At 42.0% G+C, this 56,298-nt stretch carries 62 protein-coding genes and 1 pseudogene (1 of these 63 only partly in view); 29 read left to right on the top strand and 34 right to left on the bottom strand.

All coding sequences use genetic code 11. From position 1 onward, the window contains the following. Positions 1-543 carry the start of a glycosyltransferase family 4 protein gene (locus tag Q3A68_RS20055; RefSeq protein ID WP_302902918.1) on the bottom strand. 549 nt of this gene lie to the left of the window's left edge, so 543 of the gene's 1,092 nt are visible here — the first part of the coding sequence; it begins with the start codon at positions 541-543; the stop codon falls past the left edge of the window. A 106-nt stretch (positions 544-649) separates the two neighbouring features. Between Q3A68_RS20055 and Q3A68_RS20050 the strand changes: the two genes are divergently transcribed. Then, positions 650-1,411 (top strand): glycosyltransferase family 2 protein, encoded by a 762-nt coding sequence (locus Q3A68_RS20050; RefSeq protein WP_302902917.1) that lies wholly within the window; start codon positions 650-652, stop codon positions 1,409-1,411. Here the strand turns inward: Q3A68_RS20050 and Q3A68_RS20045 are convergent. Next, positions 1,408-2,427, bottom strand: a complete 1,020-nt coding sequence (locus Q3A68_RS20045) for a glycosyltransferase family 4 protein (protein ID WP_302902916.1) — start codon at positions 2,425-2,427, stop codon at positions 1,408-1,410. The two genes, Q3A68_RS20050 and Q3A68_RS20045, sit on opposite strands and share 4 nt — an antisense overlap. Before the next feature lie 105 nt (positions 2,428-2,532). Here Q3A68_RS20045 and meaB point away from each other — a divergent pair, with 105 nt between their 5' ends. After that, positions 2,533-3,471, top strand: coding sequence for a methylmalonyl Co-A mutase-associated GTPase MeaB (gene meaB, locus Q3A68_RS20040; protein ID WP_302902915.1), 939 nt, complete (start codon positions 2,533-2,535; stop codon positions 3,469-3,471). A 4-nt stretch (positions 3,472-3,475) separates the two neighbouring features. Here the strand turns inward: meaB and Q3A68_RS20035 are convergent, their stop codons facing one another. After that, entirely contained in the window at positions 3,476-4,765 is a 1,290-nt protein-coding gene (locus Q3A68_RS20035; protein WP_302902914.1) for an aminopeptidase P N-terminal domain-containing protein, read from the bottom strand. Between the two features lie 151 nt (positions 4,766-4,916). Between Q3A68_RS20035 and Q3A68_RS20030 the strand changes: the two genes are divergently transcribed. The 6 genes and pseudogenes from Q3A68_RS20030 to Q3A68_RS20005 all read left to right on the top strand — a co-directional run bounded on the left by Q3A68_RS20030 (position 4,917) and on the right by Q3A68_RS20005 (position 11,957). Further along, positions 4,917-6,326 carry an OmpA family protein gene (locus Q3A68_RS20030; protein ID WP_302902913.1) on the top strand — a complete coding sequence of 470 codons (1,410 nt, stop codon included), beginning with the start codon at positions 4,917-4,919 and terminating at the stop codon, positions 6,324-6,326. Between the two features lie 62 nt (positions 6,327-6,388). Next, a pseudogene (locus tag Q3A68_RS20025) lies at positions 6,389-6,541 on the top strand (DUF6728 family protein); the annotation flags it as partial. A gap of 42 nt (positions 6,542-6,583) precedes the next feature. Then, a complete protein-coding gene (locus tag Q3A68_RS20020) occupies positions 6,584-6,964 on the top strand; it encodes a RidA family protein (protein ID WP_302902911.1) in 381 nt (126 codons plus the stop codon). Between the two features lie 9 nt (positions 6,965-6,973). After that, complete coding sequence (recG, locus tag Q3A68_RS20015; RefSeq protein ID WP_302902910.1) at positions 6,974-9,082, top strand: ATP-dependent DNA helicase RecG; 2,109 nt, start codon at positions 6,974-6,976, stop codon at positions 9,080-9,082. 53 nt (positions 9,083-9,135) lie between these two features. Beyond that, positions 9,136-10,518, top strand: coding sequence for a M20/M25/M40 family metallo-hydrolase (locus tag Q3A68_RS20010; RefSeq protein WP_302902909.1), 1,383 nt, complete (start codon positions 9,136-9,138; stop codon positions 10,516-10,518). Between the two features lie 134 nt (positions 10,519-10,652). After that, on the top strand, positions 10,653-11,957 hold the full coding sequence (locus Q3A68_RS20005) for an MFS transporter (protein WP_302902908.1): 1,305 nt from the start codon (positions 10,653-10,655) through the stop codon (positions 11,955-11,957). On the opposite strand, the gene Q3A68_RS20000 is transcribed toward Q3A68_RS20005, so the two are convergent. From Q3A68_RS20000 to frr, 3 genes are all read right to left on the bottom strand, one after another. Continuing rightward, positions 11,954-12,163, bottom strand: coding sequence for a PLDc N-terminal domain-containing protein (locus Q3A68_RS20000; protein WP_302902907.1), 210 nt, complete (start codon positions 12,161-12,163; stop codon positions 11,954-11,956). The two genes, Q3A68_RS20005 and Q3A68_RS20000, sit on opposite strands and share 4 nt — an antisense overlap. 17 nt (positions 12,164-12,180) lie before the next feature. Further along, the gene (locus tag Q3A68_RS19995) at positions 12,181-13,935 is read right to left on the bottom strand and encodes an ABC transporter ATP-binding protein (protein WP_302902906.1); all 1,755 of its coding nucleotides are present in this window, start codon (positions 13,933-13,935) and stop codon (positions 12,181-12,183) included. Between the two features lie 71 nt (positions 13,936-14,006). After that, positions 14,007-14,570 carry a ribosome recycling factor gene (gene frr / locus Q3A68_RS19990; protein ID WP_302902905.1) on the bottom strand — a complete coding sequence of 188 codons (564 nt, stop codon included), beginning with the start codon at positions 14,568-14,570 and terminating at the stop codon, positions 14,007-14,009. Positions 14,571-14,719: 149 nt separating this feature from the next. Between frr and Q3A68_RS19985 the strand changes: the two genes are divergently transcribed. After that, positions 14,720-15,202, top strand: a complete 483-nt coding sequence (locus Q3A68_RS19985; RefSeq protein ID WP_302902904.1) for a hypothetical protein — start codon at positions 14,720-14,722, stop codon at positions 15,200-15,202. A 6-nt stretch (positions 15,203-15,208) separates the two neighbouring features. Here Q3A68_RS19985 and pyrH read toward each other — a convergent pair whose 3' ends face one another. The 8 genes from pyrH to Q3A68_RS19945 form a co-directional block, all read right to left on the bottom strand. Then, positions 15,209-15,913, bottom strand: coding sequence for a UMP kinase (gene pyrH / locus Q3A68_RS19980; RefSeq protein ID WP_302902903.1), 705 nt, complete (start codon positions 15,911-15,913; stop codon positions 15,209-15,211). Positions 15,914-15,967: 54 nt separating this feature from the next. Then, a complete protein-coding gene (nagA, locus tag Q3A68_RS19975) occupies positions 15,968-17,077 on the bottom strand; it encodes an N-acetylglucosamine-6-phosphate deacetylase (protein WP_302902902.1) in 1,110 nt (369 codons plus the stop codon). A gap of 99 nt (positions 17,078-17,176) precedes the next feature. After that, the gene (gene tsf / locus Q3A68_RS19970) at positions 17,177-18,028 is read right to left on the bottom strand and encodes a translation elongation factor Ts (RefSeq protein ID WP_302902901.1); all 852 of its coding nucleotides are present in this window, start codon (positions 18,026-18,028) and stop codon (positions 17,177-17,179) included. A gap of 87 nt (positions 18,029-18,115) precedes the next feature. Further along, complete coding sequence (gene rpsB, locus Q3A68_RS19965; protein ID WP_302902900.1) at positions 18,116-18,982, bottom strand: 30S ribosomal protein S2; 867 nt, start codon at positions 18,980-18,982, stop codon at positions 18,116-18,118. Positions 18,983-19,002: 20 nt separating this feature from the next. Next, a complete protein-coding gene (gene rpsI, locus Q3A68_RS19960) occupies positions 19,003-19,389 on the bottom strand; it encodes a 30S ribosomal protein S9 (RefSeq protein ID WP_302902899.1) in 387 nt (128 codons plus the stop codon). Between the two features lie 24 nt (positions 19,390-19,413). Next, a complete protein-coding gene (rplM, locus tag Q3A68_RS19955) occupies positions 19,414-19,851 on the bottom strand; it encodes a 50S ribosomal protein L13 (RefSeq protein ID WP_302902898.1) in 438 nt (145 codons plus the stop codon). Between the two features lie 265 nt (positions 19,852-20,116). Next, positions 20,117-20,302, bottom strand: coding sequence for a hypothetical protein (locus tag Q3A68_RS19950; RefSeq protein WP_302902897.1), 186 nt, complete (start codon positions 20,300-20,302; stop codon positions 20,117-20,119). A gap of 28 nt (positions 20,303-20,330) precedes the next feature. After that, positions 20,331-20,723, bottom strand: a complete 393-nt coding sequence (locus Q3A68_RS19945; RefSeq protein WP_302902896.1) for a hypothetical protein — start codon at positions 20,721-20,723, stop codon at positions 20,331-20,333. A 288-nt stretch (positions 20,724-21,011) separates the two neighbouring features. Here Q3A68_RS19945 and Q3A68_RS19940 point away from each other — a divergent pair, with 288 nt between their 5' ends. From Q3A68_RS19940 to Q3A68_RS19895, 10 genes are all read left to right on the top strand, one after another. Further along, positions 21,012-21,491, top strand: a complete 480-nt coding sequence (locus Q3A68_RS19940) for a hypothetical protein (protein WP_302902895.1) — start codon at positions 21,012-21,014, stop codon at positions 21,489-21,491. Positions 21,492-21,521: 30 nt separating this feature from the next. Then, complete coding sequence (locus Q3A68_RS19935; RefSeq protein ID WP_302902894.1) at positions 21,522-21,764, top strand: hypothetical protein; 243 nt, start codon at positions 21,522-21,524, stop codon at positions 21,762-21,764. Positions 21,765-22,037: 273 nt separating this feature from the next. Next, positions 22,038-23,279 carry a BamA/TamA family outer membrane protein gene (locus tag Q3A68_RS19930; RefSeq protein ID WP_302902893.1) on the top strand — a complete coding sequence of 414 codons (1,242 nt, stop codon included), beginning with the start codon at positions 22,038-22,040 and terminating at the stop codon, positions 23,277-23,279. 286 nt (positions 23,280-23,565) lie between these two features. After that, positions 23,566-24,297 (top strand): acyl-CoA desaturase, encoded by a 732-nt coding sequence (locus tag Q3A68_RS19925; RefSeq protein ID WP_302902892.1) that lies wholly within the window; start codon positions 23,566-23,568, stop codon positions 24,295-24,297. A gap of 18 nt (positions 24,298-24,315) precedes the next feature. Beyond that, positions 24,316-24,447, top strand: coding sequence for a hypothetical protein (locus Q3A68_RS19920; RefSeq protein ID WP_302902891.1), 132 nt, complete (start codon positions 24,316-24,318; stop codon positions 24,445-24,447). Between the two features lie 342 nt (positions 24,448-24,789). Further along, positions 24,790-25,251 (top strand): MaoC family dehydratase, encoded by a 462-nt coding sequence (locus Q3A68_RS19915; RefSeq protein WP_302902890.1) that lies wholly within the window; start codon positions 24,790-24,792, stop codon positions 25,249-25,251. Positions 25,252-25,392: 141 nt separating this feature from the next. Beyond that, complete coding sequence (locus Q3A68_RS19910; protein ID WP_302902889.1) at positions 25,393-26,043, top strand: hypothetical protein; 651 nt, start codon at positions 25,393-25,395, stop codon at positions 26,041-26,043. Positions 26,044-26,160: 117 nt separating this feature from the next. Next, positions 26,161-27,177: an LLM class flavin-dependent oxidoreductase gene (locus Q3A68_RS19905; RefSeq protein WP_302902888.1), complete on the top strand. Its 1,017-nt coding sequence runs from the start codon at positions 26,161-26,163 to the stop codon at positions 27,175-27,177. A gap of 77 nt (positions 27,178-27,254) precedes the next feature. After that, complete coding sequence (locus Q3A68_RS19900; RefSeq protein ID WP_302902887.1) at positions 27,255-27,713, top strand: PA2169 family four-helix-bundle protein; 459 nt, start codon at positions 27,255-27,257, stop codon at positions 27,711-27,713. Positions 27,714-27,919: 206 nt separating this feature from the next. Further along, entirely contained in the window at positions 27,920-29,176 is a 1,257-nt protein-coding gene (locus Q3A68_RS19895; RefSeq protein ID WP_302902886.1) for a pyridoxal phosphate-dependent aminotransferase, read from the top strand. 89 nt (positions 29,177-29,265) lie between these two features. On the opposite strand, the gene Q3A68_RS19890 is transcribed toward Q3A68_RS19895, so the two are convergent. Beyond that, positions 29,266-29,673, bottom strand: a complete 408-nt coding sequence (locus Q3A68_RS19890; RefSeq protein ID WP_302902885.1) for an EthD family reductase — start codon at positions 29,671-29,673, stop codon at positions 29,266-29,268. Between the two features lie 196 nt (positions 29,674-29,869). Continuing rightward, on the bottom strand, positions 29,870-30,004 hold the full coding sequence (locus Q3A68_RS19885) for a hypothetical protein (protein ID WP_302902884.1): 135 nt from the start codon (positions 30,002-30,004) through the stop codon (positions 29,870-29,872). A 717-nt stretch (positions 30,005-30,721) separates the two neighbouring features. On the opposite strand from Q3A68_RS19885, the gene Q3A68_RS19880 reads away from it, so the two are divergent. Then, on the top strand, positions 30,722-31,303 hold the full coding sequence (locus Q3A68_RS19880; RefSeq protein ID WP_302902883.1) for an OmpH/Skp family outer membrane protein: 582 nt from the start codon (positions 30,722-30,724) through the stop codon (positions 31,301-31,303). A gap of 136 nt (positions 31,304-31,439) precedes the next feature. On the opposite strand, the gene Q3A68_RS19875 is transcribed toward Q3A68_RS19880, so the two are convergent. Then, positions 31,440-32,156: a hypothetical protein gene (locus tag Q3A68_RS19875; RefSeq protein WP_302902882.1), complete on the bottom strand. Its 717-nt coding sequence runs from the start codon at positions 32,154-32,156 to the stop codon at positions 31,440-31,442. A 56-nt stretch (positions 32,157-32,212) separates the two neighbouring features. On the opposite strand from Q3A68_RS19875, the gene Q3A68_RS19870 reads away from it, so the two are divergent. Continuing rightward, positions 32,213-32,923, top strand: coding sequence for an SAM-dependent methyltransferase (locus tag Q3A68_RS19870; protein WP_302902881.1), 711 nt, complete (start codon positions 32,213-32,215; stop codon positions 32,921-32,923). A 5-nt stretch (positions 32,924-32,928) separates the two neighbouring features. Continuing rightward, positions 32,929-34,536 (top strand): FAD-dependent monooxygenase, encoded by a 1,608-nt coding sequence (locus Q3A68_RS19865; protein WP_302902880.1) that lies wholly within the window; start codon positions 32,929-32,931, stop codon positions 34,534-34,536. A gap of 76 nt (positions 34,537-34,612) precedes the next feature. Here Q3A68_RS19865 and Q3A68_RS19860 read toward each other — a convergent pair whose 3' ends face one another. From Q3A68_RS19860 to Q3A68_RS19820, 9 genes are all read right to left on the bottom strand, one after another. Then, positions 34,613-35,143: a hypothetical protein gene (locus tag Q3A68_RS19860; RefSeq protein ID WP_302902879.1), complete on the bottom strand. Its 531-nt coding sequence runs from the start codon at positions 35,141-35,143 to the stop codon at positions 34,613-34,615. 19 nt (positions 35,144-35,162) lie between these two features. Next, positions 35,163-35,915 carry a dioxygenase family protein gene (locus tag Q3A68_RS19855; RefSeq protein WP_302902878.1) on the bottom strand — a complete coding sequence of 251 codons (753 nt, stop codon included), beginning with the start codon at positions 35,913-35,915 and terminating at the stop codon, positions 35,163-35,165. Between the two features lie 117 nt (positions 35,916-36,032). Further along, on the bottom strand, positions 36,033-36,737 hold the full coding sequence (locus Q3A68_RS19850; RefSeq protein WP_302902877.1) for a LytR/AlgR family response regulator transcription factor: 705 nt from the start codon (positions 36,735-36,737) through the stop codon (positions 36,033-36,035). Further along, positions 36,734-37,972, bottom strand: coding sequence for a sensor histidine kinase (locus tag Q3A68_RS19845; RefSeq protein ID WP_302902876.1), 1,239 nt, complete (start codon positions 37,970-37,972; stop codon positions 36,734-36,736). The genes Q3A68_RS19850 and Q3A68_RS19845 overlap by 4 nt, the downstream gene beginning before the upstream one ends. 69 nt (positions 37,973-38,041) lie before the next feature. Beyond that, positions 38,042-38,641: a MiaE family protein gene (locus tag Q3A68_RS19840; RefSeq protein WP_302902875.1), complete on the bottom strand. Its 600-nt coding sequence runs from the start codon at positions 38,639-38,641 to the stop codon at positions 38,042-38,044. Between the two features lie 99 nt (positions 38,642-38,740). Further along, the gene (locus Q3A68_RS19835; protein ID WP_302902874.1) at positions 38,741-38,959 is read right to left on the bottom strand and encodes a hypothetical protein; all 219 of its coding nucleotides are present in this window, start codon (positions 38,957-38,959) and stop codon (positions 38,741-38,743) included. A 36-nt stretch (positions 38,960-38,995) separates the two neighbouring features. Then, complete coding sequence (gene nadD / locus Q3A68_RS19830; RefSeq protein ID WP_302902873.1) at positions 38,996-39,574, bottom strand: nicotinate (nicotinamide) nucleotide adenylyltransferase; 579 nt, start codon at positions 39,572-39,574, stop codon at positions 38,996-38,998. A gap of 143 nt (positions 39,575-39,717) precedes the next feature. Then, complete coding sequence (gene gmk, locus Q3A68_RS19825) at positions 39,718-40,290, bottom strand: guanylate kinase (RefSeq protein WP_302902872.1); 573 nt, start codon at positions 40,288-40,290, stop codon at positions 39,718-39,720. A gap of 109 nt (positions 40,291-40,399) precedes the next feature. After that, positions 40,400-41,275, bottom strand: coding sequence for a YicC/YloC family endoribonuclease (locus Q3A68_RS19820; protein ID WP_302902871.1), 876 nt, complete (start codon positions 41,273-41,275; stop codon positions 40,400-40,402). A gap of 182 nt (positions 41,276-41,457) precedes the next feature. Between Q3A68_RS19820 and Q3A68_RS19815 the strand changes: the two genes are divergently transcribed. Next, entirely contained in the window at positions 41,458-42,159 is a 702-nt protein-coding gene (locus Q3A68_RS19815) for a peptidase associated/transthyretin-like domain-containing protein (protein WP_302902870.1), read from the top strand. Between the two features lie 87 nt (positions 42,160-42,246). Here the strand turns inward: Q3A68_RS19815 and rnc are convergent, their stop codons facing one another. Genes rnc through Q3A68_RS19800 form a run of 3 tightly spaced genes read right to left on the bottom strand, consistent with a single transcriptional unit; the run spans position 42,247 to position 44,490 of the window. Further along, positions 42,247-42,972 (bottom strand): ribonuclease III, encoded by a 726-nt coding sequence (rnc, locus tag Q3A68_RS19810; RefSeq protein ID WP_302902869.1) that lies wholly within the window; start codon positions 42,970-42,972, stop codon positions 42,247-42,249. A 9-nt stretch (positions 42,973-42,981) separates the two neighbouring features. Beyond that, positions 42,982-44,235, bottom strand: a complete 1,254-nt coding sequence (fabF, locus tag Q3A68_RS19805) for a beta-ketoacyl-ACP synthase II (protein ID WP_302902868.1) — start codon at positions 44,233-44,235, stop codon at positions 42,982-42,984. An 18-nt stretch (positions 44,236-44,253) separates the two neighbouring features. After that, entirely contained in the window at positions 44,254-44,490 is a 237-nt protein-coding gene (locus tag Q3A68_RS19800) for an acyl carrier protein (RefSeq protein ID WP_008508386.1), read from the bottom strand. A gap of 151 nt (positions 44,491-44,641) precedes the next feature. Here Q3A68_RS19800 and Q3A68_RS19795 point away from each other — a divergent pair, with 151 nt between their 5' ends. Both Q3A68_RS19795 and pyk read left to right on the top strand, forming a co-directional pair. Further along, positions 44,642-45,061 carry an IPExxxVDY family protein gene (locus Q3A68_RS19795; RefSeq protein ID WP_302902867.1) on the top strand — a complete coding sequence of 140 codons (420 nt, stop codon included), beginning with the start codon at positions 44,642-44,644 and terminating at the stop codon, positions 45,059-45,061. 77 nt (positions 45,062-45,138) lie between these two features. After that, the gene (pyk, locus tag Q3A68_RS19790; protein ID WP_302902866.1) at positions 45,139-46,575 is read left to right on the top strand and encodes a pyruvate kinase; all 1,437 of its coding nucleotides are present in this window, start codon (positions 45,139-45,141) and stop codon (positions 46,573-46,575) included. Positions 46,576-46,666: 91 nt separating this feature from the next. On the opposite strand, the gene Q3A68_RS19785 is transcribed toward pyk, so the two are convergent. Continuing rightward, positions 46,667-47,491: an LEA/WHy family protein gene (locus Q3A68_RS19785; protein ID WP_302902865.1), complete on the bottom strand. Its 825-nt coding sequence runs from the start codon at positions 47,489-47,491 to the stop codon at positions 46,667-46,669. 577 nt (positions 47,492-48,068) lie between these two features. Here Q3A68_RS19785 and Q3A68_RS19780 point away from each other — a divergent pair. The 4 genes from Q3A68_RS19780 to Q3A68_RS19765 all read left to right on the top strand — a co-directional run bounded on the left by Q3A68_RS19780 (position 48,069) and on the right by Q3A68_RS19765 (position 52,866). Continuing rightward, complete coding sequence (locus tag Q3A68_RS19780; RefSeq protein ID WP_302902864.1) at positions 48,069-51,401, top strand: vitamin B12-dependent ribonucleotide reductase; 3,333 nt, start codon at positions 48,069-48,071, stop codon at positions 51,399-51,401. Between the two features lie 209 nt (positions 51,402-51,610). Beyond that, complete coding sequence (locus tag Q3A68_RS19775) at positions 51,611-52,126, top strand: DinB family protein (RefSeq protein WP_302902863.1); 516 nt, start codon at positions 51,611-51,613, stop codon at positions 52,124-52,126. Positions 52,127-52,405: 279 nt separating this feature from the next. Then, positions 52,406-52,540, top strand: coding sequence for a hypothetical protein (locus Q3A68_RS19770; RefSeq protein ID WP_302902862.1), 135 nt, complete (start codon positions 52,406-52,408; stop codon positions 52,538-52,540). 5 nt (positions 52,541-52,545) lie between these two features. After that, positions 52,546-52,866 carry a hypothetical protein gene (locus Q3A68_RS19765; protein WP_302902861.1) on the top strand — a complete coding sequence of 107 codons (321 nt, stop codon included), beginning with the start codon at positions 52,546-52,548 and terminating at the stop codon, positions 52,864-52,866. 73 nt (positions 52,867-52,939) lie between these two features. Here the strand turns inward: Q3A68_RS19765 and Q3A68_RS19760 are convergent, their stop codons facing one another. The 4 genes from Q3A68_RS19760 to Q3A68_RS19745 all read right to left on the bottom strand — a co-directional run bounded on the left by Q3A68_RS19760 (position 52,940) and on the right by Q3A68_RS19745 (position 56,097). Continuing rightward, positions 52,940-53,368, bottom strand: coding sequence for an SPW repeat domain-containing protein (locus Q3A68_RS19760; protein ID WP_302902860.1), 429 nt, complete (start codon positions 53,366-53,368; stop codon positions 52,940-52,942). 129 nt (positions 53,369-53,497) lie between these two features. Further along, positions 53,498-53,908 (bottom strand): hypothetical protein, encoded by a 411-nt coding sequence (locus tag Q3A68_RS19755; protein ID WP_302902859.1) that lies wholly within the window; start codon positions 53,906-53,908, stop codon positions 53,498-53,500. Between the two features lie 121 nt (positions 53,909-54,029). Further along, entirely contained in the window at positions 54,030-55,721 is a 1,692-nt protein-coding gene (locus Q3A68_RS19750; protein ID WP_302902858.1) for a M56 family metallopeptidase, read from the bottom strand. A 4-nt stretch (positions 55,722-55,725) separates the two neighbouring features. Beyond that, positions 55,726-56,097, bottom strand: coding sequence for a BlaI/MecI/CopY family transcriptional regulator (locus tag Q3A68_RS19745; RefSeq protein ID WP_302902857.1), 372 nt, complete (start codon positions 56,095-56,097; stop codon positions 55,726-55,728). Between the last annotated feature and the right edge of the window lie 201 nt (positions 56,098-56,298).

Genomic DNA, 56,298 nt, shown 5'->3' with positions numbered 1-56,298 from the left:
TAACAAATCCGTGGATGTATCATATCCATGATAGATCATACTTATCCTGCTGTCAGGGATGTTATAGATCTTTTGCAGATCATTTTTGGTTGACTCTGAAATTGTGATAAAATGAGTTGCCTTTTCTATTAATAATCTTTTATTATGCACGGTACTGTCGGTATTTGGAAAGTACTCGGGGAACTTTTCATGGATAAAATCATGAACAGTTAAAACAAATGGGGCTTTAACAATATCTAAAAAATACGGATCATAGTAAGTTGGATGAAAAACATCATAATCGTGTTTGTTAAGACAGTACTTTGCATATTTTTCATTCAGCTTATATATCTTTTTATCCTTTTTATACCATGGCTTTAAAAACGCATGAGGTACGGGAAATTTTTGATCTTTAAGGTAGTTATTATTGGTAAATAGAACACCCTTGTTAAAGCTAAAGGAATCATATTGGCTTAAATGTTTTTGAATATTGGCAAAATACCGCGATATGCCACCAAAGTGCTGCATTGAAAATGCCTGGTGGTCAAATTGTATCTTAATCATTAAATAAAACTAAAGGTTGCTACATGCTTTATTGTAAAATAATAGTTTACTTCGCACTGTTAGCCAATGGTCAAATATACAGTATCATTAAAAATTAATTGAAAATATGTTATCTGAGGGCGAAAACAGTACTGTTAATAATAACAACAGACTACCCAAAATATCTGTTATTATTGTTACCTATAATGCCGCCCCAACTTTGCAAAACTGCTTAAACAGCATTTACAGGCAAAAGTATCCGGCTATTGAGATCATAGTTATTGACGGCCAAAGCACAGATGATACGGTAAAAATATTACAGGCAAATTCAGATAATATCCATTACTGGCAAAGCGAAAAGGATAATGGCATATACGATGCTATGAACAAAGGGCTGAAGCACATTACCGGTAATTGGGTGTATTTTTTGGGCGCTGATGATGAGTTATTGGATGATTTTTCGGTAATGGCAAATGAGTTAAAAGAGCCTGACGCAATCTACTATGGTAGTGTTTTGAGTGATAACAGAAAATGCCGGGGAGCTGTAACTGAGTATATTATTGCCAAATATGGTATTTTCCACCAGGCCGTTATTTATCCTAAAGCTGTATTTGAAAAATACGCTTACGATACTAAGTACAAAGTACGTGCTGATCATGTGTTAAATATAAAATGCGTTAAAGACAAGGACTTCCATTTTATATTTAAAGATTATATCATAGCCAAATTTAACCACGAAGGGCTATCAAATAATTACATTGATGAACAATTTGAAAAAGACCAGAGTAGTTTGATCTATGAAAATTTCAGTTTTACAATATGGCTTCGGTACCTATTTTGGAGATTTAAAAGGCTATTTAAGAGACCTGTAAATAATTCTTCTGATTAACCGTTCAGGCAATTCTCGTATAATTTGAAGTATTGCTCTGCTGTTTTCTCCCATGAAAATTTATCGGCGTGGGCCATCACTTTAGCCGAACGGTCGCCTTTGTGAAAATCGTCCATGCCTTTAGCAAAAACTTCTTGCATGTGCTTAGGTTCAAAATTATCAAAGTAATAGGCCACATCTCCCCCAATTTCGGGCAGAGACGTATACTTTGCCAAAAATACCGGCTTGCCAAAATGCATAGCTTCAATTACCGGCAAACCAAATCCTTCTGCAATTGAAGGAAACAAAAAAGCGCTGCAATTTTTAAAATACCAAGCTTTGTCATCATCGGAAACAGGCCCGGTGACGATTACTCTTTTCTCGCAATTGAATTTTTGCGCCTCTTCTATAATCTTCTGTTTATGGGGGGTTTCAATCCCTGAAATAACCAGTTCATAATCATTGCCTTCCAATAGAGCCGGAAGCAAATGAAATCCCTTTTGGGGTGATAACAATCCTATGGTGAATAAAAACGGCTTTTTCGGCAGATACTGAGGGCTGTGATCATCCGCCACTTCCAACTTATCGGCTCCGTTATAGATCACACTCAATTTATCGGCTGCCTCAGGGATAAATCGTACGATATCCTTTGCCACAAATTCGGATATGGTAACCACTTTATCGCAGAGAGATATAAATTTTCGTATCTTATTAATATGTGCATCAATTTTTTTTTGAGGACTGAACTGCAAATGCACCTTATTAATATCATGTATGGTCATGATCTTTTTCCCTTTTACCCTGTATGGCCTTAGCCTGCACGTTTGGTCAGTAAAATGAATAACATCAAATTTATTATACCACGGAAAGAATATTCGGTGAAATCTTAAAAGATGTATGATATCAACCATTCCATTAAAAAAGGTCGTTCGTCTGAAGAGATAATATGTTAACTTAAATCTTCCCAGATTCTGCTTAAGTAAGGCATTGCCCAAACCCTTTCCAAATGAAAAATAACCCGAATTAGGATTTTTCATTGAATCGAATGTAACTAATACAGCGGGTTTCGACATTTTATATCAAAATATTACTATTGAGAGGGAATTTTAAAGCTGCAATTATATGAAGATATATTAATTTATGTGCTGATAATTTTATTCATTTGCATCTACAAAAACTCCAAAGTGGCTCCTGCAACCAACACATCTTTAATAATACATTGTGATAATTTTAAATCAGTTGCGCGGGCTTTAACCATTGTTGAAAACGATCTTAAAGGAGCAGATCAATTATTAAAAGGGTTAAATTTTGATAAAAGCACTCCTGTCATAGGTATAACAGGTCCACCTGGAGCGGGTAAAAGCACCTTGGTAAATGCACTAATTGCCAAACTCGCCAGTCAGGATAAGAAAGTAGCTGTTTTAGCCATTGATCCAACATCACCATTTAATTTTGGTTCGTTGCTTGGCGACAGGATACGGATGGCATCGCATTTCAATCATCCCAATGTATTTATCAGGTCATTAGCTACACGAGGCTCATTGGGCGGATTATCTGCAAAAACGATCGAAATGACTGATGTATTACGCGCCGCAGGTTTTGACTATGTGTTGATAGAAACGGTAGGTGTCGGGCAATCGGAAGTTGAAATAGCCGGACTAGCCGACATTACTTTCGTCGTCTTAGTTCCTGAGGGTGGTGACGAAATACAAAACATCAAATCGGGCCTAATGGAAATCGCAGATGCTTTCATCGTCAACAAAACCGACCGGGAAGGCGCGGATCTGTTCGCCAATAACCTGAAAAAAATGGTTCAGCAAAAAGGTGCTGAAATACCTGTATTTAAAACAATAGCCTCTGAAAATAAGGGCATTGTTGAAATTGTTGATTTTATTTTGAATTCTGCCGAAAAGAAAAACAGCCACAAAGAATACTTACTGGCTGAAAAGGCCTACAAACTCATTCAGCAAAAGCGGATGGGAAATATCAATAAAATCGAATTATACCAAATGGTTTTAAAAGCCAGTCAGGAGCCGGGGTTCAATATTTATTCATTTGCTGAAAAGTTCTCCGACATCTGAGGCCTTAACTGTTCATTATCTCCTCAATATGCTCTGCTTCAAGCGGGATATCGGCCATCAGATCTATGTTTCCACCCTTAGTGATCAGGATATCGTTTTCCAATCGTATGCCTAATCCCTCCTCCGGAATGTATATTCCAGGCTCGCATGTTAAAACATTCCCGACCTGAAAAGGAGCGTACCGGTTAGCGAAATCGTGTACATCCAGTCCTAAATGGTGCGATGTGCCATGCATAAAATACTTTTTATATAGTGGCATTTTCGGGTCCTGCTTTGATACATCGTGCTTATCCAGCAGTTTTAAACCAATCAGTTCGCTGGTCATTATTTTACCAACTTCTTCCTGATATCCGGTTAATACTGCTCCGGCCTTTATCATACCGATCGCATTTTTCATTACCCGCAATACAGCATCGTATACTTCCCGCTGACGTTTAGTGAAGCGCCCGCTAACAGGTATAGACCGGGTCATATCTGCATTATAATTAGCATATTCCGCACCGAAATCGAGCAACATTATATCACCGCTCTGACAAACCTGGTTGTTATCTATATAATGCAGCACATTTGCATTTGGTCCCGAAGCAATAATCGGATTGTAGCCGTGGCCGGTAGCCCGTTGCCGCAAAAACTCATGGGTGATTTCAGCCTCTATCTCATACTCCGTAACGCCGGGCTTTACAAACTTCAGCACACGCACAAAGGCGTCCCGGGTAATTTCACAAGCTTTTTTAGTTAATTCAACCTCAATATCCGATTTCACCGACCTGAGGTCGCGTAAAATAACTGCGGAACGCTCATAGTTATGCAAAGGATATTTCTGTTTCAGTTGCTCATACATCCTCAAATCCCTGTATGGCACCGAATAACCATACCGGTCGTTATCATTCGTATTGATATAGATGTTATCGGCATAATTAATAATACTGTGCAGTATGGCATCATATTCGTTGAGCCACTGTATGTTTTCGATGCCCGATACTGCGCGTGCCTCCTCTTTGGTATATTTATGACCCTCCCACACCGCAATGTGCTCATTGGTTTGTCTTAAAAAGAGTACTTCTTTGTATGAAGGATTAGGACAATCGGGATATAAAACCAGTATACTTTGTTCTTGATCTATACCTGTTAAGTAAAAAAAGTCGGCATTTTGCTTAAATATAAAAGTCTGATCACCGCTTCTCGGAAATTCATCATTAGAATGAAATACAGCTATCGAATTACCTTTTGTTCTTTTGGAGAAATTTTTTCTATTAGAAGTAAATAATTTTTTATCTATAGGTAGATATTTCATTATTATCGGTATAATTAATTTTTTGCAAACAATTATTTTTATTTATTTGTATTACCAAAAGACAAATTTTGGAACAATGTTTGGTAATGAAGTCAAACATAATTACTAATTTTGAAAAAAAATCACAATTAAATTGTTTAATCTTAAAACTATGAACTATTCTACATTAAAAAAAACAGTCGCCCTTTCATTCGCGTCTTTGTTGGCTGTCAGTGTGGTAAATGCCCAGACTGATGCTGCAAAAACAGATTCGACGAAGGCATCAGCAGCAACAGGTACTGCCAAGGTATTTGGTGGTACGAAACAGTACAACACATGGAGTGTTGGCGTAAACGTTGGAGTCACCGCTCCTTCTGTTGCAACAGGTGGAGTTAACGTATTTAACCACAATCAACCAAGCTTGGGCTACGGAGTTAGCTTGAGAGATCAATTATCGCACGCATTCGGCTTACAATTAGATGTAAGAGGCGGTAGTGTAAAAGGCAGCGAAGAAGCAAAATTCAGCAACCCGGGTTATGTAGTTGACCCATCGCTCGGCCAGGTCGGAAGCTTTAAAACTTCTTTCTATCAGGCTACTTTAAGCGGTGTTGTTAATGTTGGCTCGTTGAGCTTCCTTCACCGCACCAACGCTATTAATTTCTTCTTACACGGTGGCGCTGGTTTAGCATTCTATTCTCCAAAAGTGTATTCTGACAATTCACAAGGTACCCTGCTATTTGATTACAAAGGGCATACCGGTACTGATGGTACAGGATCACGCATTAAAGAGTTAGTTATTCCAGTAGGTGCAGGTGTTAAATTCAAACTATCTGATCAATTTGCACTGAACGTTGGCTACACTGAAAACTTCATCGATGGATTTAACTTCACTGGTGTTCACGCTGACTACCCAGCTTCTAACAAGTATTCTTACGGCTATGCTGGTTTAGAGTATACTTTCGGTCCGAAATCAAAACCAAACCTGGATTGGGTAAACCCAGTAGCTATGATGTATGACGAGTTGTATGATGCAGCTCTTCGTCAGGAAGTAGAAGCTTTGAAAGGCCGTGTTGGCAATGTTGAAAATGCAGTTAACGACCTGAAGAAAGATTCTGACGGTGACGGTGTTGCTGATCAATTCGACAAATGCCCTAACACTCCTGCAGGTACTGTTGTTGACGGATCTGGCTGTCCAATTGTATTCCCTAAAATTGATACTTCATTATTCGTAATGAAACCAAAACCAGGTGAAGCAAAAGCTTACTCTAACATCCAGTTCGAATTCGATAGCTCAGTATTGAGAACTTCTTCTTACCCAGTACTTGACGCTACTTCAGCTGATCTGCGTTCAAACGCTGGTGCTAAGATCGAATTAGACGGTTTCGCTTCATCAGAAGGTACTGCTGCTCACAACATGCGTTTATCTAAAGACCGCGCTAACTCAGTAAAAACTTACTTAGTTAACTCTGGTGTTGATGCAAAACGTGTTAAAGTAAAAGGATTCGGTGAAACTCACCCAATTGCTGACAACTCAACGGAAGAAGGTCGTATCCTGAACCGTCGTGTTGAATTCAAAAAATAATTATTCATTTGCAATAATTTCAGAAGGCTCTCCGGTTTCGGAGAGCCTTCTTTTTTTTATTAAATTTGTTCATGTATTTTTTCAGAAAAAAAGATCCAAACCGGCCAACCAGTTTTAACCTGAAGGTGATGCACGCTATCAATGCTATCGCTATCATTATGTTCCTGGCGGGGATTATCTGGAAACTGATTGATTGGTTTATACTGAAAAAGTAATGGTGCAGAATGTGCTTTTGCATCTAACTCTTATAATATCCTATGAAAAAAGTGATCAATACCAAGAACGCCCCTGCTCCGATCGGGCCTTACAGTCAAGCCGTTGCTGCGGGCGGTTTTCTTTTTGTTTCTGGACAAATACCCAGCAACCCTGCTACCGGCGAAATAGTTTCGGACGATATTAAAGCGGAGGCAAAACAGGTAATGGAGAATATCAAAGCTATATTGACCGAAGCGGGCCTTAACTTCAGCAATATTGTTAAAACAAGCATTTTCCTGACAGATATGGGGAACTTCGGCCAGGTAAATGAAGTATACGGTACTTATTTTACCGATCAGTTTCCGGCCCGTGAGACTGTTCAGGTTGCGGCCTTACCTAAAAATGTAAATGTCGAAATTTCAGTTATCGCAATAAATTCCTGATAGACAAAATTGAACAGGCTGGTATTTCAAACTCCTATTGAATATTTAAAGGGTGTCGGCGTATCACGAGCTGATCTCCTTAAAAAGGAATTGGGAATATTTACGTTCGAGGACCTGCTGCGCCACTTTCCTTATAAACATATCGACCGGACACGGTTCTATAAGATCAGGGAAGTAAATCCTGACTTGCCTTATGTTCAGGTTTTAGCCCGGTTAACCAACAAAGAGATTCTTGGCGAGAAACATACCAAACGTCTTGTAGCTCAAGTTCAGGATGACACCGGCGTAATGGAGCTGGTATGGTTCCAGGGAGTGCGGTGGATAGAGAAATACCTGCAACCGGGGAAGGTTTATATTCTATTTGGCAAGCCCGGCTCTTTTAACGGGAAGCCTCAAATGGCCCATCCCGAAACGGAGCTTTATTCCCCTGCTACCATGAAGCAAAAGGGCAATATGACCCTGCAGCCCGCTTACAGTTCGACAGAAAAATTAAAGCAATTCGGACTGGACAGCAAGGGAATTCAGAAGCTTACAGAACCTTTACTGGATCAACATGCCAAGGATATTCACGAAAACCTGCCCATGCATGTTCTGAACCAATTCAGGCTGATGGGCCGTGCGGATGCTTACCGCAATATGCATTTTCCCGAAGATGCGAACATGCTGAATGAAGCTATCCGTAGATTGAAGTTTGAAGAGCTATTCTTCATCCAGCTCAAACTACTCAAAAATAAACTACTCCGTATCCAAAAATTCAAAGGGCACGTATTTGAAACGGTTGGTGATTATTTTAACGAATTCTTTCACCATAAACTTCCATTCGAGCTAACCAACGCACAGAAAAAGGTGCTACGTGAAATACGCCAGGATACCCAGCGCGGCGTACAAATGAACCGGCTACTGCAAGGCGATGTTGGCAGTGGTAAGACGGTGGTTGCCCTGATGAGTATGCTGATTGCCATTGATAATGGCTTTCAAACCTGCATTATGGCCCCTACCGAAATACTTGCCAATCAACATTATCAAACCATAAAAAGCCTTGTAGGTGATGGTTTTATTGAAGTGGCTTTGTTAACAGGTTCAACCAAAAAGAAGGAAAGAAATGTACTTCATGAACGTTTGGAAAACGGTGAGTTAAAGATACTAATTGGTACCCACGCTTTAATTGAAGACAAAGTACAGTTTCAAAACCTGGGTTTTGTGGTGATCGACGAGCAACATCGATTTGGTGTAGAACAACGAGCAAAGCTTTGGCGAAAAAATAACATACCGCCGCATGTTTTGGTAATGACAGCAACTCCAATCCCTCGAACATTGGCTATGACACTTTACGGCGATCTGGACGTATCAGTAATCGACGAGCTACCGGCGGGGAGAAAACCGATACAGACCGTTCATTATTATGAGAACCAGCGCCTGCGGATGTTTGGCTTTATGAAGCAGGAGATTGATAAAGGGCGTCAGATCTACGTAGTATATCCGCTGATACAGGAAAGCGAAAAGCTCGACTTGAAAAACCTGGAGGACGGTATTGAAACTATGCGCCATGAGTTCCCGATGCCTGAATACCAGATCAGTATTGTTCACGGCAAAATGCCGCCAAAGGATAAGGATTTTGAGATGCAACGTTTTGTGAAGCATGAAACGCAGATCATGGTGGCGACCACCGTGATCGAAGTTGGCGTGAATATCCCGAATGCCTCTGTCATGATCATTGAAAATGCTGAGCGCTTCGGTCTTTCGCAATTGCACCAGTTGCGTGGTCGCGTGGGACGTGGTGCAGAACAGTCCTTCTGCATTCTGATGAGTAGTCACAAACTAAGCTACGATGGCAAAATCAGGCTGGATACTATGGTAAAAACCAATAATGGCTTTGAGATATCAGAGATTGACCTTCAATTACGCGGACCGGGTAATATTGAAGGAACGCAGCAAAGCGGTGTGGTCGACCTGAAAGTCGCCGACCTGACGACTGATCAGGCTTTGTTATTGCAGGCACGTAAATGTGTGGAAGACATATTTGTAAAGGACCCAGCATTAGCTCATCCCGAAAATCAAGTCCTCCAACTGGCATTCCAGGCAAAAAATGCAGGCTTAAGCTGGGATAAAATTTCCTGATCTGACAATATTCCTTCAAAATATTACATTTGTTAAAAAGCACTCTTCTCAACATGAAACTGAAATTCTTTACTATCCTGTCACTTGTGTTTTCTACTACCTTTCTGAAAGCCCAGGACTCATTAATGCTTCGTAAAATTTACGATGAAGCTTTGGTGAATGGGCAATGCTATAGCAATCTCCATCATTTGTGCAAGAATATCGGTGCACGTTTGAGCGGTTCTCCAAATGCCCAAAAGGCAGTAGAATGGAGTAAAAAGCTAATGGAAAGCTACGGCTTCGACCATGTTTTCCTGCAGGAAGTAATGGTGCCACACTGGGTACGCGGAGCGAAAGAAGTTGGAACGATCATTGACGGCAACAATAAAATATCTGTTCCGATTGCAGCGCTGGGCATGTCTGTCGCCACTCCAAAAGAAGGTATCACTGCTGAGGTGATCGAAGTACATAGTCTGAAAGAGCTCGATACCTTAGGCGAGAAAATTATAAAAGGAAAGATCATATTCTTTAACCGTCCATTTGACCCACGCTTTATCGAGACTATACGCTCTTACGGTACTGCCGGCGATCAACGCAATGCTGGCCCGGCTGCGGCTGCTAAATATGGCGCTGTCGGGGTAATTGTCCGCTCATTAACAGAAAGCCTGGACGACTATCCACATACCGGTGCAACACGCTTTACGCCCGGCGGCCTGAATATCCCGGCTGCGGCTATATCAACTAAAGGCGCTAATCAACTGAGTGCTTTGTTAAAGCAAAAGAAATTGCCGCAGATCAAATTCTATTTCAAACAGAACTGTGAGATGCGGCCTGATACCCTATCCTATAATGTGGTGGGAGAATTGAAAGGTTCTGAAAATCCAAACAAGTTTATCACTGTTGGCGGCCACCTGGATTCGTGGGATTTGGCTGAAGGCGCGCATGATGATGGTACCGGTGTGATGGGATCACTGGAAGCAGTTCGAATTTTAAAAGCTTTAGGCTATCATCCAAAAAATACCATACGGGTGGTATTCTTTATGAATGAGGAAAATGGCGATAAGGGCGGCATAAAATATGCTGAATTGGCCGTTCAAAATAAAGAAGAACATATCGCAGCTATCGAATCAGACTTAGGCGGATTTACCCCGCGTGGTTTTGGCTTTTCGGGTTTGACGGCTGAGCAATTTAAAAACCTTGGGCCATGGAAACAACTTTTTGAACCTTATGGTTCAAGCCGGTTTGTTGCGGGTGGTGGCGGTAGTGATATCGGTCCGTTGAAGGAAAAAACTTCGGGTGTCGTACTAATAGGTTTCGATTCCGATTCACAACGCTATTTTGATGTGCACCATACACCGAATGATATATTTGAGAATGTGAACAAGCGTGAGCTGGAATTGGGTTCGGCATCAATGGCTTCATTGATTTACCTTATCGATCAGCACGGGTTTAATTGACCTGTCCCTGTAGAGAGGCGATGCATCGCGTCTCTATAATAACATACCACATTATTATATAATTATGTAAATCTGCAATGATACTTTTAATGCTTAATTGTAAATTGCGGAGCATTAACCTATAAATAGCAATAGTGTCCGAAGAAGGTCATAGTCAGCCCAAAAAAGATTCTTTCGCAGCATTGCGATTCAAGGATTTTCGTACTTATCTGAGCCTGCGGTTTTTCTTCACCTTTGCTTACCAGATGCAAACAGCAGCCCTGGGATATTACATTTACGATATTACTCACAGCAAGCTTGCCCTTGCCTGGATTGGGCTAAGTGAAGCCATACCGGCCATTGGTCTTGCACTTTACGGTGGTTATATTGCTGATAAGTATGAAAAGCGAAAAATGTTATTGCTGATTTTCAGCGGTGTTTTCTTTTCGTCGTTCGTCATGTTCATCGCCACTCTTAAAGGCATGAGCGGCTATATTCATACAAGCTGGATACTGCCGATACTTTACGGCATGATATTTTGTAACGGTGTCGCCCGCGCTTTTTTCGGACCGGCTATATTTACGGTATATGCTAATAGTATCCCCCGCGAAATTTATCCCAATGCCAGTACCTGGAGCAGCACAAGCTGGCAGATTGCATCAATTTTAGGTCCACTTGCCGGTGGTTTTATTTATGCATTCGGCGGTGGGATTACAGGGAACTTCCTCGTGATCTTAATTTTCCTGCTACTAACTCTTGTTCTGGTATTTACACTTAGAAAGTATCCTGCGGTTTTTGTGCCCAAAGAGGGTATATGGAAAAGCCTTTCTGAAGGTGTGGGTTTTGTTTTTAAAACGAAAATGATGGTGGCAGCAATGAGCCTCGACCTGTTTTCTGTTTTCTTTGGCGGGTCGGTAGCCTTGCTGCCTGTATTCGCATTAGATATTCTACATGTTGGTGCGCAAGGATTTGGCGTAATGAAAATGGCATCGTCCTTGGGTGCAGCCTTAACCATGGTCATAATGGTTCGCTATTCGCCATTGAATAAACCATGGCGCAATCTGCTCATCGCGGTAACAGGCTTTGGCCTTTGCATCATCGGGTTTGGGTTATCACGAAGTTTTTTGCTAACTGTCCTCTTCTTATTCGGCCAGGGCGCTTTCGATAGTATAAGTGTGATCATACGCGGCACTTTAGTACAGCTATTGACCCCTGACCATATGCGCGGGCGCGTGTCTGCGGTCAATTCAATGTTTATTGGCTCCTCCAACGAGATTGGGGATGTTGAATCGGGTGTTATGGCTAATTGGATTGGGACTGTCCCCGCTGTGCTGTTGGGCGGCAGTATAACCATGCTGATCGTTATTATTACCTATTTCAAAACCAAAAACCTGCTCCCTCTTAAGGTAAGCGATATTCATACGATTGAAGTAGGGGAAGAAAAGCCTGCCACGGCTTAAAGCGTTTTTAAACTCCTCAGGAATAAATAGGTAAGTGAACCCAAAATGGGTACCACTGCTATAATTGCTATCCATAACAGCTTGGCGCCGCTATTGATATTCCTATTCCTGAGTATATTGAAGAAGCTATAAATGCCTAACAGAACCCAGGCTAACAAAAATATTAAACCGAAGGTCCCCCCGATGGTGGATGTAATCAGATACATAGCAGAAAATGTTTAAATCAATAATCAGCGGTTACTTTCTCACCAATCTGCTGACGCCACATTGCATAATACAGACCTTTTTGAAGTAAGAGCTCGTCATGCCTGCCCGATTCAACAATATGCCCTTTCTCCAGGACATAAATGGTATCGGCGTGCATGATAGTAGATAAACGGTGAGCAATCAAAATAGTTACATGATCTTTTAACACGGACACATCCCTGATAGTTTCGGTTATTTCTTCTTCGGTTATGGAATCAAGCGATGAGGTAGCTTCATCAAATACGAGCAGGTCGGGTCTGCGCAGCAAAGCTCGGGCTATGGACAAGCGTTGTTTCTCACCGCCGGATACTTTTACACCACCTTCACCGATCACTGTACTCAAGCCCTGTGGTGCACGTGCCAGCAAAGTCTGGCAAGCTGCTCGTTGCAGAACTTCCATACATTCTTCATCGGTGGCATCCGGTCGGACGAACAATAGGTTTTCCCGAATAGTTCCTGAAAACAATTGCGTATCTTGCGTTACAAAACCAACTTTTTCTCGAAGCTCATCCAGGTCTATCTCCCTGCTTGGAATATCGTTGTATAAAATATCGCCGTCCAATGGCTGGTATAAACCAACCAACAGTTTAACCAATGTCGTCTTTCCTGACCCTGAAGGACCAACAAATGCGATGGTCTCCCCAACTCTTGTTTCAAAACTGATATTGTTCAGCGCATTCCTGTTAGCCGTGAGGTGCTTGAAACTTACATTATTAAAAGAGAGCTTCCTTACGTCCTCTAAAAGAGCTGGTTTCTCTGGCTTGGCATCAATCGGGATACTTAGTATGCGTTTGAAATTGCCCAGGGAAACCTCGGCTTCGCGCCAGGAAAGGATCACATTCCCCAATTCCTGCAATGGATTAAACAGAAAGAATGAATAGAATAAAAAGCTAAAGTACTGTCCAGGTGAAATAGTTTGATGAAAGATGAGAATAAGCAGTACCACTACCATCACGCTACGAACAAAGTTCACGGTAGTCCCCTGTACGAAACTCATGCTACGCACATATTTCACTTTACGTAACTCAAGATCGAGTATTTTGTAGGTGGTTTTATTTAAACGCTCTATTTCCTGTTTGGCAAGGCCTAAACTTTTTACGAGTTCGATATTTCTTAACGACTCCGTGGTTGATCCGGCTAATGCAGTAGTTTCAGCAACTATGGTTTTTTGAATGCGTTTAATCTTCCGGCTCATAAGCGTACTTACCAAAGCGATCACGGGGATAGCTGCAAAATATACAAGCGTTACTTTATAACTTACCGAAACCGAATACACAATAACGAACACCATACCCACCAGGCTGACAAACAATATCCCGATAAAAGAGGTAACAAATTTTTCGCAGTCCTGGCGCACCTTTTGCAAAATACCCAAGGTCTCGCCGCTGCGCTGGTCTTCAAAAACCTGGTAAGGCAGTTCAAGCGAATGCCTCAAACCGTCGGCATACATTTCGGCACCCACTTTTTGAGTGATAATATTGGTATAATAGTCCTGGAAGTTTTTGGCTATTCGCGATACCATAGCCACACCTATGGCCATACCTATCAGCTTAAGCACAGTACCGATATATTCATTGTATTGAAGAACATTGCGTTGTTCAATGACCTTATCCACTATCCTACCGGTGATATAAGGGTCTAGTAAGGAAAAGCCGATATTGACTGCTGCCAACAATAAAGCAGTGACCACAACCCATTTATGTTTTTTGAGATATGAGATTAGTACGTTCATGCCCGGTAAAAATAAAAAAAGGGAATGGCTATAAATAGCTCATTCCCTTTAATTTGACAATACTCTGGTCTTTATACTGTCATGATATCTTTTTCCTTAGCTTCAGATAACTGGTCAACCTTTGCGATGTGTATATCGGTCAACTTCTGAATTTCTCCTTCACCAGTTTTCATTTCATCCTCAGAAACACCTTCTGATTTTAGCTTTCTGATCTTATCGTTGGCATCCTTACGGATATTACGGATAGCTACTTTTCCAGTTTCAGCTTCAGCTTTTGCCTTCTTCACCAGGTCGCGACGACGCTCTTCAGTTAACGGTGGCACATTAATCCGGATGATCACACCATCGTTCTGAGGATTAACACCCAGGTTTGCCTCCATAATGGCCTTTTCGATAGCGCCCAATAGTGACTTCTCCCATGGCTGTACCACGATGGTACGGGCATCAGGCGTGTTCACGCTGCCCACCTGGTTCAAAGGTGTTGGCGCGCCGTAATATTCAACCAATATATCATCCAGCATACTTGGGCTTGCTTTGCCGGCACGTATCTTTTGTAATTCACCGTCGCAATGCTCAATGGCTTTATCCATCAAAGCCTTTGCTTCAGAAACTTGTTTTTTAATGAGTTCGCTCATCGCTTTTGAAATTTGCTGTCAAAAATAATAAAAAGTATCATTTTACCTCATCTAAATACTCGTACTATAATTGAATAAAAAATGAAATCTGAAACAGGCAACGTTTAGTTAAAAACCAGCGTAATTTAAATGTATTTATTAATATAAGGATGAAAGCGGGAATCACTATTTTCTGCAAAAAACTGATTGCTGCATTTAGCTACATAGTGCTGATTTCAGCTTGCTCATCGCATGCGGATGTCACCCCTATACCAAAGCCAACTCAAGCTGATATATTAGTGCAGTCGGGTGAATGGCATACTACAGGCGCTACGCTAATAGCAGCTGACAGCACCTCGCTTGTGCTGGCCAGTAATGACCCTTTCCTTAAAACCATTTTACTATATAACGTAACGTTTTACGCGGACGGGACAGCCGTTGATACCAATAACCCTAACGGACTTACCGCCAATGGACTAACATGGAAATTAAGCGGATCACATCTGCTTGTTCACATAAACGGTAACAATACCGACAAAGTAGACGGCATCATCACTTTTCTTAGCGATTATTCACTTGTTTTAAGGGTAACAGATTTTTATCAATACAATGGTATTACCTACGCTGGTTTAATTCAGACATTTACTCATTAGGATAATTTATCTAACGAGTGTCCCTATGTGCTCACCATTGGCTATCTTCACAAAATTGCCCGGTTTATTCATGTCGAATACAATGATCGGCAATTTATTTTCATGGCAAAGCGTAAACGCGGTCATGTCCATTACATTCAATCCTTTGTCGAATACTTCCTGGAAAGTGATTTCGTCGTAACGGGTTGCCTTAGGATCTTTTTCAGGATCGGCTGTGTAGATGCCATCTACACGGGTACCTTTTAGCACTACATCGGCTTTGATCTCGATAGCGCGTAAAGATGCCGCTGTATCGGTTGTAAAATATGGGTTACCGGTTCCTGCGCCGAAGATCACAATCTTGCCTAATTCGAGGTGATGCATAGCACGGCGGCGGATATACGGCTCGCAGATCTGCTCCATTTTTATGGCCGATTGCAAACGGGTTTCTACACCAATACTTTCCAGTGCATTTTGCAGAGCCATACAGTTGATTACGGTCGCCAGCATACCCATATAGTCGGCCTGTGCACGATCCATACCAGATTTTTCAGCGCTTAATCCTCTGAAGATATTGCCTCCGCCCACTACAATGGCAATCTCTATTCCTTTATCATAAACAGCTTTAATGTCCTTTGCATACTGAATAACCTGACTGTTATCGATGCCATATTGTCTGTCGCCCATTAACGACTCACCACTTAATTTGAGAAGAATGCGTTTATATTTCATTGAGGGTAGTTTGTCAAAAATATCGATTTAAATTGAGTGTTAAAATAGCGTGTTTTAATTCACCTGTTTACCAGCCAGGTACGTTCCTTTCAGCGTATAGTTCTCGTCAAAAAAGGTCAAATCAGCATCATAACCCGCGTCTATTTTGCCCTTATTAAGTTTAACCAATTGAGCCGGGTATAAAGTTGCCATGTTAACGGATTCGGGCAGACTGATGCCAAAATGCTTCACGCCATTCTCTATACATTTTAGCATGGTGAGGCATGAACCGGACAAGGTACCATCCGGCAATACGTAGCGGTCGCCTGTAAACTTATGCTGGTAAGGGCCGTGATTAGTTTCAGTAACTGAATCAGTAATAAAAAAAAGTTTATCACCCAACTCGCGTTTCGCTAACCTTGCCATCACAAAATCTACATGGATACCATCGGGTACGATACTGGTATAAGGTCTTTCCTCAAAAATAGCTGGGATATATCCAGGATCGCGATGGTGCATTTGCGGCATAGCGTTGTAAATATGGGTTACCGCAGGAATTGGTTTATTTAAGAAACGTTTACCCTCGGCATAGGTAGCATTGCTATGTCCTGATGACAAGATCACACCACTATTGTGCAGGTAATCGATTACTTCCTGATCCTGCAATTCGGGAGCAATGGTCATCATAGTTACCACACCTTCAGCCATATCCAGCCATTTTTTCACAAGGCCGAGCGAGGCCTTTTTAATAAAATCCTTGTTGTGAGCACCTCTCCGAACCGGGTTCAGAAATGGACCTTCCAGGTGTATGCCCAGGAAATTCCCTTTGGCTTTATCACGATATGACCTGCCCACACGGATCGTTTGCTCAATCACCTCATCCGTATTGGTTGAAATGGTCGGGAAGAAACCTGTAGTACCTAGAGCAAGCAAGTCAGTTTCCATTTGAAGCAAAGTAGCTTCGTCTGTATCAATACTCAACAGCCTGCCCCCACTGCCATACAATTGCAGATCAATCAATCCGGGCGCTGCGTAAGCACCTTGCATATCTTTCTTCTCAGCATCCTGCGGAATAGCATTGTCCGCGATGATGCCCGAAATCTTTCCGCCTGAAATTAAAATTGCTTTGCCTTTGGTGATCTGACCATCCGATATGATCTGCAGGTTGTGAAGTGCTGTTGTCATGGCTACAATATTACATAGAGATGCAATGCATTGTTTCTCTATAACAAAAATATTATTGCAAAAAAAATCCCCCTCGTCAATACGAGGGGGATTTAATCATTAAGCTCCTAAGGCTACCCGTTTAAATGCGGTAACGGTTAATCCTTTATCAACGCCGCTCAGGAACTGAGCAACGCTCTTTGAAGAATCCTTTACAAACTCCTGGTTCAACAGGGTTGAGTCTTTGTAGAATTTGTTCAGCTTACCGGCAGCAATCTTTTCAACCATTTCTTCCGGTTTGCCTTCGGCACGGATCTGCTCTTTTGCAATTTCCAATTCACGCTGAATAGTAGTAGCATCAACACCGTCTTTATCGATAGCGACAGGGTTCATAGCTGCAATTTGCATAGCTACATCCTTACCTGCTTCTTCAGCACCGGCAACGTTAGCGCTTAAACCAACCAATACACCTAAACGGAAATTACCGTGGATGTAAGCGATCACTTTTTCGCCTTCTACTATTTCGTATTTAGATACCCCAATTTTCTCACCGATCTTACCGGTTTTTTCGGTAATAGCTTCAGCAATAGTTACGCGGTCTACATCAGTATCAACTTGTAATTGAGTTAATGCAGCCAGGTCAGCAGGTTTGTTCTCAACAGCTGTATTAGCGATTTGGTTAGCGAAAGCGATGAACTCTGCGTTTTTAGCAACGAAGTCAGTTTCGCAATTCAGCTCGATGATCACACCACGTTTGCCATCTTCAGAAGTACGTGCAATAACCACGCCTTCGTTCGACTCACGGTCCTGGCGGCTTGCAGCCACTTTAGCACCTTTTTTTCTTAAGTAGTCAATTGCAGCTTCGAAATCACCGTTTGTTTCGGTTAAAGCTTTTTTGCAATCCATCATACCTGCGCCGGTTTGCTGGCGCAGTTTGTTAACGTCAGACGCGCTAATTTGTAATGTTGACATTTTTATATGTTTTAAATGTTGTAGAAGTTATAAAGGTTGCAGGGGTTATAAACTTTTACAACCTCTACAACCCTTACAACCAAAATATTACTCTTCTGTTTTTTCAGCAGCAGGTGCAGCCGGAGCCTCAGCTTCCGCTTCAGCAGCTACTCTTTTTCTTTTACCACCTTCTGCAGGGGCGCCAGCTTCAGCTTTATCTGCTTTAGGCGCATCCGCTTTCGCTTTTGCAGCAGCAGCTTCTTTTTCTGCTTCTTCTTCTTTCTCACGTTTGCGCTCATCCAAACCTTCTTCTATCGCTTTGATGATGATACCGGTGATCAATGAGATTGATTTGGTAGCGTCATCGTTAGCAGGGATAGGGAAATCGATGTTTGAAGGGTCAGAGTTGGTATCCACCATTGCAAAGGTTGGGATATTCAACTTTAAAGCTTCTGAAACCGCGATGTGCTCTTTCTTAACGTCGATCAGGAACAGTGCGGCCGGTAAACGGTTCAGGTCGGCAATACCGCCCAACAAAGTTTCCAGTTTCACTCGCTCACGCTGGATCATCAGTCTTTCTTTTTTAGAAAGGTTGCTGTAAGTACCGTCTTTAGTCAATTTATCGATGTTTGACATCTTTTTGATCGACTTGCGAACCGTAGCGAAGTTAGTTAACATCCCACCTAACCAACGTTCGGTTACGAAAGGCATGTTTACTGATTTCGCATAATCAGCTACGATATCTTTCGCTTGTTTCTTTGTAGCTACGAATAATACCTTACGGCCTGATTTTACAATTTGTTTTATAGCTGAAGCAGCTTCTTCAACTTTAGTTAAAGTCTTGTTAAGATCGATAATGTGGATACCGTTGCGCTCCATGAAAATGTACTGTGACATTTTCGGATCCCATTTGCGGGTAAGGTGACCAAAGTGTACACCTGCATCCAGTAAATCCTGATATGTTGTTCTTGCCATTTTGTTGTCCTCCTTGATGATTAACGTTTACTGAATTGGAATCTCTTGCGTGCTTTCTTGCGTCCTGGTTTTTTACGCTCAACCATACGGTCGTCACGGGTCATTAAACCTTTAGCGCGCAATGCTGGTTTCTTTTCAGCATCAAGTTCAACAATAGCTTTAGCAATAGCTAAACGAACGGCTTCTGCCTGTCCTTTTACACCACCACCTGCTACGTTTACCTGTACATCATATTTACCTGCAGAACCAGATACTTCTGTAGACTGGGTAACGATGTATTGTAAAGGCAAGGTAGGGAAGTACTCTTTGTAATCTTTACCGTTTACGATAATGGCGCCATTGCCCTCGCTCAAGTAGATGCGTGCAACAGCGGTTTTTCTTCTGCCTGAAGTGTTAGTTGTTGGCATTTCTTTTCTCTTTTAAATTGATAATTAAATGGCTTTCGGGTTTTGTGCTGCATGAGGATGCTCGGCACCTGCATATACATGCAGATTGCCGAATAAGGCGCGGCCCAAACGATTTTTAGGTAACATACCGCGTACGGCTTTTTCAACCACACGCTCTGGATGTTTTGCCATTAACTCCTTAGGAGAAATGAAACGCTGACCACCTGGGTAACCAGTGTAAGAAACATACTGCTTTGCGCTGAATTTGTTTCCGGTCAGTTTTACCTTGTCTGCATTAATAACTATTACATTATCGCCGCAGTCTACGTGTGGGGTGAACCCTGGCTTGTGTTTTCCTCTAATGATCATTGCAATCTTAGAAGACAAGCGCCCCAAAATCTCGCCTTGAGCGTCAACAACAACCCATTCTTTGTTAACGGTCTTTTTATTGGCTGAGACAGTTTTGTAACTTAACGTATTCACTTGCTTAAAATTAAATTTATTAAACGTTTATTATACCCCGTAAAATCGGGACTGCAAAGATACGGGTTTTCGTATTATTTGCAAATAGAATTTGTGTTTAGTTGATTGAGTGAGATTAGGGCGATTGAGTGAGTGGTTTTTGCGTTATCCAGGCTGGTCGCAAAACCTAATTGCTGCACATGAACATAACTAATTACGCGGGCCTCTGTCGGCCTTGGTAATTATGCCACATACCTATGAATTTATAGGCGTGGTGGATACGTTATCAAACGGGTATCGCGAAACGTTTATTGACAATCACCTGTATACCATTGTAGTTAGCGAGGTACTGAGTGGAATTGTGATGGTCTATGAAAGTCATATAAGGTGATCCCTTAACAAAACCAGGGAAGCCCTTGCCTAAATAGCGCAGATTCTGACCTGCAAATAATTTTATCTCTTTATATGGCATGGTTTTTTATTGGTGCGTATTTGCAATTCTATTTACTGTAAATTTCTCTTTTAATCCGCTGGATATTGGAGTCCAACAGGTTTATATTTAAGTCATCATAATGATCATTCCGGTATTGTACCAGTTTTTTTATTCCCAGGTCGAGCTCAGCGATCATCTGGTTGATGTGAAATAATGCTCCGGATTTTGCTTTCTCCATCGCGGTTGCTTTATCTATATAACCATAGTACATTTTTTCATCGGATGGCAGTGAATACTGAATGTATGGAAATGAACAGTTTGCGTCAATTGCTCCATTTCCAGCAGAATCTTTATTAAGCTTCCTTGGGGCAACAGGGATAAAGTTATTTACCGATATTTCGGTAACAGCTGTTTCATTCTTGAAAACGCGGTAAAACTTAATGTATTTGTACTTTCTCATGATAAGTAATTTTAGCAGCGTGAAGCTTAAATATTACCTATCAGAATTAAGCAATGTCTAAGTGGAGTATAACTCTTTGTGGGATTTTTTTAAATATACACATTAAAAACCGATGTTCGCCTGTTTCTGATAAATAACTTCACCACCCGGTTTAATAAACCATCAAATGACCGAATATGTGTTAGTGATGACATATACCATACTTAAATGTGTACCTTTACATCATTCTCTGAGCGATATATGGCATTAAGCCTTTTCGCGTACCACACTTCTACTAAAAGGAAAATCATGAAATTTATTAGCCAACTGTTATGTACAGTAATACTGTTAACTTTTGCTATGTCCGCCACTGCGCAGAAATATAAAGTGCCTGCCGATACCGGTAAGCTAAATGAAGAATACGTTAAAGTTCAAAATGATATTGCCGACCTTAATGCACAATTATCCATCGCCCAAAATAACCTGCCCGGTTTTCAGTCAAAGGCGACTTCTGCCGGCTCCGACGCGCAAGCTGCGGCAACCTCCAGCAGCCAGGATGCCTCAAAAGCTACGAACGGCAGCTTAAGCGACTCGAAGGATGCAAAAAACAGCGCCAATAATGCGTATGACAAGGCAAAGGATTCCCGGTCGGCTAATAACAATGTCGGCAAACAAAATGAAAAAATACGGGCGCTTAATAAAAATATAGCCAAGAAGCAGGAGCGTTTAAAAGATCTTGATGTGATGCGAAAAGCTATTTATGCACAGCTGCCGGCTAAACCACAATAATTACACCTTACGTTTATAAAATTAATCGCCATGTTTAAAAAATCAAATTTTTCCCTTCAACAACAGTTTCATTTGCTTATTAATTTTGATGATGATGAACGCAGCATAACTGTTTTGCCCGATAGAAAGGGGCAATTTTTGATACTTGACCAGGGCACCGTGCTTGGTAAGTTTGATTTTAACAAGCACTTTAACGCTGTACTCGAACATTACAGGCTAAGCGCTGATATACTGAAGCAGCTTGTCAATGGAATAAGAATTCATTATTCGTAAACGAGACCTTAACTTTTTGCATGGATCCCTTTTGGCTTTGTCCAGAGGGATTTTTTTATTTACTTCCAACCCCGCAGGTTCTCCTGCAGAGAGTCAATTCACCAATATCGATAAATCTGTTTACGTCAAATCCATCCTACGGTCTAACAAAACGTCCTGTTAGTGGTTGATATAGAAGAGATGCTTGGTGTATTGATGTTTATCAGACGTTTGACCCATTGAGCGAGGTTCATTTCCAGCGCGGGTCTCTCAACCGTTTGCCCATCAGTATCCATGAAAACACCAATTATTTTTTATAAATCATTCATCATCATTTCCTGCTGCATTTTCCCGGCAGCCTTATTCGCGCAGAATGCAGGAGATGTCGTCCCGGTCAACAAACAAATCAAGGATACAAGCCGCCAGACCGACCTGATCGACGTGGCAAAGGGTGTATTTCATATAGCTCCTCAACATGCAAGGGAGCAGCGTGAAAAAAAGGTCTATTTTTCAATTCTGCCCATAAGCGGTGCAATTCCGGGCGGTGGCGGCAGGGCGTTGATTACAAGTACAACCGCAGCTATCTATCTGGGTCAGCGAAGTACAACCAATCTTTCCAGTGCCGTTTTTGCCCCATACTGGAATTTCAAGGGGCGTTTCGGCTTGCCGCTGAGAACCAGCATCTGGCTTCCCAACAATACCTGGACCATACAGGGCGATATGCGTTTCTTAGTCTATCCTCAGTACACCTGGGGCCTGGGAAGTAATCATAGTTATTCTGATAAAGCCCTTGTTGATGAGAACTATACACGTTTTTATCAGAGCGCCCTTAAGCGGATCACCTCCTATTTTTTTGCTGGGTTAGGCTATAATCTTGACTATCGAAGCAATATTCACAGCGATGATCCTGCTATTAATCTGGCCCAATTTGCAGATTATCATGGCGGGCTTCAGGGAAATTCTTTTTCCTCCGGAGTTAGCCTGAACATGATATATGATACCCGCAACAATTCTATTAACCCAATGCCCGGTTCCTATGTTAATGTCGTTTACCGGATAAACCCCGTTTTTATGGGAAGTAATAACAACTGGAATTCATTGTATATCGATGTCCGGAAATATATTTCTATGAATCGTGAAAAACCTAATCAGCAGAATACGCTGGCATTCTGGAGCTATTTCTGGACGGTCTTTAACAGCCCGGCGCCATACCTCGACCTTCCTGCTATTGGCTGGGACCCTTATAACCGTTCAGGCGAAGGCATCGATCAGAGCAGGTACCGGGGTAGAAGTTTATTTTACCTGGAAGGCGAGTACCGGCGTGATATTACTGCCAATGGTTTAGTGGGAGCTGTGATATTTGCCAATGTCAACACCGTTAGCGGTTCGGGAACCTTCTTTTCTGCCTGGCATCCCGCTGCCGGCAGTGGTCTGAGAATTAAGTTTAACAAAGGCTCTAATACCAATATCGGGCTGGACTATGCTTTTAGTAAGGGCTATCGTACCATTGTTTTGAATTTGGGCGAATCCTTTTAGTCAAAATTTTATTCCGTATTACTTATTTTCTGTTAGGCCTTTCTCTCCTCAGAGTTTCTCGCAGAGACGTAAAACAAATGCTGCTCTACGGCGTTAAATAAATATATCTTCAATAAAAAGCACCTGCATTTAGTCAAAACAGTTTATACACTCGTTTTCCAGACGCATTCCAAAACTCATGTTGCGTCTACGCTCAAGCAGTCCAGGTTGACAGGAATATAAAACCTTTCCCCGCTTCTTATCGATTCTAACCCTGTGTTGATACACAGTAATTTATTTTAGTTTTATGATCATTTTAGTTTTTTTTATAGCGCACTGGTTTCTATCGCTGTTTTTTCAAACCTTCTTCCAGCACCGTTATGCCTCGCACCGGATGTTTACAACCAGTAAGACCTGGGAGCGTATCTTTTATCTGATGGCCTATCTTTTTGAAGGCACATCTTTCTTAAACCCGCGTGCCTATGCGCTGATGCACCGCGCCCATCATGCCTACAGCGATACCGCCCAGGACCCGCACTCACCTCATTTTTTCGTAGATATCTATCAGATGATGAAAGCAACGATCAGCACTTTTGGTGATTATGTGAAACGCATTAAAGATCCTGAAGCGAAGTTCCCCGGTCATTATCCTGAATGGCCGCTAATTGACCGTATGGGTTCTTCGATTGCTTCCCGTTTAATATTTGGCGCTGCTTACACCACCTTTTACATCTTTTTTGCGGCGCACTGGTGGTTGTTCCTGCTATTACCGATACACTTTATGATGGGACCCATACATGGCGCTATAGTTAACTGGTGCGGTCACAAATATGGCTACAGGAATTTCGACAATAATGATAAATCAAAAAACACCACGCCGTTTGACTTTTTGATGCTCGGCGAATTGTTCCAGAATAATCACCATAAACATCCGAACAGCGCCAACTTTGGTGAACGCTGGTTCGAGATTGACCCGGTTTACCCGGTGATGAAACTGATGCACTGGATGCGCATCATTACTTTAAGAAAGACATATTAACTATAAAAACAAGCTATCATGAGTAAAGATAAAGGCGGTAAAAATGTAAAAAAGGCCCCGGCTGCAGTGGGTAAAAAAATGGTGTCCGATTACCAGGCCGGAAAACAAACCGTCTCCAGAGACGAGATTGCTATAGGCAGAAAGAAGTAGACACGTTATCTATCGGACTCTGCAGTTGGGTATATACCCAACTGAGGCAGGGCTATGCCCTCAAATTTGCCTCCGGGCTTCCTTAAATCAGCGGTGTAGCATTTGCAAGGCTGGGCCTCCGCGCCCCCGCAAAAAATCTTTTACACCCGCTTTAATTTTCCTATCCTTTCATCATTAAATTCTGATTAATGCGGTTAAACCTGTTACCCGCTTTTTTTAATTACTTCAATTTAGGTTTAACTTCATCCTGGATAGTATTCCCAATGATTTTTAAATCCCCCTCCATTTGTTATTTTTACCCCGCACTAACGCCGTCATTCACTCAAATCAACAACCAACAAAATGATAATTATTAAAGATCATGCTGAATTTGAATCTTATTTAGGTCAGGAACTGGGGATATCCGACTGGCATACCATCACCCAACAGCAGATCAACCAGTTTGCCGATGCAACGCTGGACCACCAGTGGATACATACTGACGAGGAAAAGGCTAAAAATGAAGGTCCCTTTGGAGCAACCATCGCGCATGGGTATTTGACTGTTTCGTTGCTGCCCTACTTCTGGCACCAGATAGCAGACGTGCAAAACCTGAAGATGCAGATCAATTATGCTATTGACAACATCAAATTCGGGCAGCCCGTATTGGTGGATACGCGTGTAAGATTAAAAGCAAAGCTTGCAGCAATAGTAAATTTAAGGGGCATCACTAAGGCTACAATTGGTGTTGAAATGGAGATTGAAGATCAGAAAAAGCCGGCTTACACAGGCGAAGTGGTTTTTCTGTACCATTTTAATGCCTAGTATTGTTGTAAAGTTGGAATGTTTTAAGATTGAAAAGTTATCTATTAACGAAATCATTCAATCACCCCAATCAACGGTCATTGTTAGTAAGTGGAAACTTTATTCATTTCCTATCATTTTTCTTGAACTACCTTCGGGGGCATGAGAAAGATATTTGCGATAATGATTATTGGCGGGGCAATACTTGCTGCAGGATGCAGCAAAAAGAATAACCCGGGACCATCAGCTTCGGCTGACAGCTACTTACCGGTTAGCTCCGGCAGTACATGGACCTATAATGATGTAGTAGGCGGCAATTCCAGTCAGCTGACCATTACAATGACCGGCGCTACAAGCATAATTGGCGGAAAGACTTATTATGCAGGCACCAGCGTGTCCCCAGCAAAGGGAACAAGCACGGGTTACTTTTATGCCAGCAACCATTTTTACTCATTCCGTGCTACCTCGGCTGCTGCAGGGATAACCATAGAATTGCAAATGGGGAACGATGAACAGAACGTTGGCTATAGCTGGACAACCTCTCCGACTGATAACGGTACCGTTGCCGGTGTCCCCGCAAAAACTGTGAATACCATCAAAGAAAAAGGCATAACCAAAGTTGTGAATGGAAAGACCTTTAACAATGTGATCCATACGCAGATCGATCTTCAATATGATCTTGGTACCGGCTTTCAGAGCGTTGCTGTTTATGATATCTACCTGGCAAAGGGTGTAGGTATGATCGAAAACGATACCAGTGTTTCAGGATCGCCATATGAAGTGGAAACCATTACCGGTTATACTGTTAAATAAATTAACGACAACTCACAATAAACCACAGACTGCCATGCTATTTAGTGTGGCGGTCTTGCTTTAAATCTTTACATTCCGTCCACAACCCCTTCTGTAGTTTTGTGTTTTTATTGATCTATGAGCACAAAACATATCCGCCTGAGCGTATTGGACCAATCGCCGGTACGTAAAGGTGTTACTGCCGCGCAAGCTATACAGGAAACTGCCGAGCTTGCCCGTTATACCGACCAGTTAGGCTATACCCGCTTTTGGGTATCCGAACATCATAATACCGGCAGTCTTGCAGGTTCAACACCCGAAGTTTTATTGGCATACTTAGGTAGTCAGACCAAAAACATCCGCATTGGCTCTGGTGGTGTGATGATGCCTAATCACAGCGCCTTAAAGGTTGCCGAGAACTTCCGTATGCTGGAAGCTTTGTTCCCCGGTCGTGTAGATCTGGGCATGGGCCGTGCACCGGGGACCGACAGGCTAACTGCAGCTATGCTGAACCCATCCAACCAATTCCGTGAACAGGACTTTGTCAACCAGCTTTATGATTTGAACAATTACTTCCATGATCGCGGTGATCCGGGAACGCCCTTGTCAAAGATCAGGGCCATTCCCCAAATACAAACCGTACCTGACATGTGGTTACTGAGCTCAAGCGGCGAAAGCGGTTTATTCGCTGCCCATTTTGGAATGGGATTATCCTTCGCCCATTTTATCAACCCTATTGGTGGGCCTGAAGCTGTGGCGCGCTATCGCGAACGTTTCCAACCCTCGGAAGACCGCGCAGAACCTGCCGCCAGTGTAGCCATCTTTGTTTTCTGTTCAGAAGATGAAGAAAAAATACGCCAACACCAGGCACTGATGGAGTTCCGCTTTAACCAACTGGAGCAGGGCAAAGGAATTTTACCGGTGACTTATGACGATATTAAAGACATAGACTATACCGTGTATGAGCTGGAACGCATGATACACCATCGTAAACGAATGATCACCGGGAAACCCGCCGAAATAAAACAGCAGCTAACCAAGCTCGCTGATGATTATGACGTGGACGAAATCATCGCCGTTACTATTGCCGAGGATTTTGCCGACAGACTAAAATCGTATCAATACCTGGCCGAACAGTTCAATTTAGGTAAATAATTTAGTTAAAAATTAATTTATGAAACCATAATGATAACCGGGTGTTCTTCAATTGAACACTTATTAAATTTATCATTATGGAAACCATCGAAAAATCAGTTGAAGTTTTAAACGATCTGATAGAGATCAATAACGACCGTGCAGAGGGATTTGGGAAAGCGGCACAGGACCTTGATCCGACCGATATGGACCTTCAAGGTATATTCCTGAATTGCTCGCTGGAAAGTAAACAGTTCAGCCAGCAATTGCGCGACGAAGTAAACCATTTAGGCGGTCATGCCGAAAATGATACGAGCAATACCGGTGCACTACACCGTGCATGGATCGACGTTAAAGCATCGTTTACCGGTCACGACCGCAAAGGCATCCTGGCAGAATGTGAGCGTGGCGAAGATGCCATCAAGAAAGCTTACCGCGATGCCTTGTCCCCTGAAAACGATTTATCTGCCGAGGTGATCCCGATTTTACTTCGTCAGCAGCAAAGCATTAACGCTTCACATGACCGCATCAAATCGCTACGCGACAGCGCTAGTTAACTTCATAGTTAATTATAATGGTAGAAGCCATTCCAGTACGGAATGGCTTTTTTTATTTCGAATTTCGAACATACAATTTCGAATTATTAAATTATTGAGGTCCAACATCTGCACATCGTCACATTTGCACATTTGCATATCCGCACATTTGCACATCTTCAAATTAAAATCTGCACATTTGCACATCCAAAATTTGCATATCCGAAATGACCGTTTCTAAACTGGCCCAGAATTTAAGGGGCTCCGAAATTATCAAGATCGCAGGCGAGATCAATGAGTTAAAAAGACAGGGACAAAACATTGCCAACCTTACTATTGGCGATTTTGATTCCAGCATCTACCCAATACCGGCACCATTAAAAGCAGGAATTATTGAGGCTTACAACGCCAACCAAACCAACTACCCTGCGGCTGATGGTATGCTGAACCTGCGCGAAAGTGTTTCGGAATTTTTGAAGAAACGGTACGATTTAGAGTATAAGCCCAACCAGATACTGATCTCCGGCGGGTCACGTCCGCTGATCTACTCTATCTACCTGGCTGTGGTAAACCCCGGCGAAAAGGTGGTTTTCCCTACCCCGTCGTGGAACAATAATCATTATTGCGATTTGCTGAATGCCCAGTCGGTAATGATTGAGACCAGGCCTGAAAATAACTTTATGCCGACGGCTGACGAGCTTCGCCCGCATCTGAAAGGCGCTGCTTTGCTGGCTTTGTGTTCGCCGTTGAACCCTACCGGCACCATGTTCAACAAAAAGGACCTGGAAGAAATCTGCGATTTGGTAATCGCCGAAAATAAAAGCCGCGTAGCAGGCGAAAAGCCATTATACCTGCTTTACGATCAGATCTATTCTCAATTAACTTTTGGGAATCATGAGCACTTCAACCCGGTTAGCCTGCGTCCTGAACTGAAGGACCATGTGATATTTGTTGACGGCGCATCCAAATGCTTTGCTTCGACAGGTGTACGTGTGGGCTGGGGATTCGGTCCGGCAGGGGTGATCAATAATATGAAAGCCATAGTGGGGCACATGGGTGCATGGTCGCCAAAGCCAGAGCAAATGGCTATGGCTAATTTCCTGAAGGACGAAGGCGAAGTAAATGCCTACCTGGCCGACATCAAAACAAAGCTGCAAAACAGCCTGAATACGCTGCACGAAGGCTTTCAGCAACTAAAGTCCGAAGGCTATAATGTCGACTCTATTGAACCAATGGGCGCTATCTACCTTACCATAAAAGTAGATTACGCAGGCAAAACCACTCCTGCCGGCGATGTGCTTAAAACCTCAACCGATATTAACTTCTATTTGATCAAAGAAGCCAAAGTAGCTTTGGTTCCATTCTCCGCATTTGGTACCGAAGAAGAGGTCAACTGGTTCCGTGTATCGGTAGGTGCAAGTACGCTGGAGGATATTCGAAGCGTTGTTCCAAGGATTAAAGAAGCATTGGCGAAGCTGAAATAGGTGTTACATGTTACAGGTGTAACACTATGACTCGTCCTGAAAAAGACCCTTAGCGGTCAATGTACGGAGAAGGCCATCCGTTATAACATTTATTTTACCACCTCACTTACCAAAATAACAGGACTGATATTGGTATAGTTGGAAAAATCCGCTCGAATGGCGTCTCTGTGCGGCCCGATAGCGGTTTGATAGTCGCTCAGGCTTTTTACATAAAATGTGCCAATAGCCATAAAAGGCAGGGGGTGGTTAGGTATACCACTGGCAAGCCCTTTTTCAATGGTGTATTTAACCAGGTTTAATCCTAAAAACGCTGCCACCATAGGCATGTGCTTACTTTCATAATACTCCATATTAAAGGTTTTACCTTCGGCATAAGGGTACATAACAGATACTTTAATCAGGCCTTTTTCAACAGCAGTAATGTTGTTCTTCTCCTGACTAAACGCAGTAATGCAAGCAGATAAAAGAAAAAACAATACAATTAGTTTTAATTTCATAATTCATTGATTTATCTGGTAAAATGTTCAATTTGAGTTTTATTACGAAAATATCAAAATATTGGCTTTATCCACGAGGCATTTTTCCTCTAACCAGAGCGAGTATGCAGCGCAAAATTGCCGGGGTTCGGGGTACTCGTGTCTAAATAAAAGTTACGGGTAGCTTTTACGCTTAGTCCTGCCTGTCATACTCGCACTAGCGGGGGTGAAGCTGCAGTAAGGTTGCACGTTTGAGTATTACGTTATAGGTTTTGGCTGGTGTGTTTAATTGTTTCAGGCGTTCCAGTGTGTTTGGATTCAGTGGAGTGAACAGCGAAACAAGGTTTACCATTTAAGTTTCGCTTTGAAATGACCAGCCTTAAGGAATTACTTTAGCACCTCGATATTATTCTCGTTGCTGGGTTCAATTTTTACCCTATTCGCTGCATAACGGCGATGATCTAGTATCAGCCATCCCTTTATTATTTGAACTTTGTAAACCTTTGACCAATCCGATATACTATCATAAGATACACCAGTTGCAGTTTACCCCTCATCTGAAAACTCGTATGTAGTTGGCTCACTTAATTTATAGGTACTTTTAAAATTTCTCTTGACTTGGTAAAGCGAAATTAATGGTGTCCAAATAGCTACAAAAGAAATTATTGTCAAAGCAAACTGATAGTAATCATTACCTAATATCTCGTAATTTTTAGTAAGTCGAAATATTACTTCGGAAAGGATCAGCAGAAGTGCAGCCACGGGAATCAAAATCATCCATACTTGATTGTATAAAAGTGTGAAGTAAATTCTTCTGTATTCCTTAAAGGCAAGCTGATGGTGTATTGAGAAAGCATTCATAAAAATTAGTGAACTGGTTTAGTTTCGCTAAAGATACAAAAACCCATATTTGTGAAAAACCACACTTTTTATACTTGCTTCGTTTCAATGTTTCCCCGCAAAGAATACCCACATTTAAAACACTGAAACACATCAACCCAATAATCTTCATCATTTGCTCGTTTATTTTAAAACTGTAAATTCGCAGCTTTTACCAAACGCACATAATATGAGATCATTAATCATCACATTATCTATCATACTGGCTACTGTTGCAGCTAATGCACAAACTGCTCCTGCACCTGCCACTACTGCGCCTGCTCCAAGCACCGATAACAAAGGCGGTATTGTATACATCAACTCGGATACCCTGCTGAGCAAATACGCGTATTACGCAGCTATAAAAACCAGGCTGCAAACTTTATCGCAGGGCGCGCAAACAGAACTGGCTGCCAAAGGGCAGGCCTTCCAGAAAGAAGTAGCTGCTTACCAGAAAAGTGCGAACAGCCTGAACCTGGCTCAGCGTACCGCAACTGAAAAACGCCTGGCAAAAAAACAACAGGACTTACAGGAGCTTAGTCAAAATACCGCTAAGCAATTACAAGATGAGCAAGAAGCCCAAAACTCCAAACTATACGATAAACTGGCAGCTTACCTGAAAACCTACTGCAAAACAAAAGGCTACAAAATTGTACTTACCTACTCAAAAGCTAACCCTGCAATGCTGTTTGGCGATGAAAGCCTGGATGTAACACAGGACGTGCTTGTCGGTTTGAATGAGGAGTATAAAAAGGAAAATCCGGGGAAATAACTCTTGTCATTGCGAACGCAGTGTGGCAACCGCAAACTATACAGAGCGAATAGAAAGGCGTCGAACTTGCATAGCTGCTCTGCTAATCAGGGATTGCTTCGTCGCGCACTCCTCACAATGTCGTTTTGGTATTGTTTTACGCCGCTTTCGAAATATATTTCACCAAACTTCTTTTAGCTACGGGCAACAAGGTTTGCTCTAACGGGAAGCTGATATCGCTGGCAACATAATACACTGCCGGGTTGGGCAGGTGCCTGTGCTTATTGATCAAATCGAGTTTAATAAACTCCGGTGTAGTAGTAATGCTCTGCTCATAAGTATCCACAAACTGAATATTGATCCCCCTGAATTTATCGTCCTTATTTTCAAAAATGGTGATCTGGTATTCGTACACCCAGTTGGTACGCTCCTTGCCATTACGCAGCGAAAAATAGCCGCTGTATGGCATTAGCGGCACAAGTCCAACCGGGTCGATATTCAGGTGGCTTTCTACAAAATCATATATCTCCTTGCCTGTTTGTATCGCAGGATTCATTTTATACAGTGCGTATGAAATAATGCTTTCGATCTCCTGCATGGAGGCATCATCCTGAATAATCTTTTCGTAAGTGAGCTTTACCGCTTCGATATCCGCTTGTGTCATTCGTTGCGGAAAGGCCTGTTGCACAATAGATTTGGTACGCTTAAAATCGAGCAGGTTGTTGTAATGAAATATCAGGTCGGTGAGGTTCGGATACAGCCGGCTGCGATCAAAATGGCGGTTGATCTCCTGCAGATAATCAAGCAGAATATATTTCTTATGCTCGAAATCTATGGACCCTTCTATAAACCAATTGATGCCTAACGATTTCATTTTTATAAACAAAAATCAGATGTCTTAATTTACAACAAAAAAACCAACTTTGCAATATGCCTGCCGGAACGCTTTTTTTAATCCCTGTACCACTTGCCGAACAGGCAGCTGCCAAATCGTTCACCCCCTACCTGGTGGATACTATTAACCAGGTAAAGGAATACATTGTAGAGAACGAAAAGACTGCGCGCCGCTTTTTGAAAGAAGCCGGATTACGCACACCGCAAAGCGAACTCATCATTCACGATTATGGCAAACACAACCGCGATATACCTATTAACGAGTTCTTTAACGGATTGGTTGCGGGTAATGATGTAGGCCTGATGAGCGAAGCAGGTTGCCCCGGTGTAGCTGATCCTGGAGCGGATATTGTGGCCGAGGCACATCGCAAAGGCATCAAAGTGGTACCGCTGGTTGGGCCGAGTTCGATCTTGTTAGCGGTAATGGCATCAGGATTTAACGGGCAGAGCTTTACCTTTCATGGCTACCTGCCGATTGATAAAATCGAGCGCAGCCGGAAGATAAAGGAACTGGAAACGCTTGCACAACGTCATAACCAAACGCAGTTGTTTATCGAGACCCCCTTCCGTAACAACCCAATGGTGGAGGAAATATTACGGTCGTGCTCACCCAAAACCAGGCTTTGCATTGCCTGCAACCTGACAGCAGAAGACGAGCTCGTGCAAACAAAAACCATTGCCGAGTGGAAGCAGAAGGTTCCTGATTTGCATAAGCGGCCAACAATTTTCCTTTTATTTCATTCCTGATATAAATGGTGATCACCGAACGACATACCAAAGTGCTGATCTCAGGCGCAGGACCTTCGGGACTGATGATGGCTGCGCAACTGCTTCGCTATGGCATTCAACCCATCATTATTGACGATAAGCTGGGGCCGACGGATCAATCGAAAGCCCTGGCAGTGCAGGCACGATCCCTTGAGATATACCGGCAAATGGGTATCATCAACCAGGTTATCCCTAACGGCAAGCCTACACAGGGGTTGAATTTTAACCAGGGTGGCAGGCAAATGGCATCCTTATCGCTAAGCAATGTTGGCGAAGGAATGACACCGTTCCCCTACGTGTTTCTATATCAGCAAAGTAAAAATGAACGTGTACTGCTGGAAAATCTGACTCAAAACTGCTGCCCTGTTTACTGGAATACCTCGCTGATTTCATTGCAACAAGAACCAGGATCAGTAACCGCCCAAATAAAAAATGAAGAGGGTGAATATAACCTGAAATGTGACTGGGTTATCGGTGCGGACGGGGCTCATAGCATGGTCCGTAAACAATCACAAATCCCCTTTAAGGGGGACACTTACCCCAGTTTCTTTTACCTCGCCGATCTGAAACTGGATACCGATTTTTTAACGGGTGATTATATCCGGCTGTATCTTGATAAGGATAATCTTGCCGGCTTTTTTCCGCTACCCGAAAAAGACAGCTATCGCATAATCGGCAATCTGCCACCGGAATTTAATGAAATAGAAGATGTAGTAGCGGAAGATGTATTGCCGTATATGATCAGCCTCACCAAATCAGCCATAAAAATAGAACAGAACAATTGGTTTACTATCTATAAACTTCATCACCGTATGGCAGAAAGGTTTCGCGAACAACGATGTTTCCTTATCGGGGATGCGGCGCATATCCATTCGCCCGTAGGCGGTCAGGGAATGAACACGGGCTTGCAGGATGCTTATAACCTGGCATGGAAACTGGCAGGGGTGATCAATGGGCAAATAAAAGAAAGCATTTTGGATAGTTACGCCGATGAGCGTATGCCGGTAGCAAAAAGACTATTAAACACTACCGATAAGGCGTTTAAAATTGTTATGTCCAAAAGTTGGTTTACCAATATCTACAGAAAATGGATACTGCCAAGACTTTTGAACATTGCCTGGAGAAGCAAAAAGCTAAAAACCTTCTTTTTCAGGATAGTTTCCCAAACAGGTATTTCTTATCGCGACAGCAGTATAAACTTACATCTCAGTAAAAGTACCAAAGTGCGTGCAGGCGACAGGGTGCCTTACCTGAAAGTGTACGACGAGAAAAAAGAAACAGAAACCGATCTGCACGAATGGTGCGCCAAGCCGGGCTTTACACTTATCATATTTGGCAAATTTGACAAGATGTTTCTGTTCACTATCGCCAAATGGATCACTACCAAATATCCGGGCGTACTCAATTTCTTCTATCTGCCGCCATCAGGGAAAAATGTAAATGTTTTTGATGCTTTCGAGGCTGATCCTCATCGCCAGATGGCTATCATTGTAAGGCCCGATATGCACATCGGCTACATGAACGATGTGGTTGATTTGGGCATGCTCGATAACTACCTGCAAAACGTTGCTGGTGTAATTCCTCAAAAATAAGAAGCGCCTGCCGGGTTAATTGCAGACGCCCAAATTAAAACACAGTTATGAAAAAGGGGAGTAAAATAATTTTTTGTCAGGATGCATTTAATATGATCCGAGGTTGATTCATCTCATGGTAGCTTACAATAGACAGGTCGGGTTGCATTCTTAGAACAAAAGTATCTGTAGGGCCATGTTCGGGAAGATCATCGTTGGCAAGTAACAGGTATTCGCCCATGATCTCGATCAACGATAGCAAACCCGTTTCATAATTGATCGCGACTTTATGAAAGGATGCATCTTCAATATGCGATTCGATCAATTCAAAATTTGCCACCTCAAAGGAAATCTTGTTGCCTTTGTTATCCTTAATCACAGGTATTTTATTATTCAGTTGTGCAATAAAATGCCCCACCGAAAAGCTCAGCTTGTAATGCAATGAGTTGGCCCGACCATCATTCGCTTTGATCTTGCTGAAGGTTTTAAACTTACCCTCGCTGTTATAAGCCTGCGATTTTAACAGGAACTCATCATACGATGCCTGGAAAATAGCTTTTTCAAAAGCGCTGGAACACGACTCATCAATTGCCTGCCTGTAAACTATTTTGATCTTTGCCTTACTCATCGCCTTATATTTTCAAATTTTATAATTTGATCCCTATGGTGTACGATCCGCTATAACCTTCGCTCACACTGCCGGTCAGGCTTACTGTCTCGTTGGCCAGGTCGGTCGTTGAATTACCCAAAATGCTATCAGCTTCGTTGGTTATCGGGTTTACCCCGTGTGCCGAGTACAGCGAACTGACATAAACTACACCATTTGTCGATTCAGAAAAACAGATCTGCGTGGTCTTCTTCATTACGCCATTCACATAAACTTCAATATGAATATGTGTGGCCCTGCCGGAATACCAGCCCGGATAAATGGTGGTAAATTTTGCCACACCAGTTGAGTCGGTTAACTGGTATCCTCTCAGCCAGGTTTCGCCTACATAGCTTTTAACACCCAGTGAGCTGTTCTGATTAGCATAACCGGAATAGTAGCCATCTTTATTGCAGTGCCATATATCCACCCGGGCATTGCTTACTACGTTACAACTGTTGCCTGCGTCTACCACTAAAAAACTCAAGGTAAGGGGCACACCAGTCTGACCACCGGTCACATCGCTGCGATCCAGCGGATTGGTACTTTCTCCACCTACATAAGGGTATGGCCCCTCCGTTTCATCGGCGGTTACAATACAACTGCCTGAAGTGCTGGATGTACTGGTAGAAGAACTGCTCGTCCCGGTGGTAGAGGAAGTTTTGGTCGTAGCATCTTTTTTACAACCATCAATAATCATCGGCCCGGCGGCTGCCATCAGGGCGAATGTTTTTAGAAAATTCTTGCGTTCCATCGGCTAATCAATTTGCGTTTGATAATTTTATTTACTGACGTAAAATTATCGTTACAGGTTAGCGCAGCTGATGGTGTATCGGTTAATCGTTGTTTTGTGCCGATAAAAAGACCTTTTTCATTTAAATTTCATCCATTTGCGCACGAAATCCATATAACTTTCGCTTACTGGCAGCTCTGCATGAGCCAATTGCACCTTGCGGTTATGGATAGATTTGATCTTATCTACAGCTACTATAAAGCTGCGGTGTATGCGCTGAAACTTGTCGGCAGGGAGCTTTTCCAATACCTTTTTCAAAGGCATCAGGGTGAGTATAGTTTTGGCATTATGAACATGAATCTTAATGTAATCTTCCATGCTCTCAATGTACTCGATATCATCCAGGTTGATCTTCACCATCCGGTATTCTGAGTAAACGTACAGGCTGTTATCCGTTTTTCCCCCGGCATCATTATTTTTAAATTTATAGTAGTCAATCGCTTTATCAACGGCTTTTGCAAAACGTTTGGCGTCTATGGGTTTCAGGATATAATCTAATGCCTCGAGCTCAAAGCCCTCATAAGCGAAGTTTCTATAGGCCGTAATGAAAATAATAAGCGGCTTTTTATCCAGTGAACGCACCAACTCTAACCCGCTTACATCGGGCATATTGATATCGATAAACAACAGATCGATTGTTCCCTGTTTTAAATATTCTGCTCCCGATATAGCATCTTCAAATGTCTGTACCAATTGCAGCTCCGGGAACTGGTGCACATACCTCGCAATCAGTTTCAGAGCCAATGGCTCGTCATCTATGGCAATACATTTTAGCCTTGTCATGCTGTTTGCAGGGTAAGTTTAACGCTGTACATTTGATTATCCGTGTTTATATCCAGGATATGCTTGTTGGGGTACAGGTGCTCAAGCCGCTGCTTGGTATTTTTTAGCCCGATTCCAACACGTCGTTTCTCATTCTTTTCGGGGAAGATGCTGTTCTGGCAGAAAAAGTTTATACCCGTTTTATCTGCATCCAATTTAATAATGATACTTGATTTATGGTGTTTGCTTACACCGTATTTGAATACATTTTCTACAAAGGTCATCAGTATCAAAGGCGGAACCTTTTTTTCATCAATGTCTCCTGAAATTTCAACCTCGACTTCGGTTTTTTCACCCAGGCGTAAACGCTGCAGTTCGATATAGTCATAAATACAATCTACCTCCTGCTGTAGCGACACGAAATCGGCCATGGCATCATCGGTTACGTACCGCATAATATTAGACAATTTCAAAATACTATCCGGCGCATGATCGTCTTTCATCAAAGTCAGCGTGTAGATGTTGTTCAGGGTATTAAATAAAAAATGGGGGTTGATCTGCGCTTTAAGGAAAGAAAGTTCAGCACTTGCCTTATCCGATTCAGCCTGAATGGCACGCTTTTCTGTCATTCGCCATTGCTCCATGATCTTCATCGCAGTACTCAATGCTACAATCATTAAGAAAATGAAAAAGCTGATCACATCAAATGGGCGATGATGCCCAAAACCCTCTTGACGCACAAAACGAGGCCCATCACCCCCATATGGCCCCAGCCTTTGCACGCTATCGGTACGCAACCCTGGTGGAGGGCCAAATCTGCGAGCAGAATCTTCAGGAGGCGGTCCACCCAGGCCATCTTCATGGCTGTACATATGCCCGCCGTGCGGTGGACCCGGCATAGTTTTTCCTAATAACCGGTCGCGCATTGGCGACCAGTCCTTATACGCCGGATTTAGCCTCCCTTGACTCCTTATTAACCTGTCATAAGGTTTCAGGTAATAAGTACCGGCCAGTAAAGCAAGTATAACTATTACATAAAGTGTATATTTTTTCTTTAAAAAAAGATGTGGTATAAGTATGTACGAATTGAGGTAGAAAAGAAAAACATAGGTTATACAAAAGACCCAATAAAGCGGTTTACCGAGTATCAAAGCGAGATCATCCTGTCCACCGTTGAGAAACAACAGCGGAAGAGCCATAAACAGCAGCCAGCCTGCTATATGAAAAATTATTTGGTAGGCCCTGAACTTAAACATATGCAAATCAACATATTTCAGTTCGTTATTTGAAGAAGTATCGGTAACCGGGGCGTTTGTATAGATGAATCAGCCGTGTATTGTCTCGCTTTTCCCGTAGTTTTGGATTACCTGAGCTTCATAGTCAAGGAACTCCTTCCAGCGTTTATCCACATCAATACCATCTGCATACTTTTTAGCTAAACGGATGAATGTAGTATAATGGGTAGCTTCGCTGATCATCAATTCGTGATAAAACTCTGATAGCTGTGGATCGTCGATATGTTCTGACATTACCTTAAAGCGCTCACAACTTCGTGCCTCGATCATGGCAGAAAGTAACAGGCGATCGATCAATTGAGAAGAACGACTGCCTCCCGAAGACAGAAATTTACGAAGCTCGTTCACGTAATCGTCCTTGCGTTCCCTGCCCAAAATAAAACCACGTTCAAGAATGATATCGTGCACCCGTTTAAAGTGATCCATCTCCTCCTGCACCAATGCGGCCATCTCCTGAACCAGGTCAGACAGTTGGGGGTTTTGTACGATAAGCGTTATGGCATTGCTCGCAGCCTTCTGCTCGCAAAAAGCATGATCAGTTAAGATCTCTTCGATATTGCTTTCAACAACATTTTTTACCCACAATGGGTCTGTTGGCAACTGCAGTTTAAGGATGGTTCTTTCGCTCACGACGCAAAAATACCGTTATTTAGGTGAAAGGTAAAAGGGCAAAGGTGAAAGCCGCTCCGAAATTTAGAATTTAGAGATTAGGGTTTTGTATTTTATAACCTATCCCCATAGATCAATTTCTTTTTCCAATTCTTCCTCGTGCACATGGGTTTGTGCTTTTTCCTGATGGGTTGAATTCTCAATCTTGGCCATTAACAATAGCTTATCAAAAAGCTCCAGAACGTCGATCTTCTCAGGCATGTTATTTACAAAGTGCTGCAAGTTGTCTTTTGAAAGCTGCATAATACTTAACTGACTAATTTGTTGTCTATTACGCATTAGACGCATCAAAAGTTCTGAATGTTATAAACTTAATCACCCATGGCGGTACAGACCTTTGCTCTCAATAAATTCCAATACCGGATCAGGCACAAAATACTGAACATTCTTCTTTTCTGCGATGGATTTACGGATGAATGTGGCAGAGAGTTCCATCAGCGGAGTCATGGTAATAGTGACTGACGGGTGCGATGCAAATTCGGCGTTCTCATAGCCGGGGCGTGGATAAACATAGATGCGGTAATCGCGCAGAATAAGTTTATAATTTTTCCATTTATGCAGTGTACCCAGGTTATCAGAACCCATGATGATAGCAAATTCGTGCTCCGGGTGTTTCTCTTTCAAATGGGTCAAGGTATCAATGGTATATGATGGTTGCGGCAGGCGAAGTTCCGCATCACTTACTGCAATATTTCTTGAATTATCGGTAGCCAGTTTTGCCATCTCCAGACGGTCGTAGGTATTGATCAAATCGCCATATTTTTTCAGGGGGTTTTGCGGCGATACTACCAGCCAAACCTTATCGAGGTTAGTATGGTTCGCCATATAATTGGCGATGATCAAATGTCCGATGTGTATAGGGTTAAATGAACCAAAAAATAAGCCTATCTTCATGTCAGTTCATGGTAAGTAGTTCATAGATCATAGCAATTAATTATCAAGTGGCATTATATTCTATAGTATAGACCGAGAAGAATTCAATCTATTTAACCCGGATCCGGGTACGGCCCATGAACTATGAACCATTAACTATGAACTTATTTCCGAAGAAAATCACTCACCAACTGCTCCGCCTCAATGCATGCCGTCTGAAGATCGTGATTTTTCAGGATAATATCAAATTGAGGGGCATAATTCAATTCTTTTTCAGCTTTTGCAAACCGTTCCTGCAATTTCTCCTTACTATCCGTACCACGACCCGTTAAACGCTCTTTTAAAACCTCTAACGACGGTGGTTGAACAAAGATAGCGAGAGCTGCTTCACCATATTTACGTTTCAGGTGTAAGCCGCCCTCCACATCGATATCAAATATCACAGCTTTACCGTTAGCCCAGATACGCTCTATTTCCTCGCGCAATGTCCCATAAAAAGTACCACTGTAAACCTCTTCAAATTCCACAAAGTGCTTTTTGGCAATCTTATGCAGAAACTCTTCTTTGCTGATAAAATAATAGTCTTTACCATGTTTTTCATCGCCACGCGCCGGCCGGGTTGTTGCCGAAATAGAAAATTCAAGATCAGGAATTTTAGTAAGCAGATACTGCACAATGGTTGTTTTACCTGCTCCGGACGGTGCTGAAAATATGATGAGTTTACCTTCTTCTGGCATTCGTTGTAATGGTTGTAATGGTTGTAATGGTTGTAATGGTTGTAATGGTTGTAAATGTCGGAGCTATAATTACTTCAACCACTACAACATTTACAACCTCTTCAACTAACTACAGCACATTAAGTAGTTGTTCCTTTATTTTTTCCAATTCTTCCTTCATGCCTACTACCAGCTTCTGAATGTTGGCATCATTAGCTTTTGAGCCTAAGGTGTTGATCTCGCGTCCGATCTCCTGCGAAATAAAACCCAGCTTTTTGCCATTGGCGTCAGCGTTCTTTAGCGTTTCGATAAAATAGTCGCAGTGGCTTTTCAGGCGGATCTTTTCCTCGGTAATATCCAGTTTATCAATATAATAGATCAATTCCTGTTCAAAACGATTTTGATCTACATTTTCGCGGCCAACTGAATCATTCAAAAACAGAGCTAAACGTTCACGGATTACCGGGATGCGTTTAGGTTCTTCAATCTCCACTAGTTCCAGGTTTTTCAGGATAGACCCAATACGCATTTTCACATCCTGCTCCAGCACATTACCTTCATCGGCCCTGAATTTTTGAAAGGCGGATAGCGCCTGCTGAAAGGTGCGTTCCACTATCTTCCACTCCTCTTCTGAAACTGACTCTTCATCATACTTCACCACCTCTGGTAAACCAAGAGCCAATTGCAGCAAATTGCCCCCATGTTCGCCCAGTTCTTCACTCACAGCTTTAAGCTGATTGTAGTAGTTTTTCAATAAATCGTTATCGATGCCCGCGGCTTTTACTGATGAATCTGCTTGCTCAACATTGATAGACAGATTAACCTTTCCGCGTTCGATCTGCTTATTGCACTCGTTACGTAACTGGAATTCTTTTTCCGAGAATGATTTTGGAATACGAAGCGATAATTCGAGAAATTTGCTGTTCAGGGATTTGATTTCAACAGTATATTTTGTACTGCCTGAATCAAAACTGGCAATCCCATACCCTGTCATTGATTTTATCATGCGCAAAGATAGATTTTTAGTCCGAAAGTCGGCAAGTCCGGTGTCCGCAAGTAAAATCTTTCGGTCTTCCCGACTTTTGCGGACTTGCGGACTTCTTTAACATCTTTTTACATTTTTTGCGTTTTACATTGTATATTTTTGCAGGAATGCGTTTCTCCCAAAAACTAATATGCTGTACTTTAATGCTTTGCTTATTGTGTCGCCTAAGCTATGCGCAACAAACATTGACTATAAAGGGCATTATATTTAAAAAAAGCACGCCCGACAGGATATCACAGGCCATAGTAACCGACCTGAAAACCCAGACACTAATGATGAGTGATGAGCTGGGTGGTTTTAGCATTAAAGCTTCAATCGGCGATACATTACAGATCGCCAAAGCCGGATATACTCCGCAAAAAATTGCAGTTGTCAACAACAGCGACCTGGTGGTTTACTTACAACCGGTTATCGAACTAAACCAGGTGACGATCAAGGGTCAATCCAAACAACAGGAGCTTAACGAGGTAATGAAAGAATACCGCAGCCAGGGTATTTTTAATAATGGCAAGTCTCTTCCGGTTTGGCAATTTATCAATTCACCGATCACAGCTTTTTACAACCTGTTCGGGAAGGCGCCGGCACAAGCCCGCCGCTTCGCCGAGTATGCAAAAAATGAACAGGAGGCCAGTGCAGTTGATAAAAGATACACTAAGGAATTAGTAAAAAGTGTCACCAAAATGCCGGATGACGAGATCGATAAATTTATGGTAGCTTTCAGGCCGTCCTATGAAAATGTGAAAGAATGGAATGATTACCAATTGATACAGTATATCAAGAAAGAATTTGCCTATTATCAGAAAAACAAAGACAGACCGGAGGCGAAATTGCAGAAGTTATATTAGTAGTCCGAATGTCCACGTAAGTCAGGAAGTCGGCAAGAAAAACACTATCATCATCTTTCGGTATTACGGACTTTACGTCTTTCCGACTTAAATAGACAGCGCTTCGCAAGCCTTCTCGGCAGCCAGCTTCTCCGCATTCTTTTTGTTGAACTCCTTGCCCTGGCCCATGATCTCGCCATCAACGCTGGCTTGTACGGTAAACAGCTTATTGCTTTCGCCGTCCTGGTTTTCTATCAGCTCAAAAGTGATATCCTTTCCATGACGCTGGCACCACTCAATCAGTTTGCTCTTGAAATTAGTTTCTGTTTGTTCCAGTTTATGAATATCAATATGGGGTTTGATAATGTGGCTCAACAGGAAGTTTTTGGTAAAATCATAGCCCTTATCCAAATAGATAGCCCCTATCAAAGCTTCAAAGGCATCGCCTAACAAGGAGCCCTGCCGTGTTGAATTTACCATTCGGTTATCATACTGGATCAATTGCTCGAAACCCAGCTTACGGGCCAGCTGGTTTAGATTCCCACGATTTACAATCTTCGAGCGCAATTCTGTCAGGAAACCCTCATCCTCAAAAGGATACAACTTAAAAAGCACTTCGGCTACCACACTGCCCAATACCGCATCACCCAAAAATTCTAGGCGTTCATTACTGTTTTTAACGCCCTTCTTTACATTTTGCGCTACTGACTTATGACGAAAAGCCAATCTGTATAAAGACAAATTGCCCGGAACAAAGCCGAGCAAATTCTTTAAAGATTTTACGTATTTTCTGTTAGGCGATAAATAAAGCTTATAGAACCGTGTGATTGGCATTCAATCTACTTAATCTTCGTACTTTTTGAATATAACTGAAGCGTTATGGCCGCCAAAGCCAAATCCGTTGCTTTGTGCTACCCTAACTACTCTTTTCTGCGCAACGTTGAACGTAAAGTTAATTTTCGGGTCAAAAGCCGGATCATCAGTAAAGTGATTGATCGTTGGTGGGATAATGTCGTTTTTAGTGGCCAAAATAGCAGCAATGGCCTCAACTGCACCAGCGGCGCCCAGCAAGTGGCCCGTCATTGATTTTGTAGAGCTGATATTTACACGATAAATATCTTCTCCAAACGTATCTTGTATTGCTTTAACTTCCTGCGGATCACCAATAGGGGTCGATGTTCCGTGAACGTTTACATAGTCAATATCAGCAGGGGTTAAACCTGCATCTTCCAAAGCGGCTTTCATCACCAACGCAGCGCCTAAACCTTCAGGGTGCGGGGCCGTCATATGATAAGCATCGGCACTCATACCGCCGCCTATCATTTCAGCATAAATTTTGGCACCGCGTGCTTTGGCGTGCTCCAGTTCTTCCAGTATGATCGTTCCTGCACCTTCGCCGGCAACAAAACCGTCGCGGTCAAGATCGAACGGACGAGAAGCGGTAGCCGGGTCATCATTTCGGGTTGAAAGCGCGTGCATCGCATTAAAACCACCGATTCCTGCTTCGTTAATAATGGCTTCAGAACCACCGGTTATGAACATGTTAGCTTTACCCAAGCGGATATAGTTAAATGAATCAATAAGCGAATTGTTTGATGAAGCACAAGCGGAAACAGTGGTAAAGTTTGGTCCTCTTAAACCATATTTAATAGAGATATGGCCTGGGGCGATATCCGCTATCATTTTAGGAATAAAGAATGGATTAAAACGCGGTGTACCGTCGCCTTTAGCAAAAGCAACCACCTCGTCTAGGAAGGTTTTTAAACCACCAATGCCTGATCCCCATATCACACCGATACGGTTTACATCAAGCTTCGAAAAGTCTAATCCTGCATCTTTTACAGCTTCCTCGGTAGAGTATAAAGCGTACTGAACAAAGGGATCAAGTTTGCGGGCATCTTTGCGGCCCAAGAATGCGTCGGCATCAAAATTTTTCACCTCGCATGCAAACTTTGTTTTGAAATTTGTAGTATCAAAACTCTTAATCAAGGCTGCGCCACTCACTCCATTGATCAAAGAGTTCCAATATTCAGGAACGCTGTTGCCAATCGGAGTAAGTGCTCCAAGCCCGGTTACTACAACTCTTTTAAACTCCATTTAATAAGATTGGGGAGCTTATTTAACGTTTTTTTCAAGGTAAGCGATAGCCTGGCCTACAGTACCTATAGTTTCAGCCTGATCGTCAGGAATAGCCACGTTAAATTCTTTTTCAAACTCCATGATTAGTTCCACGGTGTCTAACGAGTCTGCACCAAGATCGTTGGTGAAGCTAGCTTCAGGTGTTACTTCACTTTCGTCAACACCTAATTTTTCTACGATAATAGCTTTTACTCTTGAAGCGATATCAGACATACTTTTAATGGTTTAATGATTAATAAAATTCAGTGCAAAGAAAAATAAAATCTATCAAATAACAAATCTAAAAACTTTTGGCATTTACATTAACAAAATTTTACCACCAGAGTTTCTATTTGTATTTTTGAGCCGGGCAAAAGTAGTGATTTTGAACAGGAAAACATTAAAGTTTGAGATCGATTTAGATTTTGTGCTGATCGCCATCACCACATCACTAAAAGATTATCGTATTTGCCATCATATAAACAAGCATTTAAGATTTGGTTTTACCCGAAGTGCCGACCTGGAGGTGGATTTACTTCCCGGGGCCCAACCGGTTTATTTCTCATTGTTCCAGCATCATTGGGAGGCCAGCGAGACTGATTTTTATTTTATAGCTAATAAGGGATCAGAGGGTTATCTTGTACCCGAAATGCGCAAGGCCGATTACTTTTTGTTGATTAGAAATTATATTGATGACGTTGACCTGGAACAGCTGATTTCGGGGCTTAACCGCATACCCGAAATCGTAGCAGCAGTAAAGATTGATCCAAAAAAAATTAAATCACGCGAAAATCTTTTATTTTAGCGCCGATTTTAAAAGTGTATGGGCTACACTAATTTAGATACCCTAATAAGAAAACAGCCAGTTTAACCCTGATAAATATGAAATTATCTTACAACCGTACTAAAATTGTTGCCACAATGGGTCCGGCATCAACCAATAAGGACATCCTTTTGTCAATGATAAAGGCAGGTGTTAATGTATGCCGCCTCAATTTTTCGCACGGAAGGCCTTCTGATCATCAGAAAACTATTGATACTATTCGTGAAATAAACGAACAATATAAAGTAAATGTGGGTATTCTTGCCGACTTGCAAGGCCCGAAGATCCGTATCGGACTGGTGAAAGACGGCGGTATTCACCTGGTAAACGGTTCACAAATACATATTACTACACACGAATGTGTAGGGGACGATAACCGTATATATATTACATACGAAACCTTCCCTCAGGACGTAAGGCCAGACGAGATCATCCTTTTAGATGACGGTAAAATCCAGATGCGCGTTATTGAAACCAACCGTAAGGACTCAGTGCTTTGTGAAGTGGTGCACGGCGGTATTTTGACCTCACGCAAGGGCGTGAACCTACCCAATACTAAAGTATCTATCCCAAGCTTAACCGAGGAAGATCTGGTAAACCTTGAATTCGCATTGCAGAATGATGTAGAATGGATCGGCCTTTCCTTTGTCCGTACCGGCGAGGATATTGTAGAACTGAAACGCATCATCGCACGTAGCGGAAAATCAGCCCGTGTGATAGCCAAAGTTGAAAAACCTGAAGCTATAGATAATATTGACGCCATTGTTGCTGCAACGGACGGTGTGATGGTTGCCCGTGGTGACCTGGGTGTTGAAATGCCATTGGAAGAGGTTCCATTGCTGCAAAAAATGATCATCCGCAAATGCCGCGAAGCCTCAAAACCGGTTATCGTAGCTACCCAGATGCTTGAATCAATGATCACTACCCCACGCCCAACCCGCGCCGAAGTGAACGACGTTGCCAACTCAGTTCTCGATGGTGCTGATGCTGTGATGTTAAGTGGTGAGACTTCGGTTGGTGAATTCCCGGTGATTGTTATCGAAACGATGGCTAAAATTGTGCGAAATGTGGAAGAACTGGGTTATCCTTTTAATACTACGCTGGTACCAGAATTTCCACATGCCCCTGCTAATTTCCTGAGCGATGCGTTGTGTGGATCAGCAGTTTACCTGGCTGAACACACCAATGCAGTAGGTATCATTTCTATGACCGTATCCGGTTATACCGCATTCGAAATATCCAGCCACCGACCAAAAGCCGGCACTTATATATTTACATCGAACAAGAACCTGCTGAAAGCTTTAAGCCTGGTTTGGGGAGTACGTGCCTTCTATTATGACAAACTGGAAAGCACCGATCAGACTATTGCTGATGTAAACGAAATTTTGAAAGCGGAAAACCTGATTGAAGTAGGTGATGTAGTGATCAACACGGCGTCAGTGCCTATCACCAAACAGGGCAAAACTAATATGCTTAAGGTTTCTGTGGTAGAATAATACCGTTGCAAGGTTGGAATGGTGTAAAGTTGAAAAGTTATTTTAACCTGTAATATGAAATCCCGGATAATCCGGGATTTTTTGTTTTAAGCTATATTAATGATTTTTCATCTTCTTGGCGTCTGCGATGTCCGATGTAATCTGAAACTTTATTCCACTTATTGTATTTGTTATTCGTCTTACGTTGTATTTCTTCGAGCCAAAATTTGGAAACTTTATCGCCATATGCGGCGAATGCTTCAAGCTGGTAAACCTCAAATGCTCGTCTGTTGTACCCTGTTATAGTGTCTTGCGGAAATGTTCCATGAAATTCGTTAAAGCCCCCATCAATCAAATCGAATTTATACTCTTTATCACTTTCTATTATATCAGGGATATCTTCTAAACGATCTCTAGAATAAAACTTTAGTTCTGCTAAATTGAACAAAATATCTGCAGGCTTAAAATATTTCTTGTAAGGAAGCTCAGTTGTCCCTCCACCGAATAATTGACTTGTGTTTGCAGCAGCAACTTGTTGGTCATTATAACTAATTACAAAATCATGGTTCTTAAAAGAAATATCAAGCGGATAAGGATTAAAGACTTTAATGAAGGTAAAATTTAAGGAAGGCCAGTGGATTAGAAGGAACCCATAAATTTTTTCAAACCTTATTGCTAATCCAAAATAACTTGAGTCAGGTTTCCAGCAACAATGGTTGCTAATTGCTATTAACGGTTCAAAATTATCAATAAGATTGTCGTCGCTGTCGAGCAAACTAAATAAATGTTCATATGACCCCATCCTAATTTCCTGGGAATGGGAAAAAACTACTTTAGATTTTTTATCCGGTGAAATAACTGATTGAGTAGTTTCCGTATCTACCCCAAACATGTTTTCAACTTTGAGGGGTCGTCTTAAAAGTTTTGATGTGTCCATTATACTATCTGGTCAAAATGCTGTCACTAACTTAGACAATGTTCATTGATGATTCCCAGATAAATGAACTTGTTCAACCTAATCAACCACTTATCCAACCTAATACACCGCTGCTTCACAAACTTTCAGGAATAACTTGTCGAGATTGACAAAGTAATAGTCCCAATAAATTTCAATCATTTTCCTCATCTCAGTAAGTTTTGGTATCCTGTATAAGAACCACAAACGATGCCAGGGTTTAATTATTACTTAAATATTAAAGAAAAAATGGCGTCGGTTTGCTCCTTTGCCCTTTGCTAAAATTTTTCGTATCTTTAAAATAATCTATCACTTCACTATTAAGCGAAAAACATAACAAAATTAACTGAAAATTCTTCGATTTTTTTTCATTTTTTAGTTTTCCACAGATACAATAAACTATAAATCAAATATTTATAGCAACACAATAATGATAATCAGGTTCAACCCAACACGGTGTGGAAAACTCCAAATTGAATTGGACTATATTGAACAATAAATTTGATTAAAAACCCCTAAGGATTTTTTAACACTATAATAACTTATTAGATACATAGATATGGGCAAAAACATTTCAAAAAAAGCAACCGCTTCAAGCGGAAAAGGAGGGTTAAAGGTCGGGAGATACTTTACCAAAGAAGGAAAGAACGTGTATGACCTGTTCAAGTACGAGAAACGCTCGTCGGTGATCCGTAACCCTTCGGGCGACGCTGTGTTTGAAATGAACGATGTTGAAGTACCCGCGTCATGGTCGCAGGTAGCAACAGACATCCTTGCGCAGAAATATTTCCGCAAGGCGATGGTTCCTCAACCCGATGGTACAACAGGTTCCGAAAAAAGCATTAAGCAGGTTGCCCACCGTATGGCTAATTGCTGGAAAGACTGGGGAATGCGTTATGGCTATTTCGCATCAAAACAAGATGCCGAAGTATTCTATGACGAAATTGTGTATACTATCGTTGGTCAGTTAGCTGCACCAAACTCGCCTCAATGGTTCAACACTGGTTTGCATACCTCTTATGGTATCACCGGAAAACCACAAGGTCACTACTATGTAGACCCGATTACTGAAGTGTTAAGCAAATCGACATCGGCTTACGAACGCCCACAGCCGCATGCTTGTTTTATCCTTTCTGTCGAGGATGATCTGGTAAACGAAGGCGGTATCATGGACCTTTGGGTTCGCGAAGCCCGTATCTTCAAATATGGCTCAGGCGTGGGTACCAACTTCTCCAAGATTCGTGGAGAAAACGAAAAGCTTTCAGGTGGTGGTTATTCATCAGGCTTAATGTCATTCCTGAAAATAGGCGACCGCGCTGCAGGAGCTATCAAATCAGGCGGTACTACCCGCAGGGCTGCCAAAATGGTTTGCCTTGACCTGGATCACCCTGAAATTGAAGGTTTCGTAAACTGGAAAGTAGAAGAAGAGAAAAAAGTAGCCGCTTTAATAGCTGCAGGTTATTCTTCAGATTATGAAGGCGAAGCTTACCGCACCGTATCTGGCCAAAACTCTAATAACTCTGTACGTGTACCTAACGAGTTCTTCTATGCATTGCAAGAAGGCAGAGACTGGGAACTGAAAGGCCGTATGAATGGTAAAACTGTAAAAACCATATCCTCACAAAAACTTTGGGATGATATATCATTTGCTGCATGGGCATGTGCTGATCCAGGTATACAATATGACAGCACCATCAACGAATGGCATACCTGCCCTGAAGGCGGCCGCATCAATGCATCAAACCCATGCTCTGAGTATATGTTCCTGGATAATACCGCATGTAACCTGGCATCTATCAATCTTGCACATTACTTTGACGAAAACACCCGCACTTTTGATGTAAAAGGTTTTGAGCATTCATGCCGTATCTGGACCATCGTTCTGGAAATATCTGTATTGATGGCACAGTTTCCTTCAAAGGAAGTAGCTCAGCTTTCATATGACTACCGTACCTTAGGTTTAGGTTATGCTAACTTAGGCTCTGCCTTGATGGTGAACGGTATTCCTTATGATAGCGACAAAGCACGTGCTATCGGTGGTGCTATCACTGCTATCATGACCGGTACTGCTTATGCCACCTCGGCTGAATTAGCCCGCGAATTAGGTCCGTTCACCCGCTACGAAGAAAATAAGAAACATATGTTGCGTGTAATGCGCAATCACCGCTATGCTGCATATAACTCAACTGAAAATTACGAAGGCCTGGATATCCTGCCTCCGGGAATTGATCAGAAACAATGTCCAGACTACCTCCTTTCTGCAGCATGCAATGCATGGGACAAGGCTGTTGAAATGGGTGAACAATACGGCTACCGCAATGCCCAAACCACCGTTATAGCTCCTACCGGAACAATCGGCTTGGTAATGGATTGCGACACGACCGGTATCGAGCCTGATTTTGCACTGGTTAAGTTTAAAAAACTATCAGGCGGTGGTTACTTCAAAATCATCAACCAGGCGGTACCTGCTGCATTGAAAAACCTGGGCTACCAGGAGCATGAAGTAACAGCCATTGTAAATTATGCAAAGGGGTCTGCAAGCTTAATAGGTGCACCGCATATCAATGTGGATACGCTTAAAGCAAAAGGCTTTACCGAAGCTGAGCTGGAAAAACTGGATAAGGGCCTGGTATCAGCATTCGAAATCAGCTTTGCATTCAACATCTGGTCATTAGGCGAAGATTGCATGAAACGCCTGGGATTAACGGCCGAACAATATAATTCACCGGATTTCAATGTATTGCGTGCATTAGGGTTCACCAAAAAACAAATTGCTGAAGCTAATGAATACATCTGCGGTACGATGACCCTTGAGGGCGCTCCATACCTTAAATTGGAACACTACCCGATATTTGACTGTGCCAACAAATGCGGAGCTAAAGGCGAACGTTATATCCATGCACACGGCCACATTAAAATGATGGCTGCTGCACAACCGTTCCTTTCGGGAGCTATTTCAAAAACCATCAACCTGCCAAATGAGGCTAAAGTTGAAGAAATAAAAGATTGCTACGAGTTGTCATGGAAATTAGGTTTGAAAGCCAATGCGCTTTACCGCGATGGTTGCAAACTATCTCAGCCATTGTCGACCAAATCTGATAAGAAAGAAGAAGCGGATGAAAAACTGGATAGTGTAGAAGAAGTATTAGGCGAAGCAGCTAATGTAAAACTAAGTGACCTGACACCTGAACAAGTATTAGAAGCAGCAGTGGCTATTATGGAGAAATCTAAAGATACCCACTTCATGCGTCAGTTATCGCGTGTAGTACAGAAGAAGAGCTTACCTTACAAACGCCGTGGCTATACTCAAAAAGCAAGCATCGACGGACAAACGGTGTTTGTTCGCACAGGTGAGTATGAAGACGGAACATTGGGCGAGATCTTCGTGGATATGCACAAAGAAGGTGCAACCTTCCGTTCGCTAATGAACTGCTTTGCTATCGCGGTTTCAGTAGGTTTACAATACGGCGTTCCACTGGAAGAATATGTAGAGAAATTCACCTTTACCCGCTTTGAACCTGCAGGTATGGTAATCGGTCACGCCAACATTAAAAGCGCCACCTCAATTATCGATTATATCTTCAGGATGCTTGGTTATGAGTATTTAGACCGTAGCGACCTGGTTCATGTAATAACCGAACAAAGGGGTGTGGTAGGCAACCCGCAGATGGATGATGAAGACATCAACCCTGATACTACCAACGTTTACGAGCCATCACCTGCAAAAGTATCTTCGGATGCAACAGGCAGCAAAAAACAAGGCCTCAGTCTTGATTTGAGCATGGGCGTGCAAAGCGATGCACCGGCATGTAACGTTTGCGGTCACACTACTGTGCGCTCAGGCACTTGCTACAAATGCCTGAACTGCGGTAACTCAATGGGTTGCTCTTAATAGCTGAAAAGGCAGCGTGAATGCGTAAAGAAACAAGCTATTAATAAAATTGGCTGTTAAGCTCAGTTTTATAATGGTTAATGTGTGTGAAGCCCCGGCTTTTTAGTCGGGGTTTTTTGTTATCAAATTCACATTTCGAATTACTTCAACTTATTGGAAAATATATTTGATAACTTTAGGCTAAATCACACACCTAAATTATTTAACTCATGAAAAAGCTAGCACTGTTATTTACCTTATTAATTGCCTTTGTCGGCGTTAATGCACAAACCAAAGATCAGATGATTGCCGACTGGCAGCGGGCTAAAAATTACACCAAAGCCTATCTGGATGCAATGCCGGAAGACGGCTACGGATTTAAACCAACCCCCGAGATGCGCTCTTTTGCCGGGCAGATGCTGCACCTGGCTGATGGTAATTATTTCCTTGTAGGCGCTATAGCCGGAAAGCCCGGTCCACTTGGCAAGGAATCAGCCGAAAAAACTGTGGCCCAAACCAAAGAGGCTACTACAAAGGCTACAATGGATAGTTATGATTATGTAATAGCCGCATTGCAGAATGTTACCTCAGCTCAATTGCAGGACATGGTAAAGGTAGCTGGCAAAGACATCACCAAACAGGTTGGATTTAATAAAGCGTTTGAGCACCAGACACACCATCGCGGGCAAACCACTGTTTACCTTCGTTTAAAAGGCGTTACACCTCCGGGAGAAATGCTATTCTAAACAGATCCTTATAAGAGTAAGGGGCGGACATCATTAGATGCCGCCTTTTTTGTTGCGCAAAATAATGGCATAGAACTTTAGCTATAAAATATATTCCGGCTAACGTGCTCCTATTCATTATATAAAGCGTACCTTTCGTAAAATCGATAACATAGTCGCAAAGGCCTGCTCTATTCTTCTACTGCAAATCCTTTCTCCATCTTCTATTTTGGCTGTTTTAAGATTTAACCCGATCAATATTAAACGGGCATCCTGATAAAACTTTTATATAAAACTACCATGAGCAAAGACAGACAAATGATGAAGGATAAAAAGAAACCCGCTAATCCGCTTGGAAAAAAAGCTCCTTCGGATTATCAGGCAAGCAAATCTTCGGTATCTAAATTAGATTTAACTCCCATAAAGAAAAAATAACAAGTATGATAAGCAGAACTATTGAATTCCAGGCAAGAGAGTATGTGTACGATCTGAAAAACCGCGCAAGCGAATTTGGTTTTAATAACCTGGAGGGTTGGCAATTTAGCTTAGTTACCGATCTGGAAAAGACCAGGATTGAGAAAGAATATTATCCTACCATATCAGCCCATCCAGAACAAGAAGGTCTGTTTGAGTTTTTAAGATTGGTTAAGGGCAAACTGCTTCTTCCATTAAGTAAGCAAGAATATGGATTTGATGCTGATCCAGGCGACCATAAAAATCTAAGACATCTTATAGCTTTTAATCCTAAAATGCACCGCTAAACACAATCCAGCGAAAGTGAAAAAGGCATGTATTAATCAAATACATGCCTTTTTATATGATTTAAAATATTGATTATTCGTGTGCCATTGGCTCATCCAAGTCGGTGATGTTACCCAACCCATCTTTAAATACGTGTTCTGGCTTGTCAGTAAACGGAGACGTTTTGGTAAATACCCCCAAAAAGAATATCAAACCGCCAATCAACAATTGTGGCCAGAATACACGGTCTGCAAAGCCATATACCCATGGCGATGCCAGCAGGAACGACGCTCCTACTACATCAATAAAGCAATGCATTGGAACCGGGAACACGTTCATGATACCAAATTTGTGCTTGCTAAAAATAGCCATGATCAATTGCAACCATCCGAAGATTAATGGTAAAAAGAATGATGCTCCACCCACGTGAGAAAACCCGAAAAGCCATGGAGAAGACATCAGGGTTATAGCCACCACCCAGTTTAATAATCCGTAAGTTGATGTTGATACAAAAGGTTTCATTTTTTAAATATGTTAACAGCGCAAAATTAATGTTTATTCTAAAGTTTACAACTTAAACTTTAATGCTTTTAAAATAAAAAGGCTATATCCGTAAATATAGCCCTGGTTGGTATCAGCTAATGTATTTATTTAATATGCAGCAACCTTTTTCTTAACGATAAACGAAGCTATAAAACAAAATAGTCCTAATACTAAGCCAAATGCAATTCCAAACAATGGCCCCATGATCAGCATAGCAAGCCGTGGATGGCTTGGCAAAAACGGGTGCTCCGACGACATTTTGACCACGCTGGGATGATTAGCGATGTAAGTGCTGTAAAAAAGTATGTGCGCTGCTGTTATCCAGATACAATTTACCAGGCTCACACAAAAACCATGCAAAAAATGTCTTCTGCCAACAACCCGTGCAATAATGTATGCACAAAAGACAAAGATTGCAAGCCAGAATATCGGTTCTACTTTTTCAGGAATAAGGGATACTGTACCGATGGCCATAATCAGGCCGAATACGGACAATTGAAAAATAATTTTCCAGTTCATAGTAAGGGAATTTTAGTGAAAGGGTGTCAGTTGTTTAAACAATAATTTATAAATGGATTATTAAATATAATAAAAGCATTCATAAAAACCTAATTATCAACGGGTAAGAAATAATGGACTATTATTTATTGAGATTCGCCTGTGCTTTTTGAGCAGCCTCCTTGGTTTGAATAACCACAACACCATTTAAGGCTTTTTTACCATAAATACCGGCATATACTTCTTTTGCGGGTTGTTGTTTAAGTACCCGGATAGATGCAATATTGTTTGGATTCAAACTATTAAGATCGTGAACGGCCTTGCCGTCTACCACATAAAGCGGATCCATGTTAGTATCCAGACCGAGGAGAACGGTGCCTGTATTTTGGATGGTATCATGCGGAACGATATACGTTACTTTGTCAGGAATAACAACTTTGGTTTTCTCAGTCATGGCTTCTGCGGTAGTATCCGGTGCAGGTTCCTTCGAGATATTAAAATTGATTGGAATAGTATACCTTACTCTTACCTTTTGGCCATTTTGATACCCCGGTTCCCATTTTGGCGATAGCTTCAATACCCGGATAACTTCTTTTGCGGCCCCACAACCAAGGTCTTTTACTACTTTTATATCCGACAGTGACCCATCTGTTTCTACCGTCATTGTGATCAATTCCTTACCCTGTACATTTTTATTAAGCATAGCCTCAGGGTATTCAATATTCTTGCTCAGGAAACGATAAAACGCAGCCATTCCTCCTTTAAACTGAGGTTCTTCTTCCACTGTAATAAATGCAGGATCATCGTTGTGTTTAACTGCAACGGATGCAGGTGCTGTTTCTAGATTATTCAACACATAGGCCGAATCCTTTATAACCGGTTTTTCTTGACCACGGTGGTAGCTGACAGCATTTACATGCTTTTTAACTGTTGTAGCCGGGGTAAATGAAACTGCTGCTGTTTCTAATATATGCTCTGCTTTACTCGCGATTATTTTTATTGTATTGCTTTTACTAATAGAAACCGAAGCCAGGATCATCATCAGCACAAACAAGGGGGCAGATAGGCCATATTTCAAAAGAGCAGTACGCCGCGAACGGTTCTTTTGAAGCATGATTATCCGTTGCTTCAAAAGGCTATGGTTAAAAAACGGGGTCACCAGTTCATGCGGTGTTTTTAGGGTTTGATTCAGCAGCAGCATGGCATATTCGGCTTTGTCAATACCGTTTTCTAATGCATGCCTGTCTGCTATATATTCGTGAATATGTTTGATTTCGAGACGATACAGGTACACCACAGGATTAAACCAGTTGATGATGGCTACTGCTTCTATCAATAATACATCAACAGTATGCCATTGGTTAGCATGTGCCTGTTCATGAGCCGTTATTATTTCGAGATTGTCGAGATTTTCCCCAAGCTTAATGCTCCTGAAGAATGAAAACGCTCCGGACGTTTCTTCCGGTTCATCTATAATTTTTTTAAGTGATATCAGTTGCCAAATAAACCTTGTGATTAGTATAGCGGCGCCGATAGCATAGATAATCATCAAAATTTGCCCGATAGTAATATGGCGTTCTTCAATATTTTTTAAACGGTAGATTAATATCGGAGCGCCATAGGTAGATAGCGTATGCTCTACCTTTTGTGTAATAAACAGGTTTTTTACCCAATCAGAATGAATTACAGGGATAAAAAAAGAAAAAATGGAAGTTGAAACAAGGTAAATACGATTGAGGTGGAAAAAGGTTTCCTTACGAAGTAACAGAGAGTAAAAACCGTAAAATAGTACCAGGTAAAGGTTTACCAGCAATAGGTATTGCCACCAGCTCATATTTTTATTTTTCTTTGAGTTTTTCGATCAGTTTCATGATCTCATCAGCTTCTTTCAGGTCTATTTTTTCCTTCTTCACAAAAAAGGAAAACATGTGTTTTACTGAATTGTCAAAATATCCGCTTAACAGCTTTTCCGTAGCAAAACCCTGGTATTGTTCCTTGCTGATAACAGGGAAATATTCATGGCTTTTGCCAAAAGCCGTATGGCCCACAAAGCCCTTGGCTTCGAGGATGCGAATGAACGTAGACACGGTATTATATGCAGGCTTAGGCTCAGGTAAGGCATCAATCACATCCTTTACAAACCCTTTCTTGAGCTGCCAAAGCACCTGCATAATCTGTTCTTCCGCACGAGTTAGTTCTTTTATTTCCATGATGTTTCGAGTTTATTTTGCCGTTTATAGGCACTTAGTACAATTGGGTAACTTAAAGATACAAAACTCTGGCTATAAAAGCAACTAAACGCTTAGTTTTTTGCAAATAAAAAGCCCCCGGTAAATGCACTGCCCCCAAAAAGTTAGACACTATTTGGGGGCATTTTTATGGCAAAAAACAGAAAGCATGGAGTAAAATTT

The sequence above is a fragment of the Mucilaginibacter tolerans genome (genome assembly GCF_030519375.1).
Lineage (GTDB): Bacteria > Bacteroidota > Bacteroidia > Sphingobacteriales > Sphingobacteriaceae > Mucilaginibacter.
Note: the sequence above shows the minus strand (reverse complement) of the source record. Positions and strands in the feature narration are given on the sequence as shown.

Excerpts from the sequence above, each read along its gene's own strand:
- Q3A68_RS19940 (WP_302902895.1), top strand. The coding sequence starts at position 21,012 with ATGAAATTTATTAGCCAACTGTTATGTACAGTAATACTGTTAACTTTT.
- Q3A68_RS20030 (WP_302902913.1), top strand. The coding sequence starts at position 4,917 with ATGAACTATTCTACATTAAAAAAAACAGTCGCCCTTTCATTCGCGTCT.
- Q3A68_RS19870 (WP_302902881.1), top strand. The coding sequence starts at position 32,213 with ATGCCTGCCGGAACGCTTTTTTTAATCCCTGTACCACTTGCCGAACAG.
- Q3A68_RS19885 (WP_302902884.1), bottom strand. The coding sequence starts at position 30,004 with ATGGTAAACCTTGTTTCGCTGTTCACTCCACTGAATCCAAACACACTG.
- Q3A68_RS20050 (WP_302902917.1), top strand. The coding sequence starts at position 650 with ATGTTATCTGAGGGCGAAAACAGTACTGTTAATAATAACAACAGACTA.
- Q3A68_RS19950 (WP_302902897.1), bottom strand. The coding sequence starts at position 20,302 with ATGCCATATAAAGAGATAAAATTATTTGCAGGTCAGAATCTGCGCTAT.
- Q3A68_RS19915 (WP_302902890.1), top strand. The coding sequence starts at position 24,790 with ATGATAATTATTAAAGATCATGCTGAATTTGAATCTTATTTAGGTCAG.
- Q3A68_RS19770 (WP_302902862.1), top strand. The coding sequence starts at position 52,406 with ATGAGCAAAGACAGACAAATGATGAAGGATAAAAAGAAACCCGCTAAT.
- Q3A68_RS19780 (WP_302902864.1), top strand. The coding sequence starts at position 48,069 with ATGGGCAAAAACATTTCAAAAAAAGCAACCGCTTCAAGCGGAAAAGGA.
- Q3A68_RS20000 (WP_302902907.1), bottom strand. The coding sequence starts at position 12,163 with ATGTATCTGATTACATCCACCATCGGGGGGACCTTCGGTTTAATATTT.
- tsf (WP_302902901.1), bottom strand. The coding sequence starts at position 18,028 with ATGTCAACATTACAAATTAGCGCGTCTGACGTTAACAAACTGCGCCAG.
- Q3A68_RS20010 (WP_302902909.1), top strand. The coding sequence starts at position 9,136 with ATGAAACTGAAATTCTTTACTATCCTGTCACTTGTGTTTTCTACTACC.
- fabF (WP_302902868.1), bottom strand. The coding sequence starts at position 44,235 with ATGGAGTTTAAAAGAGTTGTAGTAACCGGGCTTGGAGCACTTACTCCG.
- nagA (WP_302902902.1), bottom strand. The coding sequence starts at position 17,077 with ATGACAACAGCACTTCACAACCTGCAGATCATATCGGATGGTCAGATC.
- rpsI (WP_302902899.1), bottom strand. The coding sequence starts at position 19,389 with ATGCCAACAACTAACACTTCAGGCAGAAGAAAAACCGCTGTTGCACGC.
- Q3A68_RS19995 (WP_302902906.1), bottom strand. The coding sequence starts at position 13,935 with ATGAACGTACTAATCTCATATCTCAAAAAACATAAATGGGTTGTGGTC.
- pyrH (WP_302902903.1), bottom strand. The coding sequence starts at position 15,913 with ATGAAATATAAACGCATTCTTCTCAAATTAAGTGGTGAGTCGTTAATG.
- Q3A68_RS19860 (WP_302902879.1), bottom strand. The coding sequence starts at position 35,143 with ATGAGTAAGGCAAAGATCAAAATAGTTTACAGGCAGGCAATTGATGAG.
- Q3A68_RS19880 (WP_302902883.1), top strand. The coding sequence starts at position 30,722 with ATGAGATCATTAATCATCACATTATCTATCATACTGGCTACTGTTGCA.
- Q3A68_RS19895 (WP_302902886.1), top strand. The coding sequence starts at position 27,920 with ATGACCGTTTCTAAACTGGCCCAGAATTTAAGGGGCTCCGAAATTATC.
- Q3A68_RS19925 (WP_302902892.1), top strand. The coding sequence starts at position 23,566 with ATGATCATTTTAGTTTTTTTTATAGCGCACTGGTTTCTATCGCTGTTT.
- Q3A68_RS20045 (WP_302902916.1), bottom strand. The coding sequence starts at position 2,427 with ATGAAAAATCCTAATTCGGGTTATTTTTCATTTGGAAAGGGTTTGGGC.
- Q3A68_RS19850 (WP_302902877.1), bottom strand. The coding sequence starts at position 36,737 with ATGACAAGGCTAAAATGTATTGCCATAGATGACGAGCCATTGGCTCTG.
- Q3A68_RS19985 (WP_302902904.1), top strand. The coding sequence starts at position 14,720 with ATGAAAGCGGGAATCACTATTTTCTGCAAAAAACTGATTGCTGCATTT.
- Q3A68_RS19865 (WP_302902880.1), top strand. The coding sequence starts at position 32,929 with ATGGTGATCACCGAACGACATACCAAAGTGCTGATCTCAGGCGCAGGA.
- Q3A68_RS19785 (WP_302902865.1), bottom strand. The coding sequence starts at position 47,491 with ATGGACACATCAAAACTTTTAAGACGACCCCTCAAAGTTGAAAACATG.
- Q3A68_RS19815 (WP_302902870.1), top strand. The coding sequence starts at position 41,458 with ATGCTTTGCTTATTGTGTCGCCTAAGCTATGCGCAACAAACATTGACT.
- Q3A68_RS19775 (WP_302902863.1), top strand. The coding sequence starts at position 51,611 with ATGAAAAAGCTAGCACTGTTATTTACCTTATTAATTGCCTTTGTCGGC.
- Q3A68_RS19900 (WP_302902887.1), top strand. The coding sequence starts at position 27,255 with ATGGAAACCATCGAAAAATCAGTTGAAGTTTTAAACGATCTGATAGAG.
- Q3A68_RS20020 (WP_302902911.1), top strand. The coding sequence starts at position 6,584 with ATGAAAAAAGTGATCAATACCAAGAACGCCCCTGCTCCGATCGGGCCT.
- frr (WP_302902905.1), bottom strand. The coding sequence starts at position 14,570 with ATGAGCGAACTCATTAAAAAACAAGTTTCTGAAGCAAAGGCTTTGATG.
- Q3A68_RS20035 (WP_302902914.1), bottom strand. The coding sequence starts at position 4,765 with ATGAAATATCTACCTATAGATAAAAAATTATTTACTTCTAATAGAAAA.
- gmk (WP_302902872.1), bottom strand. The coding sequence starts at position 40,290 with ATGCCAGAAGAAGGTAAACTCATCATATTTTCAGCACCGTCCGGAGCA.
- Q3A68_RS19890 (WP_302902885.1), bottom strand. The coding sequence starts at position 29,673 with ATGAAATTAAAACTAATTGTATTGTTTTTTCTTTTATCTGCTTGCATT.
- Q3A68_RS19945 (WP_302902896.1), bottom strand. The coding sequence starts at position 20,723 with ATGAGAAAGTACAAATACATTAAGTTTTACCGCGTTTTCAAGAATGAA.
- rpsB (WP_302902900.1), bottom strand. The coding sequence starts at position 18,982 with ATGGCAAGAACAACATATCAGGATTTACTGGATGCAGGTGTACACTTT.
- Q3A68_RS19910 (WP_302902889.1), top strand. The coding sequence starts at position 25,393 with ATGAGAAAGATATTTGCGATAATGATTATTGGCGGGGCAATACTTGCT.
- Q3A68_RS19755 (WP_302902859.1), bottom strand. The coding sequence starts at position 53,908 with ATGAACTGGAAAATTATTTTTCAATTGTCCGTATTCGGCCTGATTATG.
- Q3A68_RS19750 (WP_302902858.1), bottom strand. The coding sequence starts at position 55,721 with ATGAGCTGGTGGCAATACCTATTGCTGGTAAACCTTTACCTGGTACTA.
- Q3A68_RS19855 (WP_302902878.1), bottom strand. The coding sequence starts at position 35,915 with ATGGAACGCAAGAATTTTCTAAAAACATTCGCCCTGATGGCAGCCGCC.
- Q3A68_RS19920 (WP_302902891.1), top strand. The coding sequence starts at position 24,316 with ATGAGTAAAGATAAAGGCGGTAAAAATGTAAAAAAGGCCCCGGCTGCA.
- Q3A68_RS19745 (WP_302902857.1), bottom strand. The coding sequence starts at position 56,097 with ATGGAAATAAAAGAACTAACTCGTGCGGAAGAACAGATTATGCAGGTG.
- pyk (WP_302902866.1), top strand. The coding sequence starts at position 45,139 with ATGAAATTATCTTACAACCGTACTAAAATTGTTGCCACAATGGGTCCG.
- Q3A68_RS19835 (WP_302902874.1), bottom strand. The coding sequence starts at position 38,959 with ATGCGTAATAGACAACAAATTAGTCAGTTAAGTATTATGCAGCTTTCA.
- Q3A68_RS19935 (WP_302902894.1), top strand. The coding sequence starts at position 21,522 with ATGTTTAAAAAATCAAATTTTTCCCTTCAACAACAGTTTCATTTGCTT.
- Q3A68_RS19760 (WP_302902860.1), bottom strand. The coding sequence starts at position 53,368 with ATGAAACCTTTTGTATCAACATCAACTTACGGATTATTAAACTGGGTG.
- Q3A68_RS19765 (WP_302902861.1), top strand. The coding sequence starts at position 52,546 with ATGATAAGCAGAACTATTGAATTCCAGGCAAGAGAGTATGTGTACGAT.
- Q3A68_RS19930 (WP_302902893.1), top strand. The coding sequence starts at position 22,038 with ATGAAAACACCAATTATTTTTTATAAATCATTCATCATCATTTCCTGC.
- rnc (WP_302902869.1), bottom strand. The coding sequence starts at position 42,972 with ATGCCAATCACACGGTTCTATAAGCTTTATTTATCGCCTAACAGAAAA.
- Q3A68_RS19800 (WP_008508386.1), bottom strand. The coding sequence starts at position 44,490 with ATGTCTGATATCGCTTCAAGAGTAAAAGCTATTATCGTAGAAAAATTA.
- Q3A68_RS19820 (WP_302902871.1), bottom strand. The coding sequence starts at position 41,275 with ATGATAAAATCAATGACAGGGTATGGGATTGCCAGTTTTGATTCAGGC.
- Q3A68_RS19905 (WP_302902888.1), top strand. The coding sequence starts at position 26,161 with ATGAGCACAAAACATATCCGCCTGAGCGTATTGGACCAATCGCCGGTA.
- Q3A68_RS19875 (WP_302902882.1), bottom strand. The coding sequence starts at position 32,156 with ATGAAATCGTTAGGCATCAATTGGTTTATAGAAGGGTCCATAGATTTC.
- nadD (WP_302902873.1), bottom strand. The coding sequence starts at position 39,574 with ATGAAGATAGGCTTATTTTTTGGTTCATTTAACCCTATACACATCGGA.
- Q3A68_RS19845 (WP_302902876.1), bottom strand. The coding sequence starts at position 37,972 with ATGTTTAAGTTCAGGGCCTACCAAATAATTTTTCATATAGCAGGCTGG.